At 39.7% G+C, this 50,374-nt stretch carries 49 protein-coding genes; 29 read left to right on the top strand and 20 right to left on the bottom strand.

The window, feature by feature from the left end:
• Nucleotides 1–142 precede the first annotated feature (142 nt).
• On the bottom strand, nt 143–487 hold the full coding sequence (locus tag H5058_RS12920; RefSeq protein WP_089369128.1) for a metalloregulator ArsR/SmtB family transcription factor: 345 nt from the start codon (nt 485–487) through the stop codon (nt 143–145).
• Nucleotides 488–644: 157 nt separating this feature from the next.
• Nucleotides 645–1,073: an organic hydroperoxide resistance protein gene (locus H5058_RS12915; RefSeq protein ID WP_011329816.1), complete on the bottom strand. Its 429-nt coding sequence runs from the start codon at nt 1,071–1,073 to the stop codon at nt 645–647.
• Between the two features lie 132 nt (nt 1,074–1,205).
• Between H5058_RS12915 and H5058_RS12910 the strand changes: the two genes are divergently transcribed.
• Both H5058_RS12910 and astB read left to right on the top strand, forming a co-directional pair.
• The gene (locus tag H5058_RS12910) at nt 1,206–1,640 is read left to right on the top strand and encodes a MarR family winged helix-turn-helix transcriptional regulator (protein ID WP_182678510.1); all 435 of its coding nucleotides are present in this window, start codon (nt 1,206–1,208) and stop codon (nt 1,638–1,640) included.
• Nucleotides 1,641–2,218: 578 nt separating this feature from the next.
• Nucleotides 2,219–3,565, top strand: coding sequence for an N-succinylarginine dihydrolase (gene astB, locus H5058_RS12905; RefSeq protein WP_165744438.1), 1,347 nt, complete (start codon nt 2,219–2,221; stop codon nt 3,563–3,565).
• Nucleotides 3,566–3,646: 81 nt separating this feature from the next.
• On the opposite strand, the gene H5058_RS12900 is transcribed toward astB, so the two are convergent.
• Nucleotides 3,647–4,501, bottom strand: coding sequence for a mechanosensitive ion channel family protein (locus H5058_RS12900; protein ID WP_149593269.1), 855 nt, complete (start codon nt 4,499–4,501; stop codon nt 3,647–3,649).
• A 273-nt stretch (nt 4,502–4,774) separates the two neighbouring features.
• Between H5058_RS12900 and H5058_RS12895 the strand changes: the two genes are divergently transcribed.
• The gene (locus H5058_RS12895; RefSeq protein ID WP_165744439.1) at nt 4,775–5,455 is read left to right on the top strand and encodes an SDR family oxidoreductase; all 681 of its coding nucleotides are present in this window, start codon (nt 4,775–4,777) and stop codon (nt 5,453–5,455) included.
• A gap of 235 nt (nt 5,456–5,690) precedes the next feature.
• Here the strand turns inward: H5058_RS12895 and H5058_RS12890 are convergent, their stop codons facing one another.
• Nucleotides 5,691–5,990, bottom strand: coding sequence for a type II toxin-antitoxin system RelE/ParE family toxin (locus tag H5058_RS12890; RefSeq protein WP_182678509.1), 300 nt, complete (start codon nt 5,988–5,990; stop codon nt 5,691–5,693).
• Nucleotides 5,978–6,235: a type II toxin-antitoxin system Phd/YefM family antitoxin gene (locus H5058_RS12885; RefSeq protein ID WP_182678507.1), complete on the bottom strand. Its 258-nt coding sequence runs from the start codon at nt 6,233–6,235 to the stop codon at nt 5,978–5,980. Before H5058_RS12885 ends, H5058_RS12890 begins: the two co-directional genes overlap by 13 nt.
• Before the next feature lie 443 nt (nt 6,236–6,678).
• Between H5058_RS12885 and H5058_RS12880 the strand changes: the two genes are divergently transcribed.
• Nucleotides 6,679–7,992, top strand: coding sequence for a M20/M25/M40 family metallo-hydrolase (locus tag H5058_RS12880; protein ID WP_182678505.1), 1,314 nt, complete (start codon nt 6,679–6,681; stop codon nt 7,990–7,992).
• Nucleotides 7,993–7,998: 6 nt separating this feature from the next.
• Here the strand turns inward: H5058_RS12880 and H5058_RS12875 are convergent, their stop codons facing one another.
• Nucleotides 7,999–8,892 carry a LysR family transcriptional regulator ArgP gene (locus tag H5058_RS12875; RefSeq protein WP_179807740.1) on the bottom strand — a complete coding sequence of 298 codons (894 nt, stop codon included), beginning with the start codon at nt 8,890–8,892 and terminating at the stop codon, nt 7,999–8,001.
• Nucleotides 8,893–8,987: 95 nt separating this feature from the next.
• Between H5058_RS12875 and H5058_RS12870 the strand changes: the two genes are divergently transcribed.
• A complete protein-coding gene (locus H5058_RS12870; RefSeq protein WP_179807741.1) occupies nt 8,988–9,590 on the top strand; it encodes a LysE/ArgO family amino acid transporter in 603 nt (200 codons plus the stop codon).
• Between the two features lie 87 nt (nt 9,591–9,677).
• Here H5058_RS12870 and H5058_RS12865 read toward each other — a convergent pair whose 3' ends face one another.
• From H5058_RS12865 to H5058_RS12835, 7 genes are all read right to left on the bottom strand, one after another.
• A complete protein-coding gene (locus H5058_RS12865) occupies nt 9,678–10,475 on the bottom strand; it encodes a response regulator (protein ID WP_182678516.1) in 798 nt (265 codons plus the stop codon).
• Between the two features lie 63 nt (nt 10,476–10,538).
• Nucleotides 10,539–11,255: a Sir2 family NAD-dependent protein deacetylase gene (locus H5058_RS12860; protein ID WP_182678514.1), complete on the bottom strand. Its 717-nt coding sequence runs from the start codon at nt 11,253–11,255 to the stop codon at nt 10,539–10,541.
• Nucleotides 11,256–11,353: 98 nt separating this feature from the next.
• Nucleotides 11,354–12,229 (bottom strand): sensor domain-containing diguanylate cyclase, encoded by an 876-nt coding sequence (locus H5058_RS12855; RefSeq protein WP_182678503.1) that lies wholly within the window; start codon nt 12,227–12,229, stop codon nt 11,354–11,356.
• A 182-nt stretch (nt 12,230–12,411) separates the two neighbouring features.
• A complete protein-coding gene (locus H5058_RS12850) occupies nt 12,412–13,047 on the bottom strand; it encodes an isoprenylcysteine carboxylmethyltransferase family protein (protein ID WP_182678512.1) in 636 nt (211 codons plus the stop codon).
• A 143-nt stretch (nt 13,048–13,190) separates the two neighbouring features.
• The gene (locus H5058_RS12845) at nt 13,191–16,118 is read right to left on the bottom strand and encodes a TonB-dependent receptor (RefSeq protein WP_182678501.1); all 2,928 of its coding nucleotides are present in this window, start codon (nt 16,116–16,118) and stop codon (nt 13,191–13,193) included.
• 247 nt (nt 16,119–16,365) lie between these two features.
• Nucleotides 16,366–17,139, bottom strand: a complete 774-nt coding sequence (gene dsbG, locus H5058_RS12840) for a thiol:disulfide interchange protein DsbG (RefSeq protein WP_182678499.1) — start codon at nt 17,137–17,139, stop codon at nt 16,366–16,368.
• Nucleotides 17,140–17,148: 9 nt separating this feature from the next.
• Nucleotides 17,149–17,970 carry a TlpA disulfide reductase family protein gene (locus tag H5058_RS12835; protein ID WP_182678497.1) on the bottom strand — a complete coding sequence of 274 codons (822 nt, stop codon included), beginning with the start codon at nt 17,968–17,970 and terminating at the stop codon, nt 17,149–17,151.
• A gap of 160 nt (nt 17,971–18,130) precedes the next feature.
• Between H5058_RS12835 and H5058_RS12830 the strand changes: the two genes are divergently transcribed.
• Nucleotides 18,131–18,802: a response regulator transcription factor gene (locus H5058_RS12830; RefSeq protein WP_182678495.1), complete on the top strand. Its 672-nt coding sequence runs from the start codon at nt 18,131–18,133 to the stop codon at nt 18,800–18,802.
• The gene (locus tag H5058_RS12825) at nt 18,802–20,124 is read left to right on the top strand and encodes a histidine kinase dimerization/phospho-acceptor domain-containing protein (RefSeq protein ID WP_182678493.1); all 1,323 of its coding nucleotides are present in this window, start codon (nt 18,802–18,804) and stop codon (nt 20,122–20,124) included. The genes H5058_RS12830 and H5058_RS12825 overlap by 1 nt, the downstream gene beginning before the upstream one ends.
• Before the next feature lie 16 nt (nt 20,125–20,140).
• Here the strand turns inward: H5058_RS12825 and H5058_RS12820 are convergent, their stop codons facing one another.
• Complete coding sequence (locus H5058_RS12820) at nt 20,141–20,392, bottom strand: YfhL family 4Fe-4S dicluster ferredoxin (RefSeq protein ID WP_182678491.1); 252 nt, start codon at nt 20,390–20,392, stop codon at nt 20,141–20,143.
• A 259-nt stretch (nt 20,393–20,651) separates the two neighbouring features.
• Here H5058_RS12820 and H5058_RS12815 point away from each other — a divergent pair, with 259 nt between their 5' ends.
• On the top strand, nt 20,652–21,104 hold the full coding sequence (locus H5058_RS12815) for a hypothetical protein (protein ID WP_225741023.1): 453 nt from the start codon (nt 20,652–20,654) through the stop codon (nt 21,102–21,104).
• A 169-nt stretch (nt 21,105–21,273) separates the two neighbouring features.
• Here the strand turns inward: H5058_RS12815 and H5058_RS12810 are convergent, their stop codons facing one another.
• Genes H5058_RS12810 through H5058_RS12800 form a run of 3 tightly spaced genes read right to left on the bottom strand, consistent with a single transcriptional unit; the run spans nt 21,274 to nt 25,723 of the window.
• A complete protein-coding gene (locus tag H5058_RS12810) occupies nt 21,274–21,579 on the bottom strand; it encodes a DUF3240 family protein (RefSeq protein ID WP_089369112.1) in 306 nt (101 codons plus the stop codon).
• Nucleotides 21,572–24,646: an efflux RND transporter permease subunit gene (locus H5058_RS12805; RefSeq protein ID WP_182678489.1), complete on the bottom strand. Its 3,075-nt coding sequence runs from the start codon at nt 24,644–24,646 to the stop codon at nt 21,572–21,574. The genes H5058_RS12810 and H5058_RS12805 overlap by 8 nt, the downstream gene beginning before the upstream one ends.
• Nucleotides 24,647–25,723, bottom strand: a complete 1,077-nt coding sequence (locus tag H5058_RS12800; RefSeq protein ID WP_089369110.1) for a hypothetical protein — start codon at nt 25,721–25,723, stop codon at nt 24,647–24,649.
• A 158-nt stretch (nt 25,724–25,881) separates the two neighbouring features.
• Here H5058_RS12800 and H5058_RS12795 point away from each other — a divergent pair, with 158 nt between their 5' ends.
• The 11 genes from H5058_RS12795 (at nt 25,882) to H5058_RS12745 (ending at nt 34,663) form a co-directional block, all read left to right on the top strand.
• Nucleotides 25,882–26,409 (top strand): LuxR C-terminal-related transcriptional regulator, encoded by a 528-nt coding sequence (locus H5058_RS12795; protein ID WP_089369109.1) that lies wholly within the window; start codon nt 25,882–25,884, stop codon nt 26,407–26,409.
• 221 nt (nt 26,410–26,630) lie between these two features.
• Nucleotides 26,631–27,284, top strand: coding sequence for a thermostable hemolysin (locus H5058_RS12790; RefSeq protein ID WP_089369324.1), 654 nt, complete (start codon nt 26,631–26,633; stop codon nt 27,282–27,284).
• On the top strand, nt 27,281–28,750 hold the full coding sequence (locus tag H5058_RS12785; RefSeq protein WP_089369108.1) for an AMP-binding protein: 1,470 nt from the start codon (nt 27,281–27,283) through the stop codon (nt 28,748–28,750). The genes H5058_RS12790 and H5058_RS12785 overlap by 4 nt, the downstream gene beginning before the upstream one ends.
• On the top strand, nt 28,743–29,432 hold the full coding sequence (locus H5058_RS12780) for a TenA family transcriptional regulator (protein WP_089369107.1): 690 nt from the start codon (nt 28,743–28,745) through the stop codon (nt 29,430–29,432). The genes H5058_RS12785 and H5058_RS12780 overlap by 8 nt, the downstream gene beginning before the upstream one ends.
• Nucleotides 29,429–30,199: an SDR family oxidoreductase gene (locus tag H5058_RS12775; RefSeq protein WP_089369106.1), complete on the top strand. Its 771-nt coding sequence runs from the start codon at nt 29,429–29,431 to the stop codon at nt 30,197–30,199. The genes H5058_RS12780 and H5058_RS12775 overlap by 4 nt, the downstream gene beginning before the upstream one ends.
• Before the next feature lie 23 nt (nt 30,200–30,222).
• Nucleotides 30,223–30,870: a hypothetical protein gene (locus H5058_RS12770; RefSeq protein ID WP_089369105.1), complete on the top strand. Its 648-nt coding sequence runs from the start codon at nt 30,223–30,225 to the stop codon at nt 30,868–30,870.
• A 7-nt stretch (nt 30,871–30,877) separates the two neighbouring features.
• Entirely contained in the window at nt 30,878–31,537 is a 660-nt protein-coding gene (locus tag H5058_RS12765) for a response regulator transcription factor (protein ID WP_089369104.1), read from the top strand.
• 26 nt (nt 31,538–31,563) lie between these two features.
• Entirely contained in the window at nt 31,564–32,877 is a 1,314-nt protein-coding gene (locus H5058_RS12760) for an ATP-binding protein (RefSeq protein WP_179807906.1), read from the top strand.
• Nucleotides 32,870–33,223 carry a cupredoxin domain-containing protein gene (locus tag H5058_RS12755; protein ID WP_089369102.1) on the top strand — a complete coding sequence of 118 codons (354 nt, stop codon included), beginning with the start codon at nt 32,870–32,872 and terminating at the stop codon, nt 33,221–33,223. Before H5058_RS12760 ends, H5058_RS12755 begins: the two co-directional genes overlap by 8 nt.
• Complete coding sequence (locus H5058_RS12750; RefSeq protein ID WP_089369101.1) at nt 33,210–33,950, top strand: iron transporter; 741 nt, start codon at nt 33,210–33,212, stop codon at nt 33,948–33,950. The genes H5058_RS12755 and H5058_RS12750 overlap by 14 nt, the downstream gene beginning before the upstream one ends.
• Nucleotides 33,947–34,663, top strand: coding sequence for a hypothetical protein (locus tag H5058_RS12745; protein ID WP_089369100.1), 717 nt, complete (start codon nt 33,947–33,949; stop codon nt 34,661–34,663). The genes H5058_RS12750 and H5058_RS12745 overlap by 4 nt, the downstream gene beginning before the upstream one ends.
• Nucleotides 34,664–34,910: 247 nt before the next feature.
• Here the strand turns inward: H5058_RS12745 and H5058_RS12740 are convergent, their stop codons facing one another.
• Both H5058_RS12740 and H5058_RS12735 read right to left on the bottom strand, forming a co-directional pair.
• Nucleotides 34,911–36,032 carry a PD-(D/E)XK nuclease family protein gene (locus tag H5058_RS12740; RefSeq protein WP_179807905.1) on the bottom strand — a complete coding sequence of 374 codons (1,122 nt, stop codon included), beginning with the start codon at nt 36,030–36,032 and terminating at the stop codon, nt 34,911–34,913.
• 341 nt (nt 36,033–36,373) lie between these two features.
• Nucleotides 36,374–36,676: a hypothetical protein gene (locus H5058_RS12735; protein ID WP_089369098.1), complete on the bottom strand. Its 303-nt coding sequence runs from the start codon at nt 36,674–36,676 to the stop codon at nt 36,374–36,376.
• Between the two features lie 583 nt (nt 36,677–37,259).
• On the opposite strand from H5058_RS12735, the gene H5058_RS12730 reads away from it, so the two are divergent.
• Nucleotides 37,260–38,144 (top strand): LysR family transcriptional regulator, encoded by an 885-nt coding sequence (locus tag H5058_RS12730; RefSeq protein ID WP_011329784.1) that lies wholly within the window; start codon nt 37,260–37,262, stop codon nt 38,142–38,144.
• Nucleotides 38,145–38,223: 79 nt separating this feature from the next.
• Here H5058_RS12730 and yegQ read toward each other — a convergent pair whose 3' ends face one another.
• Complete coding sequence (yegQ, locus tag H5058_RS12725) at nt 38,224–39,630, bottom strand: tRNA 5-hydroxyuridine modification protein YegQ (protein WP_089369096.1); 1,407 nt, start codon at nt 39,628–39,630, stop codon at nt 38,224–38,226.
• Between the two features lie 229 nt (nt 39,631–39,859).
• Between yegQ and ndk the strand changes: the two genes are divergently transcribed.
• From ndk to der, 9 genes are all read left to right on the top strand, one after another.
• A complete protein-coding gene (gene ndk / locus H5058_RS12720; RefSeq protein WP_011329780.1) occupies nt 39,860–40,291 on the top strand; it encodes a nucleoside-diphosphate kinase in 432 nt (143 codons plus the stop codon).
• A 169-nt stretch (nt 40,292–40,460) separates the two neighbouring features.
• Nucleotides 40,461–41,591 (top strand): bifunctional tRNA (adenosine(37)-C2)-methyltransferase TrmG/ribosomal RNA large subunit methyltransferase RlmN, encoded by a 1,131-nt coding sequence (locus H5058_RS12715; protein WP_011329779.1) that lies wholly within the window; start codon nt 40,461–40,463, stop codon nt 41,589–41,591.
• Between the two features lie 146 nt (nt 41,592–41,737).
• Nucleotides 41,738–43,471, top strand: a complete 1,734-nt coding sequence (gene pilW / locus H5058_RS12710) for a type IV pilus biogenesis/stability protein PilW (protein WP_182678487.1) — start codon at nt 41,738–41,740, stop codon at nt 43,469–43,471.
• Complete coding sequence (locus H5058_RS12705) at nt 43,468–44,331, top strand: RodZ domain-containing protein (protein WP_011329777.1); 864 nt, start codon at nt 43,468–43,470, stop codon at nt 44,329–44,331. Before pilW ends, H5058_RS12705 begins: the two co-directional genes overlap by 4 nt.
• A gap of 5 nt (nt 44,332–44,336) precedes the next feature.
• Nucleotides 44,337–45,455, top strand: a complete 1,119-nt coding sequence (ispG, locus tag H5058_RS12700; protein ID WP_086998188.1) for a flavodoxin-dependent (E)-4-hydroxy-3-methylbut-2-enyl-diphosphate synthase — start codon at nt 44,337–44,339, stop codon at nt 45,453–45,455.
• A gap of 179 nt (nt 45,456–45,634) precedes the next feature.
• Nucleotides 45,635–46,915 carry a histidine--tRNA ligase gene (gene hisS / locus H5058_RS12695; protein ID WP_011329775.1) on the top strand — a complete coding sequence of 427 codons (1,281 nt, stop codon included), beginning with the start codon at nt 45,635–45,637 and terminating at the stop codon, nt 46,913–46,915.
• Nucleotides 46,916–46,962: 47 nt separating this feature from the next.
• Nucleotides 46,963–47,583 (top strand): tetratricopeptide repeat protein, encoded by a 621-nt coding sequence (locus H5058_RS12690; RefSeq protein WP_011329774.1) that lies wholly within the window; start codon nt 46,963–46,965, stop codon nt 47,581–47,583.
• 10 nt (nt 47,584–47,593) lie between these two features.
• Complete coding sequence (gene bamB, locus H5058_RS12685; protein ID WP_011329773.1) at nt 47,594–48,772, top strand: outer membrane protein assembly factor BamB; 1,179 nt, start codon at nt 47,594–47,596, stop codon at nt 48,770–48,772.
• A 93-nt stretch (nt 48,773–48,865) separates the two neighbouring features.
• Nucleotides 48,866–50,329 (top strand): ribosome biogenesis GTPase Der, encoded by a 1,464-nt coding sequence (gene der, locus H5058_RS12680; RefSeq protein WP_011329772.1) that lies wholly within the window; start codon nt 48,866–48,868, stop codon nt 50,327–50,329.
• Nucleotides 50,330–50,374 lie beyond the last annotated feature (45 nt).

Raw genomic sequence — 50,374 nt, 5'->3', positions numbered from 1 at the left:
TTTTATTTTCTCTAGCCAGAGGTTTTCAGTGAAAACAAGGCGAATTTACGCGTCAATAGCTGGCCTATTGCAAGTAAATTCAACGCAGTTAGCGCTGAAAATAGCTGCTTGAGATAAGTTTATTACCCACAGATCAGGTTACTTAGCAACAGCGCTCAGGGCGATTACCCATAGCATTTAAGCGCTCTAAATCACTTTTATAAAATGCTGCTGTTGCAACACGTGTTTGCGTAATTACTGTTTGTGCCCAATCTGGTAGTGCCTTATTAATACTGTAGTACACCCATTGGTTTTGTTTTCGATCTGTAAGCAATCCGCATTGGCGAAGCTGTGCTAAATGACGTGACACTTTAGGTTGGCTTAAATTAAGTGCCGCAACTAATTCGCAAACACATAACTCTTGCTGATCAGCAATAAGCAGTATGGCCTTTAACCGTGTATCGTCCGCTAGGCATTTATAAAATTGCAGGGGGTTGAATTGTTCCATAGCGTCCTCGTATCGTTAATATGTACACAATAAAACAAAAAATGAATATATGAAATAGTGAATATACGATTTTTCGTATATTTATTTTTTATGACCTCAAAAACAAAAAAGCACACAAGGTTATTGTGTGCTTTTTAAATATTAGCGAGTGCCGTTATTAAATAACCGACAGCTCAACTTCAATATTGCCGCGTGTTGCGTTTGAATATGGGCATACTAAGTGCGCTTTATCTACAAGCTCCTGTGCTTGCGCTTTATCCATATCACCCAGCGACACCGCTAGCTTAACTGCAATACCAAAACCACCGTCAATAGCGCCAATCGACACTTCTGAGTTAATGTGCGTGTCACTTGGCAGAGTAATTTTCTCGCTGCCCGCTACAAATTTAAGCGCACCAATAAAGCATGCCGCGTAACCTGCTGCAAATAGCTGTTCAGGGTTAGTTCCTTTACCATCATCGCCGCCTAAGCCTTTAGGAGTTGATAAATCTACATTTAAACGACCATCATCAGATTTAGCAGTGCCTTCACGGCCACCGGTTGCAGTTGCTTTTGCTGTATAGGCAACGTTTTGTAATACATTCATAATGAACTCCAAAATTTAAAAAATTAATTAACTTATTTAGTTTGTGTGCAAAATAATAGAGCAACTAAATATAGATTGCAAATACTTTGCATGCAAATTAAAGTACACTTTATTCAGCAAAGAGGTTAAAGCATGTCGTTTGAGCAATTAAAGTTAAAAAATCAGTTATGTCATCGGTTATACATGGCATCTAACAGCATTGCGCGTGCGTATCGCGAGCCTTTAAACGCGCTAAATTTAACTTACCCGCAATACGTAGTAATGATGGCGCTGTGGGAGCAAGACGAAATAACAATTGCAGAGCTAATAGATAAAACCGCGATAGATGGCGGTGCAATGACCCAAATTCTAAAAAAAATGAGCGACAAATCATTACTGGCTGTTATTAAAGATGAGCACGACAAACGCAAACGCCTAGTGCAGCTCACTCAACAGGGGCAATCACTAAAGCTAAAAGCGGCTGATATACCTAGCAAAGTGCTGTGTAAATTTAATAACGTAAATACAGAGCAAGCAAAACAACTAATGCAGTTACTCGACTTAGTCGTTAACGATTTATCTGATTAATGCATAAACCGTTTAAAATAGCGCGTGTATCAAATAAGTGCATACAGCCCAAAAAACCCACCATATAAGTGCAAAAAGCTAGCAACTTTTTTATATAAAACACTAATTCATTGATTCGTATTCATAAAATATTCAATTAAACGTTGGCATACTTCTTCCTATTACTTTATGTGTTTAAAAAAAATCAAAGGAAAAACCATGTTCAATTTATATCATACCCTTTATCTTTTATGGCGTTTAGACATTAGCGTTTGGCAAGTTAACGACCCTACAAATACCCGCACTACCGCTGATAAAGAACGCGCCTATGTTAAGTAACATCGTATTGTGTAAAGGCTTGGCTTAAAGCTTAGTTGTATAAACTTACTTTAGGCTGAGCTTTTGCGCACTATGAAATTTATGCGTACATTTTTATTAAACTCAAATTAACCGCTCAATATAAAAACAACCCCCTTGCAATAAACCCCACATTTAAAAACATCAAAAAATTAGTAAAAACACTGCGTTTATAACTTTGCAAGCAACCCTATTGCATTGTATTGTTGCATCCTATTAAAAATTTTTTAGTTGGAACGTGTATGAACGCTTTGGAAGTTAATTTTGATGGCTTAGTGGGTCCTACTCACAACTACGCTGGTTTATCGTATGGTAATGTTGCCTCGTTGAATAACGCAGCAAGCTTTTCAAATCCTCAAGAGGCGGTACTTCAAGGCCTTGAAAAAATGAAAGCCATGCATGACAAAGGCCTAACTCAAGGTGTATTTGCCCCTCATGCACGCCCCGACTTAAACGTACTGCGCCGCTTAGGCTTTACCGGTAACGATGCACAAGTCATTCATAAAGCATTTAAAGCCGATCCTATTTTATTACGCGCGTGTTATTCAGCATCTGCAATGTGGACAGCCAATGCCGCTACAGTATCGCCATCTCCTGATACAACCGATGGCAAAGTACATTTTACTTCAGCTAATTTAAATAATAAGTTTCATCGTTCATTAGAGCCTGCAACCACTACGCGCTTATTAAAAGCCATGTTTAATAACGACAAATACTTTGCGCACCACACCCATTTGCCCGACCAAGGCTTTTTTGGCGACGAAGGTGCAGCAAACCATACTCGTTTTTGTGACAGCCACGGCGAGCAAGGCCTTGAAATGTTTGTATTTGGTGCCAGCGCGTTTAACAGCCAATTACCAAAACCAGCTAAATTTCCTGCAAGGCAAACTCTCGAAGCCTCAGAAGCAATTTGTCGCTTGCATAATTTAAAAGATTCAAGCCAAATTTTACTACAGCAAAATCCAGACGTAATAGACCAAGGCGTGTTTCATAATGATGTAATTGCAGTAGGTAACGCCAACGTATTACTGTGCCACCAGCAAGCATTTTTAAATCAAGCTTTGGCACTGCAAGATATTCGCGAAGCCTATGTTGGTAATAAACAATTTTATATTATTGAAGTACCTACAAGTAAAGTAAGTATTCAAGATGCAGTTAGTAGCTATTTATTTAATAGCCAACTAGTAAGCCTAAGTGATGGCTCTATGTTATTAGTAGCGCCAAAAGAGTGCCAACGTAATAGCGCGGTTAACGACTACATTGAAGAAATGATCATGGCCGATAATCCTATAAACCAAGTACGCTTTTTTGATTTACGCCAAAGTATGCAAAATGGCGGCGGCCCAGCTTGCTTGCGTTTACGGGTTGCTTTGAACGAGCAAGAACTCGCTGCAGTAAACCCAGACGTTATTTTAACCGACACTAAATACACACAATTGTGTAACTGGGCACAACGTAACTACCGCGACCAATTAGGTGCTAAAGACTTTGCCGACCCAGCACTGCTGAGCGAAAGTTACCAAGCACTTGATGAGCTAACCCAACTACTTAATTTAGGCTCAGTGTACGACTTTCAATTAGAAGGTTAATACCTCAGCCTACACAAAGGCTAATACAAAAATAGCGAGCCAAGGCTCGCTATTTTTATTTATGTTTATGTTAATACATACTTAAGCATCTTTGTTTACAGTTATGGCCGATGCCATAGACTCAGATATATGCAGCGTACGCTGCGGAAATGGAATACTCAGCCCTGCGCCTTCAATTGCTTCTTTAACACGTTTATTTAAATCCCACACAGTTTGCCAATAATCACCATTAACAGCCCACGCACGTAATTGAATGTTCACTGCGCTTTCGCCTATTGATGTCACCATTACTTTAGGTGCAGGCTCTGCGAGTAATCGGCTCTCTGATGCGGCTAATTCTTTAAGTACATTTAAGCCAACGTCAATAGAATCAGCATACGAAATACCCACCACTATATCCATTCGTCTTTTGCCATTACGGGTAAAGTTTTTAATATTGCCACCCCACACTTTGCCGTTAGGCGATGCAATATAAAGGCCGTCGGTGGTTTTAAAAATGGTAGTAAATAAGTTTATTTCGTTAACTGTGCCAAGCGTGCCGCTAGCATCTACAAAATCGCCTATTTTAAAAGGTCTGAGTATTAGCAGCATAATACCCGCAGCAATATTGCTCAGCGTATTTTTAAGGGCTAAACCAATCGCTAAACCAGCAGCACCCATTAGCGCAATTAAGCTTGCCGTATTAACGCCAAAAATATCTAAAATAAATAGCCCGCCAATTATATAAACTAAATAACCAGCAATACTCGATAAAAGAGGGAGTAGCGTACTATCCACCTTTTTTAATGGCGATTTAGAATTTTTAATCGCTTTTTTAACCGAGCGTGCAATTAAGGCACTCGCAATTAAAATCACCAACGCTAAAATCACTTTGTACCCTAAAGTGATGATTGTTTCTGAATGGCTTTGCCAAAACGCTAAAAGTTTATCTTTCATGTTTGTTCCGATAAATGTGGCTGAAACTCAGCAAAATAATGGTTAAATCTAATAAAACCGACTTCAAAAGAAGTGGCGTGAGTATATAGAATAAAAAATTTAAACCTACCTTTTTTAATCACTTATTTCAATTTTAATAACGGCCTAAAAACCATGGTTATTAGAATATAAAACACCGCCATTTATGGCTAATTTATAGCGACTATTCAATGTAGGTTAATCGTTTATTGGTATGGTGATTTTAAGTTTTTAACGTTCATTAAGAGGTTATCTATGGCAAAAGAAAAAATAGTACTCATAACCGGCGCTTCAAGTGGCATTGGCGAAGCAACCGCAAAAACTCTTGTAAATAATGGTCATAAAGTAATACTTACCGCTAGACGCGAAGATAAGTTAACTGAGTTAGTAGAGTTGCTAGGCTCAAATAATGCAATGGGCGTAGCCGCAGATGCAACCGACTTTACCGCGCTTGAAAACGTAGTTGCTAAAGGCATTGAAAAGTTTGGCCGACTAGATGTAGCCTTTGCTAACGCAGGCATGGGCGTTTCAACCGCTGGCACCGAAAAAGGTGATCCGGATGAGTGGTCAACTATGATCGACATAAACATTAAAGCCCTACTGTGGACTGCTAAATTAACCCTGCCGCATTTACGCCAAAATAAAGGTCACTTTATATTAACCAGCTCTGCCGCTGGCCGTAAGCCAATTGGTGGCTCTATTTACGGTGCAACTAAATGGTTTGCTTATGGCTTTGGACAAAACTTAGCTGAGGAAATGAGTGAGTGGAATGGCCGCTGTACAACCATCGCACCAGGTATGGTAAACACCCCGTTTTTTGATGAAGCTAAACCCGACAAACTCGACCCTCAAGATGTAGCCGACGCCGTATTATTTGCGATTGAGGCAAACCAGCGCAATAGCGTACGCGAAATTTATTTAATGCCGACTAATTAAAGCGTTAGTTGGTTTAGTTTTGGCTGTCAGGTTTAATACAAGTGGTATTAAACCTGGTGGTTGCTTGTCCTAAATATGGGCTGAGAGCTGTTTAAGAGAAAAATTTTGGTCGTTTAAAAGCCCTGTTATATTTTTTAAACTGCACTTGTCGCTCTATTTTAATTTGCGATTTTCTTAGTAATCAAGATGGATTCAGCCAAATTTTCATACTAGTGGATTTACTTGTTAACCGTATTTAATTCTGTAAAAGAAACCTGCGTAAATCTCGCTCTTGTCGCATTACATGTAAAATATAAACCTTATCATTTTCAATTTTATAGAAAATACGACACGGATTAACAATAACTTCTCGGTAGTTTAAGTTATTTAGCTCAGCAGGCCTTTTACCTAATTCTGGATGATTTTCTAACCTTGATACTTTCTCAAATACTTTTTGAACCAATTTTTTAGCCACAATCAGATTACTTAAAGCAATATATTCAGCAACATAATTTAAATCATCGAGAGCTGGAGATGTCCATATTATTTCAGCCATTTACTCATTTTCTCTTTTGCTTCTTGATTAGAGAATAAATGGCCATTTTTAATAGCTTGTTCACCGCGCGCTACACCTTCAAGGATTGCTATTCGTTGTAGCATGAATTCATAATCATCAACATCAACTAGATAAGCAGATGGTTTACCATGTTCTGTAATTAACACAGGCTCTTTTGAAGTATGAAGATCAGCTAATATTTTAGTAGCTTGGCGTTTAAGAGTCGTAACTAGCTCAACTTTCATAAAAAATCCTATCTAGAACTTAAGTAATGTATCACTATAGTATCACAGCAGCCGGAGGTTACAACGACACGACTAAAAATTAGCCTACGATATTTGTCATTTCACAAATCGAAATGTCACTATATTACAACAACTTAACCAAGCTATAAAATAACTAACTGTAAACAGTTAGTTAGCTTCGCCTTACCTTTTCTAAATGTAGCAAAACCCCAAAATGGTGGAGTTCAGTAATATCAGACGTATAGCTGATTAATTATACCCGTTGATTATTAATTAAGTGGTTATATTTAAATACCTGTGTTTAAACTAATAACGCGCTCACCCTTAAACTTGTAACTCGTTATTGCTTATAAAATTAGTTAAAAATCACAATCTACCCCTATTGAATCCTCTGTATTTTTACTTCATATTAAATACTCTTATTTCTCACTTATTATGCTGTTATGTCATTTTTAAAATTTAGCCATGCACTCATTCTCACACTTGCTAGTACCTTACCGCTTATAAGTTATGCTGCGCTTGATAAAAATGAGCGTGAAATAGTAAAACAGGTCGATAAAAACATTCCCCAAGCACTTAAAGAAATAGAGCAAGCCGTAAATATTAATAGCGGTTCGCTTAATATTGAAGGTGTAAAAAAAGTAGGCGCGCTTACAAGCGAGCAACTTAAGGCCATTGGTTTTAAAGTAGAATGGCTGGATGGCAGTGCGTTTAACCGCGCAGGGCATGTATTGGCTACCTTTGAGAGTAAAAACCCCGATGCAATAAAAATACTGATGATCGGCCATCTAGATACAGTCTTTGCCAAACACGATGATTTTACAACCTACAAACAGCTTGATGCCGATACAGCCAGTGGCCCAGGCGTTGCCGATATGAAAGGCGGTAACACGATAATAATTACCGCACTTAAAAGCTTGCAAGCGCTTAACTTACTTGAAAATGTAAGCATAAAAGTAATACTCACTGGCGATGAAGAAAGCAGCGGTCGTCCACTTAGCTTATCTAAACAAGCTATTGTTGATGCAGCAATTTGGGCTGACGTAGCGCTTGGCTATGAAAATGGCGATAACAATATAAAAACTGCTATGGCGGCGCGCCGTGGTTATACCGGTTGGACGCTAAATGTAACGGCAAATGCAGCGCATTCGTCACAAATATTTAGCGAAAGCGTTGGTTATGGCGCTATTTACGAAGCATCGCGTATTTTAAATAGCTTTAGAGAACAACTTGCCACACAACCTAATTTAACTTTTAACCCAGGGCTTATTGTGGGTGGCACAAATGCCGACTACGACAGCGCTAATTCGTCAGCAACTGCGTTTGGTAAAAGTAATGTAATAGCACAAACCGTACATATAGCAGGCGATTTACGCGCACTTTCGCCAAAGCAAGTAGAAAGCGCTAAAAGGGTTATGCTACAAATTGCTAGCAACAGTTTAAATGGCAGTAAAGCAGAGCTTATTTTTGAAGACGGTTACCCGCCAATGGCATTAACTGATGGCAATAAAAAGCTATTAGAATTATACAGCGACGCAAGCCACGACTTAGGCTTCAACAAAGTAGTAGCTGCCAACCCACGCAACGCAGGTGCAGCTGATATTTCGTTTGCCGCAAACCATGTTGATATGGCACTTGATGGCTTGGGCTTAATGGGCAGTGGCGCGCACACTAAAAACGAAACTGCCGATTTAACCAGCCTTGATAAAAACATTAAAAAAACGGCATTACTCATTTATAGATTAGGCCAGTTATAAGCACCTTTAAATTGGTTCTAATCGGTTAGCCGCAACTTGCATTGCAAACTTACGCAGTGCTTTAAGTTGCGGGCTTTCACTTTGCCAATAATGCCAGTACAAGGGAGTATCAATATAATACTCTGGAAATAAGTCAACTAACCCTCCTTTTTGCAGGGAATCACCGAGCTGCAAAGTCGGCAATAAACCATACCCTAGGCCTGCTATCATGGCTTGTTTAAATCCTTCTGATGAGGGATATATATGCATATACTCTGGCGTTGAGCCGTTAATATCGGCTAAGAACTGGTGCTGTAGCTTGTCATATTCACTAAAAACTAAACACGGTACCTGCGCCAATTGCGTAAGCGAAGTGAGGTTATGCTGTTTAATAAAATCAGGACTCGCAATTGCCTTGTAACGTATAGCACCTAATGGGCTCGCTAATCCACCATTTACAGGTTCAGAAGATGAGCTAATACATACCATTACTTCGCCGTCTTTCATTCTTTTATGGGCGATGGATTGATCCTCTGAGATCACTTCAAATCTAAATTTACAATCAGATTCTGTATCTAGTATGGCAAGGGCTTCTGGCAACCATGTAGCTAGTGAGTCAGCATTGGCAGCCAACTTTACACTAAGAGGTGTGTTTAAGCTGGAGTGCTCGTTAAGTGCATCTACGTTTAAAGCAACTTCTAACTGCAGGACTTGTTGTAAATGATTAAGTAAACGCTTTCCAAGAGCGGTTGGCCGCGGTGGCTGCGTTCTAATAATTACAGGCTCTCCAAGTTTGGCTTCGAGTTGATGAATACGCCGACTTACTGCCGATTGCGTAATAAATAGCTTTTTAGAGGCTTTTTCAAATCCGCCTTCACTAATAACCGCCGACAGTGCATTGAGTAGTTGATAATCAATCATGAGTTTTACGCATATAACCCTAAATGTATTCATTGGATTTGTAACAGAATTATCAATACCCTGCAAGGCATTGAATAATTGAGTGGATTTTAAGTATGTCGTTTTTATCGGGTGTGGTGCTGGGGCTAAGTTTAATTATTGCTATTGGCGCGCAAAATATTTGGATTTTAAGCCAATGTATGGCTGGCGCTAATCGGTTTGTTTTAGCCACGGTATGCATTATTTGCGACGCGGCTCTTATTTTAATAGGTGTATTTGCAGCAAATGAATTACAACAATTATTACCGGGCTTACTGCCTTGGTTAACATGGGGCGGTATTGCGATGCTATTGTACTTAGCGTATGGATCTGCAATGCGAGCGATTAAAGGGACTTCAGGTTTAAAGATAAGCCAAGTAGAAAAAGTAAACTGGTGGGGTACTGCCCTTTCGGCCTTTGCAATCAGTTTGCTAAATCCACATGTGTATTTAGATACCGTGTTATTACTTGGCAATATTGGCGCTTTACAACCAAACCCAATGCATTTTGCACTTGGCGCTTGTGTTGGGTCAATAATTTGGTTCAGCACCTTAGTGCTTTTTGCACCTAAACTTAAAAGTATATTAAGTTCATCATTAAGATGGCGAATATTTGATACCACAATTGCAGTTATATTATGTTTTGTGGCGTTTGGGCTTTATAACGTACCTAACCAATAGTAAAAAAGCAGCGACTTTTTACAAGCGCTGCTTTTGTTTTATTCGCTTAGGCTAATGAGTTTTACAGTTAGCCTTAGAATTAATAATTTAAGACATTATTTTAAATAGTAATTCTCTCACTTTTGCTGGTTCAAACGGTTTGTCGCATATGGCATCCACTCCGGCTTGAGAGATGTTTGCTAGGTGGGTTTCATTGGCCTCTGAGCTCACCATTAAAATAGGAATATGTGAGTAGCTATTTGAGCTTCTAACGGCTTCTGTTAGTTCTCGCCCGTCCATTTCTGGCATGTTGTAGTCGGTTACTATTAAGTCAAACGGTTGGTTATTCAAGTGCTCAATAGCTTCTTTACCGTTTTCAGCTTCTATTGGTGCAGGTATTCCCATCCCCGCAAGTACACGTATTATGTGTTTACGCGCAAAGCGGCTGTCGTCTACCACTAAAACTCGCAGCAACGTTACGTCAAAATGATCAAGTTCTACTTCTTCTTCGCTAATTATATCTAAGGTAGCTTTAAGCGCTCGGGTAATGGCTTCGCTCGTAAAGGGTTTAGGTAAAATAGCTAACACGCCCGATTGCCTTAATTGCTCAAGATACTTTTTATTACGCTCGCTCGATACCAACATAAATGCTTGGTGCTCTGTGCGCGGGTTCGACCTAATGTTTTGTAGCAGTGAATCGGCGGTGCCGTCAGCTAAGTACATACTGCTAATAACTAAATCTGGTTGGTAATTTGCAAGTAGGGTTAAAGCTTGGGTTTGTGTAGTGGTGGTTTCTATTTGTTTTACACCACTTTGTATTAATGATTTTATGATCAGTTTTTGCTGCACTTCTGAAGGCTCAACCAATAATATTGATAGATTAGCTATTTCAGTTAAGTCACTAATTTATATTTCTTTATTATTATAATCTTGCTGTTTTTATAAGGAGCTAACACTCGGTTTAAAACTTTAATTACTCTGAATATATTCAAGCGCGGTCATTTTTTTATAACTTACATTTGGATGTAAAATATGTGCTGGGTGTGGATCTACAACTTCTAACGCAATATTGTATTCGCGGGCTATTTCCAGCGCCATTTGGGTAATGTTAACGCTAAACGATGTACCCATAAATACAATTTTATCGGCATTGACCATGCGTTGTTGTGCTTCGCTAATTTTATATAACTCGGTGTAGTATTCATCAAATAATAATACAAACGGTTTAAAAGAGTGATTAAGCACTGGCGCTTGGTTTTGAATATTAAACACCTCAAATAATGAGTTGTTTAAATGAGCCTCATCTACCTCATCCCAAGGGGTAATCACCGTTTCTACGTTTTCGCCTTGCTGATGAAACAGGGTCATTTGATCTAACCTGCCATGAACTGCAATATAGTTTTTATTTCCTGCTTTACCATCAAGCCCATCTATATTTTGCGTTATTAGGTTTTTATCTTTTAGCCAATAATGTACGTCGTTAGGGCCGTGGTTTCTATACGTTGCAAACCTGTGGTAATACCAAGCTAAAAACTCTTTAGGGGCGTTTTGATACATAGCGCGTGTGGCCATTTGCATTGGTGTATAATTTTTACTACCAATAGTCCAGTAACCATCTTCACCTCTAAAGGTAGGAATACCGCTGGCTGCGCTAACGCCCGCGCCTGTAATATATAACGTATTAATTGCTAACCTCTGCACTTACTATTTGAATCCAAGTTATGTAACATAAAATACTTAACTTACCTAACTGGCCTGCTTTTTTATTATTTGAGCGTTTAATTTTAAGTTGGGTAATCTATGCTATTGGCACTCATTCTTTTGATTTTATACATGGCTTGATCTGCGTGTTTTATTAATTGATGGTCTGTTTCTCCGTGGGTGGGGTAATTTGCAATTCCAATACTCGGAGATACATTTAATGATAGATCATCTACTTCAAATGGCTGTTGGAACTGCCCAATTATTTTTCTTTTAATAGCCGTGGTATCGCCAGCGCTACTTAAGCCCTCTAGCACAATCAAAAACTCATCTCCGCCTAAGCGCCCTACTGTATCGTATTCTCTTACTACGCTTAAAAGCCGCTGTGCTATGTGTTGCAGTAACTTATCACCCATAAGGTGGCCATACGTATCATTAATAGCTTTAAAGCCATTTATATCAATAAATAATATCGAAAATAGTGTGTTTTCTCTTTCTGCTTTTACTATTGCAGTCTGTAACCTGTCCATTAGTAATGAGCGATTTGGTAAACCTGTAAGTCCATCATGGCCAGCCATATAATAAAGCTGCTCTTCCATTTTTTTTCGCTCAGTAATATCGTGAGCAACTGCAATTCTTACTTGGTGATCTGATGACCAGCACACTGACCACAAAATATGTATTATTTGACCGTCTTTACGAACCCAGCGGTTTTCGAACCGTGAATGAGTTGTTTCGCCCGACAAAAGTGAAGCAACGGCATTATAAGTTTTATTATGATCGCCTTTATAAACGTAATCAATCATAGGCTTGCCTACTACTTCGGCAGCTTTATAACCAAATATTTGTTCAAACGCGGCACTTACAAATACAAACTTACCTACTTTATCTACCACGCACACAGCATCAAGCATTAAATCAAGCACATCTTCTAGTTCTATTAACTCATTTTTTGTCATACTATGTTTGCCTCTAAAGCAAGGTGAAGCTAGTTAAGTATTCAATATATTAACGTTAAAATATACTTGTAAAAATAGCAATAAATTGCTTTTGTAATCATGATTTTTTGTAGCGAATGTAAAGTATTACTCATTGGTAGTTAAACTAAAACCCTCATTGCTGCAAAATAACGGAGTAATTATTATAACCAACGTGGTACTAATTCTTTATATTTTTTATATTGGGTGTTAAATATGCTCACTAAATGCTGCTCTTCAATCAACACCTGACGATATAACGCAGTAAGCCCAACCAGTAAACACACTAAGCTAAACACACTCGGCAATGCTAAAAAAAAGCCTAACTGCGCCGCAGCAACGCCTAAATACATAGGATTACGAGAATACGCATAAAAGCCGTTTACTTTTAGCTCATAGGGCCCTTGTGGGTCTATTCCTGAACGCCAAAGTGATGCCATATTAAAATGCACCACCATAGTTAATATAAAACCAACAGTTAATAAAGCATTACCTAGCATTACGCCTGGCCATGTATTTAACGGCACAAAAATTCCGAGGTAGTTATCGGTTGCAGGTATAAATACTCTTACAACACACACCAACCAAATAGCAGCTCTAAAAAAACGAAAAACGAAGTGATTCCACCAATTAGCGCAATATTTTGTCCCTGTAAAAATCACTCCCGATGGTGTATTGCTGTTTTTATAGAGTATTCTAACGGTGTAGAACCCCGCTACAAAGGTATAAAAAACGGCTAAATAAATGCGGGTAAATTCGATTAAGGACGCAGAGTCATTAATTAAAGGCTGATAGGTTATCAATATTAGTTACTCGCGGTGATTACTCAATTTTAATTATAAATTCATCATAGTATTCATACCGTTAAGAAACAAGGTAAACACAAATAATAAGCCAACTTTATGTTTAAGCCGGCTTATTAAAAGTTGCTTTAGGGGGCAGTTTAAAAGCTGTAGTTAAACCCAGCGTAATAACGCCTGCCCGAGTAGCTTGAGTTTAGTAACCGTGCGTCACTATCGTTACCTAAACGGGTAACCGACTCTGACTTGGTTAAGTTTATAATTGCTGCGGTAAAACTGAGGCCTTCGTATAAGTTAATTGAGGCATTAACATCAACTTGATCGTATGGGTCTTGGTACACGTTTAAGCCACTATTTAAGCCCAGTACCGTTTCGCCGCGCTTATTATATGAGGCACGTATGTTAAAATCATCACCCTCAAAATAAACCGAAGTATTATATTGATACTTAGCACTACCGATCAGTGGCGATTGTCCAAATGCTTCGCCATCTACGGTTACTTCTGCTTTATTGGTTTTGTTATAGGTGTAGTTAGCGTAAAAACCAAAGCCGCTATCAAAGGCATGTTGCAAAAACACCTCGGCTCCTTTAGATACCGCGTTAGTGCCATTACCTACTGTGCTGTAAGGAGTAATATTTATATTACCCGCCTCTACAATACCGTCTTTACCAGCAAAGTTTTGTTGGGCGTTAATTACCACTGGCACTACAAAGTTATCAACTTTTTTATGAAACAGCGCTAAGCCAATTGCTGAGCCTTCTGCGTAATAATATTCGACAGATAAATCCGCTTGTACCGATATAAACGATTTTAAGTTTTTATTACCGCCACTGCCACTAAAGCCAGGTTGCTCGTTAAAATCGGCTCTGTCTTGTGCCCACTCGTCTGAAATATAACTAATGCGTTGCTGCGCGCCTAAATCAGCATAATCGGGGCGCGACATTACTTTAGCAACCGCGCCACGAATAACTAAGTCATCTGTGGCATCCCAGGCAATGTTAAAGCTAGGCAGTACTTGGGTGTCGGTGTTTTGTTGCACTACAAGTTGGTAATCCTCGACTGAGCGATCATCACCGGTAACAGGCTCCCCTGTTTCATCATTGGTATGATCTAAAAAGTAGGTATATAAATCGGTAGAAGCACTCATAGTTTTGCTGCGTACAACCCGTACCCCTAAATTACCTCTAACTTGATTAAATTCAAAGTCACCTTGCAGATAAAAAGCCGCTATTTTTTCTTCTATATCGTATACAAAGTTGTCTTCCATACGGGTGTAAGGCACGTAGTTACTGGTAATCATATCGCGGTATTTATCCCAATCAATACTGGGCATTTGGTTTATATTAAAGCCCCCTGCAATATTGCCTTGGTTAATAAAAACATCTTGTGCTGCCGGCATACCGTTATTCCACTGGTAACTATCAAAGCGGGTTATGCCGCCCTCTTTGGCTTCCCCGGCGGCAATATCAAAACGAGGATCTAAAAAGAAGGTATTACCGGTTTCGCGGTGCAATGTGGCTTCGCGGTATTTTACGCCGGTTTTAATGGCTGTTAAAAAACCCCAATCGGTGTAAAAATCTAGATCGCCTTGGTAGTAACTTTCTTCAAGCTCGCTGCGTACAAAGCTTGAGTTTGATGAACCCGGATCGCGCCCACCGCCTACGCCACTGAGTAAATTAGCCAGTGTATTTGGGTCTATATTGAGGGTTACATCGTTTTTACCAAGTTGCCAACCAGCATTTTGCGCTGCGTTTTCAATGGTTGTTGGGTTTTCGCTGGCATTTGAGCTTTTATAGGCGGCCTCCCAACTTTCTTCTGGGCCGCCTTTTGAGCGAGTATTGCCCGCAACAAAGCGCGCTTTAAAATCATCACCTTCGTAAGTTAAATTAAAATCGAAGGTATCTGAACTCGACTCCTCACGAACATAACTGCCACGCATCCACGGAAACTGCATGTCACCTTGTGCGCCACTCGCTGTAGCATCAAACTGCATACCATTAACAATCGTGCCCGATTCATCCAAGTTCACATCGGTTAGGTAATCGGGATTTAACGACCACTCTGGCATATCAATAACCGACTCAGTTCTGTTTTGCCCCAGCGTAAAGCCAAAATAGTTTAATCCTATTTCTACACGATTGGTTGGACGCCACTGCGTACTAAACTGTATGCCTTCACGTTCACGTTTTTCATTAAGTACCGAGCCGCGCACGACTTGTGGAAACCACACGCCATCATAATTATTACCATTGGTATCGGTAATTGTATCCCAGCTATTATTGTTATTTACCGCATTACCATTTACATCTACCGGTTGGCCATCACCTGTGTAGCGCCACACATTGGCATCGGTGCCACCAGAGAGGGTACGGTTGGTGCGCTCTTGGCGAGTATACCCTACTAAAAAACCAAGCGTTTCTGCATCGTTTTTCCAAGAATATAAACCGGTTAGTTGTGGCTCACTGTTTTGCGTTACATCACTGTAAGTACCTTCAACATTGAGTACTCCAGAGTTTGCCTCCATGCTAAGCGGCTTACGGCTATGCATTAATACTGTGCCGCCTACACCACCTTCATCTAAACGCGCTTCGGGCGATTTATATACCTCAACACTGGCTATCATGGCTGAAGGGAGTAGCGTGTAATCAAACGAACGCGAAGGCTCGCCTGGTGACGAGGCAATAAAATTACCGTTAAGCTGAGTAAAAGTAAGCTCAGACGACAAACCACGAATACTTACCGATGCGCCTTCGCCGCCATCACGCTCAATCATTACCCCTGGTATACGTTGCAATGAGTCGGCTACGTTTTTATCTGGAAACTTACCAATATCTTCTGCGGTTATAGCATCAACAACTGAGCTAGACATGCGTTTAATGTCGAGGTTTTCGGCCATACTGGAGCGAATCCCTCGTACTTCTATTACTTCTATACCGGCATTATTTTTAACAGGTATGGCTGGTTGCGCCGCATACGCGCTACCTATGGCAGATAAAACAGATAAACACAGCGCTGATTTTATAAATGTTAATGCTGGTAGTGAAAAGGGGCGATTATTGCAAGTACTCATGACAGTGTGCGGTTCCGTTTTATGCGCTTTTGATACTTAGCGGCAGCGCTATCAATAAAGGTCAATAGCGGGTCAAAAATTGCTGCTAAGTCTACAGCGCCAAACTTAATGGCCGATTAATAAAGTCTATAACTTACTGAATAGCTTATGTAAATAACAAAGTGTAACAATGTTTAACGTTATTTATAAAAAAGCCGGTAAAACTTTTACCGGCTTGACGTTGCACACTATGTACTTGGTTGGTTGTTTACTTGGTTGGCTTACTTGGCAGTGGGCCGAGGATCTCAGTCATTAATGGCGCAGGCGGTAACCCCATTTGCATTTTTACCGCACCATTAGCATCGTGATAAAAAGTAGCGGGGGTGGCTCTGGCACCAACCCCCATCATTATTAGATGGTTTTTCATTAATTGCGCATTTATGTGCTCAGGTGGATTTTTTAGCGGCTGTAATGTACGCGCTAAATTATCGTTTTCAAACTTTTTTAACACTTCTTTAGGGTTGCTTGCACTCATAATAGCCGCCGCTTTGCCTAAGCTGTCGGCTTTTAAAATACCCACTAAAATATGGCGTATTTGTACCTCACCCGCATCCACCCAAGGACGCGCATTTTGCCAAAACTGTCTGCAGTAAGGGCAGTTTGGATCAGTGAAGGTATAAACTACTCGCTTTGCCGAGGCTGAACCATCAACTATCCAATGGCTACTCTCTAATGTTTGCCAGTCTTTTTGCGCTTTAGGGCCTGTAGCGTAGTCGTTTGCCGCTTGCTCTCCTATATTATTACCATTGGCGTCAAGCATAGGCCCGGTAAATAAATATTGCTCGTCGGCGGTGATATATAAAGTAATAACTTGGCCTTTAAAGTCGGCAACATAGCCTTTCATGTTGGCAGGCGCTGCAAACTCGCTGACTATTTCGCCGCCTTGCTCAGTAACTAACTTAAGGGGTGCTGGCAGTGCTTTTTGTTGAGCCAATATGGGCGAGGTAAACGCAAGTAATGGCAATAAATAAATTAACTTCATGAGGCATCCTTATTGTGCAGACTGTTGATTTATAGCTTGCATGTAATAACGCAAACTCGCGTGTGAGAGCTCTCCCATGTGACTGGTTACTAATTTGCCATCACTGCTATAAAAAAGCGTGGTTGGTAGCCCAGCAGCTCCGGATTCACGACTTACATTACTGTTTTGATCAAAAAACACATTGCGTAAGTCGAGCTGCTCAGCATTAATAAATTTTTGTACCGTAAATAAATCCTCTCCTTGGTTAACAAAAACAAAAGCTATATTAGGATTGTTTTTTTGCGCAGCCTGTAATACCGGCATTTCTTTACGGCACGGTGGGCACCACGACGCCCAAAAGTTAATAACGACAGGTTTGCCTTTAAATGACTGTAAATCAACCTCTTTACCACGCAGGTTATATACCGCAGATTGTGGCAGCTCAACCCCAGTTTTATAAATAGAGGCAGCAAAGGTAGGCACCATAATGGTCAACAACGCGACAATAGCCGCTATGAAATAGGTTTTCAGCACTGCTTTTTTGCCTCGCGCATACAGCGCCAACACAAGCGCACCCGCCACCCAGCCATAAGAAGGTATAAAGCCGCCATCACTTATATTAATAAGTTGCCACCAGTTTTCTTGATACGCATCCCACATAATCAAAACAAACATTAATCGCGCAACAATAAAGCCCACTACAAATGCTTTAAATACCGTGTCTAAAATTGCTTTTTGCTGTGGTTGCTTACGGGTTTGTAAATAGGTAAGCAACCAAAATATGCCTAAGCCTAATAAAATAATAAGCTGCGAAATGGCAATAACAAACGGCCCGAGTGAAATACTTAACATAGCTATAAATCTTCTTTAAATACGGTTAGCCGCTATAGTATACAAAGCGTTAATTAAGCCAATATTAAGAGCAAAAATTAATAGTAAATAAGCACATAGCCGTTACTTCACCAATGGAAACAGGTATTCTAGCTAGGGTATTTTAAACAGGGTAGCGAGTATGTTTGTATTGTTAGTGGAAGATGATGACGTAATAGCCGACGCTATTTGTACTTACTTAACCCACCAAGGGCTAGCCGTTGAGCACGTTAGTACACTAAGCGCAGCCACTACTTATATGCAATCGAGCAATTTTGATTTATGCATTCTTGATTTAAACCTACCCGATGGTAATGGCATTAACTGGTTAAGCTGGCTGCGTGACAATCGTTTTTCGCTACCCGTGCTTATTCTTACCGCGAGCAATACCATAGATGACAAAGTTATTGGATTAAAAAAAGGCGCCGACGACTACCTGGTAAAACCTTTTGATTTAAGAGAGTTATTAGCGCGGCTATTAAGCTTAAAGCGCCGCGCAAGCGATAGGCTCAGCAATACAGTTACTCACGGCGCACTGCAATACGATTTAGAGCAACATAAAGCATTGCTCAATGGCACGCTTGTTTGCTTGTCACGTAACGAGGACTTATTACTGCAAACCTTTTTAAATAGTCCGCAACAAATTTTAACCCAAAGCCAGTTAAAAAATGTACTTTATGGCGTGTGCGATGATGTAGCGAGTAACGCACTTAACGTACATATTTTTAATTTACGTAAAAAACTAGGCGCACCGGCAATAGAAACCATACGTGGCCTAGGCTTTAGATTAGGCACAATAGAGGTGAGCCACTAATGAGCTTGCGGTTACGGTTAACGGTATTGGTTGCAGCGGTATTTTTAGGCTTTTGGCTTATCGCCAGTGTGTGGATGATATCGGGGTTAAACAATAAGTTAGAGGTTAACTTTGATCAGCGCCTGCGCTCAACCGCTTTTATGTTAGGTAACATTTTAGCCCACGTACCCAAAGATGCGCTCAGTAAAAGCCTCCCTGATATTATAAATGCCAGTGGGGTAAACACTGAAAAAGGTCTAACCTGTCAAATTAGCTCCCTGCAAGGCAGTATAATTGCCAGCAGTAACAGCCAATCGTTTCCCAATCAGCCTAGCTTAAACCAAGGTTTTAGTTATTTAAGCTCTGGACAAGCGCAGTGGCGTACATTCACCTTAATTACTGCGCAATATAAAATTACCATTGCCGATAAAGTGGCCGAGCGCGATGTGCTCTATCACGACTTGCTCATTAGCATACTCATTCCACCGGCGTTAGCTATTTTTGTTGCCCTAATATTACTTTGGTTTGCAATTGGCACAGGAATACGGCCAATAAAGTTATTAATACACGCGCTTGAAAAACGCGGCAGTCACGACTTAGAACCGATACAGTTAAACCAGCCTTTAAAAGAACTGCAACCGCTTATAACTAGCCAAAATGCCTTAATGGCCCGCTTAGCAAAAGGGATCAGCCGCGAAAAACACTTTACCAGTAATGCCGCGCATGAGCTAAGAACCCCACTAGCCGGCATTTTAGCGCAAATACAATTAGCTGAGCTTACGCAAGATGCCACCCAGCAAAAAGCACTAGGGCAAGCTAAAAAAAGTGCGCATAGATTAAATACTATTTTAGACAATCTACTGGTGTTAGCCCATGTAGATGCCGACACGCCGCTAAACATTACAGAGCCTTGGGAACTTGAGTCGTTAATTACTACTGTGGCAACAGAATCAAACAACAATAGCGCCCGCTTAACCTATAATATAACAGCAAGCCAGCCAGTGTACTGTATTCCCAGTGCCATGCTCACTATAGTGTGTCGTAATTTACTTGATAACGCATTTAAGTACAGCAAAGCGAATACACCAGTCATTTTAGCCGCTAATTTAACAGCCACAGCACTAAAAATAACCATTAGTAACCACGCCTATATTAACCAAGCTGACTTAGCTAATATGGCAACTCGTTTTTGGCGTAAAGGCGCAGCAAACGGCGCTGGGCTTGGCCTATCAATTGTGGCCAGCATCGCCGAAAAGTACCAAGGTTCAGTTGCTTTTACAAATGACGAAGACAGATTTATAGTGAGTTTTAATCTGCCAATTAAAAATGTCAACCCTCAATAAGTTAGCTTCAAATTACCTAACAACTACTAGTTAACCTTACGTACTTATCGGCAAGCTCATCAATAGTTTCACTATGGGTTGGGTCTGGCTTAATACAATCAATTGGGCAGACACTTACGCAAGTAGGCTTATCATAATGACCTACGCATTCAGTGCATTTACTGGGATCTATTTGATATATTTTAGCCCCCATATAAATAGCCTCATTTGGGCACTCTGGATCGCACATATCGCAGTTAATGCATTTGTTATTTATGAGTAGAGCCACTTATAAGCCTTTCTAATTAAAATCATTACAAAACATACAGATAGAGTTAATCCAAATATTTTTTGACTACTTTCAATACAAGTCCAATTCAATTAAAAACCTTTATTTTTCATTAAATCGTAGCACATATTCCTAACACACCGTTTTATTTTGGGGTGTAAATTACAGCCGCGAATTATGCCTATTTCTCTCTATTTCTTTGTTGATCTTAATCAATAAAAATAGCCGTAAGGCCTTTATTTATATAGGTTACAACAAAGTGAAAAACTCTTTATCAACACTTACCAAGGCTCAGTACACTAAGGCAAAAATAGAATGGAATCAGCTCAAACCGCCGTTTTCTATGCAGCACATAAATCGGTGTGCTACGCTGGCTCAAAATATCATATTTTTTGAAGAAAAAAGCATTGGAAAACAAGGCCTTAAATCTAGTCGGACTAAAAAATTATCGAAATACGAAGCACAACACCATATTCGACTAATTTTCACCAAGTCTGGTACAGCCATTTTCTATTCTAATTTCCCTAAACCATCTGGCATAGCCAATACCAAATTAGGTGAAGTACCTGAATTAACGATAGCAAAAGCGCGTAAGCTTACTGAACAAAGCTTAATAGAGCGCCATAACACCGCACCTACCAAATTTGCAGCTTCATCGCTCAGAACATATCAATGCAGAATAAAAAAGCTCAGGCATCATCTCCCGGCTTAAGCGAGCGTTCCAATCTCTTTCAGCTGGAGAGTTAGAAAAAGTTATTGATAACATCAATAAGGCAGAATCCAATAACCCAGCAGCTGATATTGACGACTTTTATGTATCTGACCGTGTAGAGAGCCCCTAACTAAATATACATATCATGATCTAACTATAAGGGTATTAATTATCTAAGACGCCCGCTTTCATATATAGGCGTAACCCAGTATTTTAATGATGTGTGTTGGCATACAGGGCTTAATGCTGTTTTGATAATTTGTAGCTGCGCTAATAATATATGCACCTCAAACTGATAAAAGCTGCGATGCCCTTCTACTTGCTCAGCAATATCAAATTCACTGTGCTCCTTGCTGTAGCCTTCAATGTTTTTTAAGTTAAAGCCGGTAATGCAGTCTATGCCAATTAATATATCAACCACTTCATCTTTTATGTTTGTGGGTACATTTAGGGTAAAAAGTAACTGTTCAGCCATGTTTTTTCTCCAACCAACCATAAAAGATAGGCAGTAAATAAAGTGTTGTAATTGTTGAGGTAATTAACCCGCCAACAACCACAATCGCCAATGGCTTTTGAATCTCAGCGCCAGGGCCGGTAGCGAATACCAGTGGCAGTAAACCAAACATTGCGGTTGTGGCTGTCATTAACACTGGGCGAAGGCGTCTGCTTGCGCCATCTAAAATGCGCTGCATTACATTGGCAGAAAACATTTTCATTTGCTCTAAGTGGCTGATCATCACAATACCATTGAGTACCGCTACGCCAAGTAAAGCAACAAAACCAACCGATGCAGGCACCGAGAGGTATTCGTTACTAATAAACAGGGCAATCACTCCCCCCATTAACGCAAACGGAATATTAGCAATTATCAGCGTTGATTTAGATAACGATTTAAACGTGGTAAATAAAATAATGAAAATCAGTATTAATGCCACCGGAATAAGCACCAGCAAGTTTTGTGTTGCACGTTGCTGGCTTTCAAATTCGCCACCAAACGACAAGGTAAAACCACTGGGTAATTTTATGCTGCTATTAATTTTAGCTTCCAGTTCATTCACATAACTAACCACATCGCGGTTATCCACATTAACGCTTACAGAAGCAAAGCGTTTTGCTTTTTCTCGCTCTATTAACAATGGCCCCGTTTTAAAGCTAATATTAGCCACCTCTTCAAGTGGTAGTAGGCTGTTGTCGGGCATTAAAATTAGCTTTTGCTTTAATGCGCTCATTGACGATAACTCAAAGTGTGCTGCGCTTTCGCTTTTTTGTGCATTAAACACAATTGGGATCACGCGGTTTCCTTCTTGAAGTGCCGATACCTGCAAGCCTTCTAATTGCGACTTTAAATAATCGCTTAATCCTTCGGTGGTTAAACCAAACTGACTAGCAACCCCAGGAATAAGTTTAATATTTACGTATTTACCCCCTTCAATAAGCGCCATTTGCACATCACTTGCGCCGTCAATATTAGTGGCAAGTGCAGTGATTTTTTCAGCTAATGAGGCAAGTGTCGCAATATCATTACCAAATACTTTAATCGAAATATCACCGGTACCACCGGTGAGCATTTCTGATACCCGCATTTGTATTGGCTGAGTAAAGCCAATATTTACCCCTGGAAATTGCGTAAGTGTTTGTCGAATATCCTCGATTAGCAGCGCTTTGGAGTCAAAACGCCACGTATCTTTTGGTGCTAATTCCATAAACACATCGGTTTCGTTTAACCCCATAGGATCAAGCCCGAGTTCATCGGAGCCGGTACGGGCAACAATTTGTACGATTTCTGGGGTGTTTTTTAGCAGTGTGGCTTCAATTTGTTTATCGATATCCAGCGAGGCTTGCAAGGAAATACTCGGCGATTTTTCCAGTTGCACAATAATGTCGCCTTCATCTAAAACGGGCATAAAGCTTTTGCCAAGCCCCTGAAATAACACCCCACTGAGCACTAAAACAGCGACTGATATAACACTAATAGCCACCGGCTTTTTAATTGCTTGGGCAAGTGTTTTAGTATAAAAGCCTTGTAATAGCGTCACCATTTTAGGTTGGGTTACGGGTTCATTTTTTAATAACAACGAGGCTAAAATTGGAATAACCGTTAACGACAACAACAGCGCACTTAGCATGGCAAACACGATAGTTAACGCCACTGGGGTAAATAACTTGCCTTCTAGCCCTGTTAACATTAATAGCGGTGAAAACACGATAATTATAATGATTGTGCCTGAAAACACTGGCGTCGCGACTTCTTTACATGCGCGATAAATAACATGCAGCCGAGGGAGGTGCTGATTATTAGCCAGCCGATTTACTATGTTTTCAACAATAACTACCGATGAGTCCACCAGCATACCAATGGCAATCACTAAGCCACCTAAACTCATTAAATTAGCCGATAAATCAAACTGATTCATCATTATAAACGTCAGCAATGCCGACATAGGTAAAGACAAAGATACCACCAATGAAGAGCGAATATCGCCTAAAAACAAGGCTAGTAGCACTATCACTAAAATGATAGCTTGGCCTAATGCGCTGGTAATGGTGCTAATTGCGGTATTTATTAAGTTAGAGCGGTCGTAAAACACATTAATTTTTGTGCCTTGCGGTAATGAAGCTTCAATGGTGCGAAGTTTATCTTTTACATCTTCAACAACTTGCGCTGTATTACTATTTTTAAGCGCAATTATAAGCCCTTGTACCGCCTCTTCACTGTTTTTAGTGACTGCGCCATAACGGGTTAAACTGCCAACGTGTACCGTGGCAATATCACTTAACCGAATAACCTTATTTTGAGTGGACTTAATCACAGTATTTTCAATGGCGGTTATATCGGTGTATTTGCCCTCAGTGCGCAAAATAAAAGTGTCGTTGCCTTTTTCTAAGCGCCCTATGCCACCGTTTTGATTCGTTTGCGTGATTGCTAACTTCATTTCATCAAAGCTAACTTGATGCTGTTGCATCAATAAGGTGTTGGGAAGTATTTCATAGGTTTTTGAAAAGCCGCCAAGACTATTCACATCTGCAACGCCGGTTACAGTGCGCAGCAATGGACGAATTTGCCAATCTAAAAGCTCTCTTTTTTCAATCAGCGATAAGTGAGTACTTTCTATAGTAAACATGAACACCTCGCTCAAAGGCGTGCTCATTGGCGCCATGCCGCCACTAATATTACTGGGCAAGGTGGGCAAAATATTTAATAAACGCTCATTAACTTGCTGACGGGCCCAATAAATGTCGGTGCCCTCTTTAAAGTCAATGGTAATATCCGTAATAGAATATTTAGTAGTAGAGCGCAGCATTTGCTGTGACGGAATACCCAGTAATTCGGTTTCAATCACCCGTGTTACTTGCGATTCTATTTCAAGGGCGTTCATGCCGGGTAATTTGTAAACTATTTTAACTTGGGTGGGCGATATTTCTGGAAAAGCATCCACCGGAATACTTAACCAAGATTTAGCGCCAATGGCCATAGCAACAATAACAAAAATACTAACAAACAAACGCTGAGTAAGTGAAAACTTAATAAGCTGGTTTAACATTTACTCTCCCCCTAAGTGAAGCAACATACCTTGTAGCGCACTTACCGAGCTTATTAGTATCTTCTGATCATCTAGGTTTTTATTGGCAGTAAACACGTAGTCTTTGCCTTGTGTACCTTTGAGCTCAATCGGCAGTAACTCAAGGTTATCGCCAGATTTTAAAGCAATGTAATTAACATCTTCAAATTCAAACACCGCTGACTTTGCTATTTTAAAGCCTGTTAATTTATTTACCGGTGTGACTTTGATGGTTTGCCCCAGTGTCAGCTGGCACTCATTCGAGCTTAGCGACGCCCATACTATTTGATGGTATTTATCTACAATACTGTCATAGCTCTCAATATTTAAGCTGCAATTTTGTGACAGCTTAAAATGCGCTAACGTGTTGGTAAAACTAAGGGGGACATTAATCTTAACGCGAATACTACTTGCATCGATAATATCAAACGCGGTGTCACCCATCACACGGTTTCCCGACTCATTAGTGAGTTTTAAAATGCCCGTTTTTGGACTCACTAAGGTCACGTTTTCATTATCATCAATGTTTAAAAATGCCATTTGATGTTGCATATGTTCAAAATTTAGCTTGGCTTCAAAATAGCTTTTAGTAATTTCAACCCATTCAGAGCTTCTTATTATTTTGTTTTTTAAGTGCTGTTGGTTTATGTCGTAATGGCTTTTAGTAATAGCGAGCATGTCTTTTGCTGATTGATAGGCATCTAAAAAATGGTGTACATCGCTGCCCTCAACGCTTGCGATAGTGGCGCCCTTTTCTACCATGCTGCCGTTAGGGTATAAGTAACGAACCTGCTGTACATCAAACGCAAACAGCACCGTGTAATTGACCCCGGGTTTGAAATTGACTTCACCAATTAAACTTTGCCCGTTAATAAACTCTGTTTTTTGAATTGGCGCAAATTCGACATCAAAACCACTGAGTGAAGAAAGCTCTACAGGTGCTAAATTTTGTGAAGCATGCACAGGGATAAGTGTTAATAAAGCCACCATAAAGAATAAAAATAACGTATATTGAATACGTAAAAAGTGAAGAATTTTTGTTGTAAAATTTAACAGCATTGCGTTTGTTCACATTTGATTAATTTCATAGAATGAACCATGACTTTTTTAGACTGTTAAATCATCAGGCAAACGCCGTACGTACCCAAAAAAAGCGTGACTCACGGTATGGGACATATGTCCATTGTATTTATAAATAATTGATAATAGAGGATTTAATGAAAGACAAGTTAATCGCAGCCACCTTGTTAATAATAATGGTGCTAAACTTTTTTGATGTGATAATAGATTTGAAACTAGGAGTACCACTGTGGCATATTTTTTCTGAGAGCTTAATCGTTGCCATTTCCGCAGCCGGTGCTATTTACTTATTTAGAGATATTCGTTCGAGTACCGCCAATATCAATGTGCTGAAACAAAAATTAGCTCATTCAAAAAAAGAACTTAAAAACATATCACAAACAATGATGGATGCGCGCCATGAATACAGTGGCGTTATTCAAACCCAGTTTTCACAGTGGGCATTGACACGCAGTGAGCAAGAAGTCGCCATGTTGTTACTTAAAGGCCTAAGCTTTAAAGAAATAAGCGCGCTAAGAAGCACAAAAGAAAAAACCGTCCGTCAACAAGCTTCCGATATTTACAGCAAAGCCGATGTAGAAGGCCGACACGAGTTTGCTGCATGGTTTTTAGAAGATTTTATGCAACAAAACCATTATCAACCAAAAAGTACAGCTATAAATTAATCTAAAAAAGCCTTGACATGCTAGAGTCGGCATTTCGAGTCCACTCGGTCATCCAACCAAAAGTAATAGAATCACTTATAAATAGAAGCAGGCTCTACTCTTAATCTGTATTGTAGTGGTTAGGCGCTTTTTTCATTTAAATTAAATTTCTTAAGTTTTCTTTAAGTTTCACTCGTTAAGTTTAAACCCTGAAATATAAACAGGTTTAAATGAGCGAGCTTATGCAATTAGCCCACACTTCTACATCATTAGGTTTAACACAAAATAACAGTCAGTTTATTAGTGCTCGTATTGATGATGTGCATCGAAAAAATCTCGAAAACACAGTGAAAGAAGGTTTTTTAGTTGCGTATAACGCTAAGCTTACTTCTTTTATGCCACTACTTTGCCAATATGTTACCAAGCAAGGAAAGTGCACGTTAGGGCTAAGGCAAGCAACTTCGCCATTGTTTATTGAGCAATATTTAGCATCACCCGTTGAAGATTTTTTAGATGAGAGCATTTCTCGCAATAAAATTTTTGAACTTGGTAATCTCTGCTCTACAAATCGAAGAGCAACTCTTGCACATTTTATTATTGTTAACGAAGCTCTGCAAAGTGTGGGGGCAAAACATTTAGTGTTTTGTGCAACCAACAAAGTGCGTGCTTTATTGCGCTTACTTGGTGTTACGTGTACTGAAATTGCACTTGCGAGCAGTTTTGTAGTTGAGAACCCATTAAAGTGGGGCAGCTATTACGCCAACCAACCAACAGTATGCATTGTGAGCCTAGAGCAAGCTCACCAACAAGTATTAAATACCCCAATGCTTTATAGTTTGATGCAGCAAAACCACTGCAATATCAATTCTTTGGTAAATGCATTGGTGAATGTATGAATTACTATAATACTCATTCAGTATCGCCATTAATTATTGCCCATAATAAAGATCAAACACGTGAAATTAACGGCGATGAGTTTAACCAGCAAATACAAAAAGTAGTAAAAATACTACAAGGCTTTAGCGGCAAAGGTATCGCTTATAAGCTTGATAATACACCCGCTTGGCTTGTTATTGATGCTGCTACAGCGGTTTCTAATAAAGTGGCTGTGCCAATTGCTCACTTTTTCAGTGAACAACAAACTCAATATGTATTAGTGCAATGCGGCGCTAATTTATTTATTAGCGACACGCTAAACCATTTACTTGAGGAGCCTGTTGCCTCTATTACTGTGTTTGAACTTTACACGTTATATATTTACGAAATAGTTGTGGCTAAACCGAACAGTTACTTTCCTGAAACTCAAAAAGTAACATTTACATCAGGCTCAACTGGGCAGCCAAAGGGCGTGTGTTTATCTGCAAAGAGCCAAATGCAGGTAGCTCAATCTCTTTGCGATAAAATTAATATTAAAAAGCCTGTTCATTTATGTTTATTGCCACTAGCTGTATTGCTTGAAAATATAGCTGGTGTGTATGCCCCTTTAAAAAGTGGCGGTACAGTACACTTAATACCATTAAATGAATTAGGCTTTGTTGGAACTGCATTAAAACAGCCCGCACAGCTTATTGCTGCTATTGATAAAGTTAAGCCAAATACGCTTATTTTAGTACCTGAACTATTAGCATGCTTAGTTACTTTTGCTGAGCAAGGTTGGCAACCGCCTAGTTCGTTGCAGTTTATTGCAGTGGGTGGAGCGCTTGTCAGCGAAATGCTAATAGTTAAAGCGCGTAGCTTAAACTTACCGGTGTATCAAGGTTATGGGCTGTCTGAGGCGGCATCTGTAGTGAGTTTAAATACCCCCACAAACGATAACCGCCAAAGTGCAGGCTCTGTGTTACCTCATATTCAAACCAAAATTGAAAATGGCCAGCTTTTTATAAAAGGCGATTTGTTTTTAGGCTACTTAAACCATCAACCTCACAACAAAAAACAGTGGTATGGAACCGGTGATCTAGTCGAGCAGCATCAAAATACCTTATTTATTAAAGGCCGATTAAAAAACCTAATTATTACCAGCATGGGGCGCAACATCAGTGCCGAGTGGCCTGAATCACTATTACTCAGTCAAAGCGGTATTTTACAAGCGGTTGTGTTTGGTGAGGGGCGACCTTTTCTGAGTGCCATTATTTACGCCGATACAAAGCTAAGTAACCCAGTGTTAGCTCAATACATTAACGCAATTAATAAACAACTACCCGACTATGCTCGAATTCAAAAGTGGCATCGTTTAGCTGCCCCATTAAGTGTGCAACAAGGATTATTAACAACAAATAATCGCCCAAAACGAGATGCCATAAGTAAGCAGTACCATGATGTGTTTGAGCAATTTTACCGACTTGGAGAAGTAATTAATGAGTGATTTTTTTAACACCCTTAAAGAGCAAACTAAACAAGAGCAAAATTACCTGCTTGCAGCGCCGATTATCCAGCGTGTTTTTAAAGGCGAAGCATCACTTGAAGAATATGCCTCGTTTTTAGTGCAAGCGTATCACCATGTTAAGCACACTGTGCCTTTAATGATGTCGGTTGGTGCACGATTAACCGACGAACAAGAGTGGCTGCGCGAAGCCGTCGCAGAATACATTGAAGAAGAGATAGGTCATCAAGAATGGGTACTTAATGATATTGCAGCCTGTGGTTTTGACAAAGAAACAGTACGGTGTAGTCAGCCGCAATTTGCTACCGAAATGATGGTGTCGTATGCGTACGACTCCATTGCACGTAAAAACCCGCTGAGTTTTTTTGGCATGGTGCATGTACTTGAAGGCACTTCTATAGCGCTTGCTGATGGCGCGGCTTCAAACATTGCAAATGCTGTGGGCTTACCTAAAAAAGCATTTAGTTATTTAACCTCTCACGGTGCACTTGATATAGAGCATGTAAAGTTTTTTGAAAACCTTATGAACCAAATAACAGACGAGGCGGATCAACAAGCCATACTTCATGGTGCAAAGCGCTTTTATCGTTTATACGGCGATATATTTCGTGGACTCGATGACGAACCACTTTTTAAAGCAAGTGCACAAGGCAAATTGGCATGAGTAGTTCTTTATGTGTGCTCACTGGTGCAACAGGCGGAATAGGGCAAGCAATTGCTAAAGCCCTATATGCAAAAGGGTGGAAGTTACTACTTGTAGGGCGAAATACCCAAGCCCTTGAAAAACTGAGCCGTGAATGCCCAGACAGTGAAATATTTACAGGCGATTTAACCGACGATACAACACGTATTGACCTAGCAATAAAAGCCAAGCAACTCGGTGACGTTAAATTACTTATTAATAACGCAGGTATAAATACAATGCAAAGCCTTGAGCACACAAGTAATGAGCAAATAGATAATATGCTCATGACTAATTTGTCGGTGCCTATTAAACTATGCCAGCTATTTTTAGGACAGTTAGAGTATACCAAAGGCACTATTGTTAATGTGGGATCATCGTTTGGCAGTATTGGCTACCCGTTTCAAACGCTTTATTGCGCCAGTAAATTTGGTTTACGTGGCTTTACAGAGGCATTATCACGTGAGTTGAATGGTTCAGGCGTTAAAGTGACCTATTTAGCACCAAGAGCAACAGATACATCTATTAATAGCAGTAAAGCGCGGGCAATAAATAAAGAGCTCGGTAATAAAATGGACTCGCCAGAATTAGTTGCTCAAGAGTTATTAGCACTAATAAGTTCAAACCAAACAAGGCGCTTTATTGGTTTTCCTGAAAAATTATTTGCACGCATAAATGGCGTATTCCCAAGCGTTGTTGATAACGCTATTGCAAAGCAACTTCCTAAAATTAAACGCTTTTTAAGTTAACAAACACACACAAGGGCAAAATTATGTATAAATTTACACTCGCATTTTATTTAATATTAACGGCTATATTTACCACCGTAGTACAGGCAGATGAAGCGCAAGACCTAATTTCTATTCAACAAAAGTGGGCTATTGCCAACTACGAGCTTGAAGACGATGCGCAAATAGATGCGTTTACGCAATTAAGTGAGCAAAGCGCGTTATTTGTTGAAAACTACCCTAACTCGGCACAACCGCATATTTGGAATGGTATTGTGTTAGCTAGTTTTGCCGGCGCAAAAGGTGGCTTGGGTGCACTTGGTTTAGCAAAAGAGGCAAAAGCGTCACTTGAAAATGCACTTTCAATAGATGGTGCTGCATTAAATGGATCGGCTTACGCAAGCCTTGCAACGCTTTACAGCAAAGTACCTGGTTGGCCAATTGGTTTTGGTGATGACGACAAAGCTGAAAAATTATTTAAACAAGCACTCGCTTTTAATCTCAAAGGCATTGATACTAATTACTTATACGGTGAATACTTGTATGGCGAAGGCGATTATAAACAAGCTAAAGCACGACTACTTGTAGCACAAGCAGCGGGCATTCGTGATACTCGTGCAAAAGCAGATGAATATCGTCAACAAGCAATTAGCCAGCTATTAGTAAAAGTAGATAAAAAACTAAAAAGATAAACACACAATGCATTTATTACTTGTTGAAGACGATGCCTTAGTGGCACAAGGGCTTATTCGCTCTTTGCGCCAAGAGGGCTACAGCGTAGAGCACAGTGGCACAGTAAAACACGCCTTAGAGTGCCTTTCTAGTGGTGAAATTGAGCTTGTTATTCTCGATTTAGGATTACCTGATGGCGACGGCTCGCAAGTTTTAAAACATATTAAATCGCAAAAAAAAGTTATTCCGGTGGTTATTTTAACTGCTCGCGGCGGTATTGACGACAAAGTTAAAGGGCTTGATATGGGGGCTGATGACTACCTTGCAAAGCCGTTTGACCCCGCTGAGTTATTTGCTCGATTGCGAGTAGCAAGTCGGCGCATTAATCAAACACAATCAAGCTTATTGCGCTGTGGTGATGTAGTAATGGATACTTCTGCCCATACAGTATTGCTAAGTGGGCAATCACTTACCCTACCACGAAAAGAATACATGCTTTTAAAAGCGCTGATGGAAAATCTGGGAAGGGTGCAATCAAAACAACAGCTCGAAAATAAACTTTACCAATGGGGTGAAGAAGTTGGCTCTAATGCCATAGAGGTACATATTCATCATCTTCGTAAAAAATTCCCTAGCGATTTTATTAAAACCTTACGTGGTATCGGCTACGTGGTTGGTAAGCGTTAGAGTATGTTTATATTTCGAGGTTGAAAATGTCTATTCGTAAACGCCTGACCTTAATTTTACTTTCAATGATGGTGCTAACCTGTTTTTTAGCATTAGTAAAAGGCTATCAAAAAAGCATGCACCACGGTGAAAACTTACTTGATAATGAGCTTAAAATAGTGGCTGGCGTTTTAATTGAACAACCATTAGCACTAACCACAAATGCAGCACAAGTAAGTAGTAATAGTGCTCAGTTGTTGTACCAAATTTGGCATAATAATCGTTTACTTAGTGGCTCATCGAGTTTATCAAATAACTGTGTTAATTTTAGTGAAGGACTTCAAACTGCAAATTTAGCAGGGCAACGTATGCGAGTGTTTGTAATGAGAAAAAATACTCGTAAGGTTATCGTTGCTGAACCTATGGCAAAGCGGTTTGAATTAGCTGAAGCCGTTATTTTATCGGCAATGTTACCTATGTTATGGGCAGTTCCTCTGCTTGCTATTTTTATAAGCTTTTTTGTTAAATACGCATTAGCCCCTCTTACCCGACTGTCTAGGCAGTTGGCTTCTCGCCAAGCAAACGACTTTACCCCAATTAACTGGCAAGTAACCGACGAAGAAATTAAACCTGTTATTAATCGTTTAAACGATTTATTTAAACGAGTAGAAACTGCCTACTTACGAGAGCGCTTTTTTGCCTCAGATGCAGCTCATGAGTTACGTACTCCGCTTAGTAGTCTAAAAATTAATGTACATAATTTAGCTAATAAACAAAGTAACTCGCAAAATAATCAAGAATTAAAAGCAATGTCACAAGGTATTAATCGCTTAAGTAATATTGTTGAACAAATGCTAATTTTAGGACGCACTCAGCCAGAACAGTGGCAAAAGCAGTTTAGTGAACAGTCATTGCTAACTATTACTCAACAAGCCGTGTCGGAGCAATACGATAAAATAGACGAAAAAAACCAAACTATTAGCCTCGAAGGTAATGATTTTGTAATTAATGGTGATGAGTTTACATTAACGACGCTTATCTCTAATTTACTCAGTAATGCTATTAAATACACACCTAATGATGGTCAAATAATAATTAAATTAGCATCTAGTAATAATGACTATAGTTGGCAAATAGATGATTCAGGTTCAGGCATGACTGAAGAGCAAAAAGACCGAATATTTAATCGCTTTTATCGCGTAGGTGGCGATCAGCATCCATCAGGCGAGCAAGGCGCGGGTTTAGGCATGGCGATTGTTCAACACATAATTGCTATTTATGACGCAAATATTCATTTAGCGAATAGTCATTTAGGCGGGCTAACCGTGAAGATTACTTTTACAGGAGTAAAAAGTGACTAGACGTTTATTTAATCAATGCCTTTGTTGTTTGCTATTTTTGTCGTTTAACGCGGCGAGTAAAGAGTACCTTATTATTTTAAAAGATCACTTGTTCTATCCCTCACAAATTACTATTCCCGCGAATAAAAAAGTAAAGCTATTGATAGAAAACCAAGATAGTACACCAGAAGAGTTTGATAGTTTTGATCTAAACAGAGAAAAAGTGCTCTACCCAAATCGTAAAAGCATTATTTATATAGGACCGCTTAGTAAAGGGTATTACAAGTTTTTTGGTGAGTTTTCGCCAAATACAGCTAGGGGCGTTGTAATAGTTAGCGATGAAGGGGCACAGCATGTTAATAAATAGTTTAGTCATGAGCCTTAATCAATTACTACCTGTGGCTATTTTATTAGTGCTACTACAAGTAGTAAAAAAACAGAGTTCTTTGCGAATATGCTCTGCTGTATTAATTGGCGCGGTAATGTCGTTTTTGTACATGCAAAGCGCATCGTGGGTGAGCCAGTGGTTTGAATACCAAGGGTTAGAGTACTCACAAATAGGGCTATGTATTACTATATTTATTGCTGTGTTGGTATTTGCACTAAAGCAAAAGTCAGCGGCATTTTATATCGCAGTTATAAGCACAATAACGCTGTATTTAAGCCACTATATTATTTACCTCACCAGTTTTTGGCAAAATAATGATGCAGGGCAAAGCTTATTTATTGGCACTTTATTAGGTGTTGGAATTTGTTTAAGTTTTAGCGTATTGCTGTACTTTTTAATGAATGCAATTAAGCACCGTTTTGGTATGTACCCGCTTTTTACTTTGCTTGCTTTTAACAGCGCGGCTAAGTTATTAGTCGCACTGGATTTGGCAAGCCAAATAGACTTAATTACCAACACCTCAACCGTGTGGGATTTACGTGATTTGTTAAGCGAAAACTCTGAGCTAGGCCGCGTACTGCGTGCTCTTGTTGGTTACGAGGCCACTCCTGATTTAATGAGTGTACTTATATATAGTACAAGCAGCGTGTTATTTTTATTAATTTGTTACGTTATTCCAGCTTCAATGACTAAGGAACGTGTATGAAAGCACTCAACCTATATTTAGCGCTTAGTTTTACCGCTTTTTGTGTGTTGTTACTTCCAACCCAGGCAAGTGCTGATGGTATTGTTGTTGATAAGGTATATCACCCCTATGTTTTACCTTTTGAACGTGAGTTTGAGTGGCGACTGGTATCGCATCAAACTGATAGTGGCAATATATTAGCGCAGCGCTTAGGTGGTGGTGGTGCTATTAGCGATACAATGGCACTAGAAGGGTATTTAGTTGGTGAGCGAGACGATAACGGCGATTTTAGCTTAGAAGCTTACGAGCTTGAATTGCGCTGGCAGTTAATTGAGCAAGGTAAGTTATGGGCTGATTGGGGCGCATTATTTGAGCTTGAAAAAAAACATAACGAAGATGTATACGAAGCAACCTCGGGTTTTGTGATCGAAAAAGAGTTTGGAAAAACAAGCCTAACATTAAACGCTTTTTTGGTTTATGAATGGGGGCAGGATATTCAAAACGAATGGGAAAGTGAGTTTAGAGCACAATATCGCTACCGGTATCGTTCTGCTTTTCAACCATCTATTGAGGTTTACGTAGGTGAAGACTTTGTAGGAATTGGCCCTGGTTTTATAGGTTTGCAACGTTTTGATGGACAAAAACAATTAAAATGGGAAGCGGGTTTTATCACTGAGATAAGCCAATCAGAAAAAAATCATAGTTTTAGGCTCGCATTAGAATTTGAATTTTAATAATGAATAAAATCTAAAAACGGGCAGTTACACAGAATCCGTACAGGCTCCACAACAGATTTTCCATTCATTAAAAAATCACTCCCATTGACTGTGTACCAGAAGCCTCAAGATACAAGTGGTCAATAAAATTTGGCCACAGTTTTAGAGTTTTTGTATCTAACCTAAACTCGTTTAGCACTACGCTAGCGCTATAATGATATGGTCTAAGATTATTATTAAACCCATTTATATAATCACTAACGTTTTATTTTGTCACTGTGAGCTCTTCAACTAGCTTTATAAATTCAGGCTGTATCATGAGTGTATTTTGTAATTCTGTAAAAACTTCTAGCACTATATCTACTTGCTCTTGATGAGTATTGGCATGTTCAAACAAAGAAAGCATTGACCTTAAAATAACAATTGGATGCCATTTATTATGCTTGGCTCTCGGATCTACAGCAGTATCTATATACTCCCAATCATTAAATAATAATTTAAAACACGCTTTTAAATTATTATAATTGTCTGAATTTTTTATCATCTCTTGGCCTGTTCGATTGAAATCAAAAACTAAGCATAATTTTAATTCATTATTTATAAATTCTTTAACTCCGTGATCTCTTCCATCGAGCAACACACCGCAAAATATACCGGGAAGCCACTGCCTGCCTTTATTTTTAATGATAGGGCAAAATTCTAACCCAACTCTTGACTCAGTTCCTTGGCGTTTAAATACGGGTTCCATCCCGATAGTTTGTAACGGCCATTCTCGTTTTTGAGCCGTTTTAAAGATCGAGTCAACTTGCTCAATAAATTTTACTGCTTCTAAATAATGAGCAATAGAGAAACGATTCATTGGGGACTTTGGTCCTAATCCTTCAGATTTAAGTAATGATAAAAAATCTTCTATTGCCCAACTTGCGTGCTCATAATTTACTTTATCAACTAAACTTATTAAGCATTTATAAATATCCTCCCAGCACAATGCTGCATCTGGATTTTGAGCATGTTGAAAAGGAGTAGCTGTTATTAATATAATTCTGTAATCGTCATAAGTTTCAGATGCATACTCACGATAGTTTTTCAGCTGGTTTTGATGTAAGTCTGATTTTACTTTATGTTCGAACACTAAGGTGCAGGTCTCCCAACTTATAACTAAATCAGGGAACTTATTATTAAAATTTTCCTGCGTTGATATAAAAACTTCACCATCGGGTGCACTAATTGACGATTGCAATTTATTATTTATACATTCGAATACGCTCTGTAAAACCTCGCGGTTACTTCGCAACAGCCAAGCAAATGCTTCTGTTATAAAGTTTTCAAGGGGATCCGTATTTTCCCGAGGACGATACTTTCTTAAGTTGACTAAAAGGCTTTCCATAATTATTACCTGTAAAAGTATTTTGTTAGTTAACAATATAAACTAACTTAAATTTCGTTAAAAAATGAATTAAATTATATTTTACGAATTTGCCTTTCGATCTAGAACGATGGGATAAAAAATAAATTACATGCTTAAAATAATTTAGTTTTACTTCTTTATCTATAATTTTCAATAATTCATTTTTAGGTGTTCTTTAACTTCGAAGTAGCACCTAAAACCGATGTAAAACAAGTGCATAGTTTTATTCCTATGCGCAATGTTTAATGCATTTTGGAGATTATAATCCAATGCGTACTTGTTATTAAATTAGAAGTTGAAGCTGTGCTCCCATTTAAACACTATTTATTAGCTCTTATCACTCTAAGTTTTTTGATATCTGATCCTTTAATTTCCATAGAACGGGCAAGGGCATTGAAATGTTCTGCGTCAGTAGCATGCAAAACTTCAGGCTTTTCAAAATCTAAAAAATAAACAAAGTGCCCTAATTCGAATGCGGTGTTAATTCTTGAACTCGAAAAGCGTCCATCACTACCTCCTTTATGGAAATCTGTAATTAACACCTCTGTGCTCGCGAGTATGTGTTTGAACATTACATGATCAGCAATATCCCTTGGGGTATATACCGAATCAAAGCGCGTCATAATGCAATTTGTAACTTTTATGCCCTAACTTTTAGTTACTTTTGTATTTGTTACAACGTTTAAGTGGACTCTTTGAGTATCATGTTTTAATAATGCAATTTTATTGTCTAATTTTACTAAATCAAAAAGGCCAAGCTTTTCTAATAAAACTAGCTTTTCGTTGTTTGAAATACTGAGGTAGTGAGCCAAATTAACCTCTTTTAAGTTGAGGTTATAATCACTATCAGCTACGTTGCTAGTAGACTCATCTAAAGCTAATACAGCTTCAAAAATATCATCACAAAAATATCATCACAAAAATTCATAATACCCTTAAGTTTAAGTCTCAATTTATCGCTACAAACATAAGCAAACAATTGCTAGTGAGAAAATAAAAGCTAGGCATACTTGTTTAACAAAGCCATTTTGTCTCAAGATATCATAATGCGAACTAGCCAGCGATATCGCTTCGCCCTAATCACGGGGGGGGCGGCCAATTTTAAATCACTACTTTTAACATCTAATGATATTTAACAGCGCCGCTGTTATGATTAAACATAACTTCAACAATAATTAAGTTTTGAAATGATAAGCGGTTTTAATAATGCCTAATTACTCTCTTGATGATTTACGTTATTTTTGCACTATAGTGAAATTAGGTAGCTTTAAAAAAGCATCCGAAAGTCTAAATCTATCATTATCAACCTTAAGCCGCAGAATACGTTTATTGGAGCAAACTCTACAGTTAACCTTACTTAATCGAGACGCTCATCGCGTTACATTAACTCATACAGGGGAGCTATATTACGCTCGCTACTGCAAACTGTTTGAGGAAGTAGACGCCATAGAGCAAGCGTTATCTGATGAGAAGCAGCAACCAAAAGGTAAAATTAGAATTTCTGCGCCAATTTACATGGGCAAGCATTTTTTAAGCGCTATTTTTTGTGATTTTTTACTGCTGTATCCAGAAATACAGTTAGATTTACGTTTTTCAAATGACTTAATTGATATCGAAAAAAAAGGCATTGATATTGCTTTTAGAGTAAGAAACCCTGCTATTGATAATTGGGTTATTAGAGAGTTGAAACTCACCCATAATATAATATGTGGCCGCCCTAACCAAACCACTCATTTAATTACCCACCCTGAGCAATTAGAAGAACAACCCAAAGTTATTTGCTTTGGATTAGCCCCGTGGCAATTAAAAAATAAACTGACTAATGAAGTGTATAACGTTGAGCCAAAAAAACACATTAGGCTTGAAGTTGATGAAATTCAAATGATGAAACATGCCGTAGAATCGGGTGTTGGCATTAGTTATATACCTGATTATATTGCATTGCCATTAATAGAGTCAGGAACGCTTGAGCGTATTCTTCCTGATTGGCAAAGTGAAGGGCAGCCTTTTTCTATGCTTTATCGCGACAGAAAACAAATCCCTCATCGTGTGAGGTTACTAATAGACTATACCTTGCAACACTTTAGCTAAAGCGCTGCAAGGTATTTTTTAATAACTCAGCCTCAGTACCATAACGCTATAAAAGTCGCTTAAAGTATTGCTGTAATTACTAAACGGCTTGCTTAAACGGATTGCGAGTATCTTGATGCTCATCAAGATTACGCATTAAAATAGCGTACGCTAAATCTAGTGCTTGAGGCAGCGCTATTTTAACAATATGGCCGGAACCTTTAGCATCGCTAATACTTTCACCCTTTTTATTTTCCATCTGCTCAAGTACAAAGCTAATATTACCTAGTGGGGTCATTAACTCTAATGAATGGCCAACACAAAACTTATTTTTTACATCAATATCAACTAAGCCGTTAGCATCTCTACCCAGCACTTCGCCAACAAACTGTTGTTTAGTTGATACCGAATGGCCGTATTCATAATTTTGATAGTCTTGGTGCGCATGGCGCTTTAAAAAGCCTTCGGTGTAGCCTCTGTGGGCTAAATTTTCTAAGGTTTTAAATAAGTTGGTATCAAACGGGCGACCAGCTACTGCGTCATCAATTGCTTTGCGATAAACCTGCGCGGTGCGTGCTACATAATAAAAAGACTTGGTGCGCCCTTCTATTTTTAAGCTATGTATACCCATTTGGGTAAGTTGCTCTACATATTGTACTGCTCGTAAATCTTTTGAGTTCATAATATAAGTACCATGCTCATCTTCATAAGCAGGCATATATTCACCGGGGCGACCTTGCTCCTCTAACATGACTATTTCGCTACTAGGAGCGCCTTCACCAAGCGTAGGTATTATACTTTTAGGATCGAACTTATGTACCATTTCACCCGTTTCGTTTTCAACGCCCGGTTTTACATCGTAATCCCAACGACAAGCATTAGTGCATGTACCTTGATTTGGATCGCGTTTGTTTATGTAACCCGACAATAAACAGCGTCCAGAGTACGCCATACACAAGGCACCATGGACAAATATTTCCAGCTCGGTATTTGGGCAAAGCCTGCGTATTTCGGCAATTTCTTCTAGCGACAGTTCGCGCGATAAAATAACTCGCTCAATCCCCTGTTTTGCCCAAAATTGTACACTCGCGTAATTTACCGCATTCGCTTGTACCGATAGATGAATAGGCATAGTCGGCCATTTTTCTCGCACTAGCATAATTAACCCCGGATCAGACATGATCAGCGCATCGGGCTGCATAGCAATAACCGGCTCAATGTCGCGTAAATACGAGTTAACTTTAGCGTTATGCGGCGCAATATTAGATACCACATAAAACTTTTTATTCAGTGCATGCGCTTCATCTATGCCTATTTTTAATGTTTCAAGATCAAACTCATTATTACGCACTCGTAAGCTATAGCGTGGCTGCCCTGCATATACTGCATCGGCACCATAAGCAAAGGCATAGCGCATGTTTTTTAAGCTGCCCGCGGGCGATAATAGTTCAGGGGTAAACGCAAACGGCGGTGTATTTTTTGAAGAGTTAACAGTAGTTGATGGCATGAGCGCTCCATACATAAAACTGGTTACAAGCCAGTTGCATGAATAATTAACAAATACAATAAGTGTAGAGCGCGGCAGTATAAATGCAGCAAATTATTTGTATTTGATCGAGATCACAAAATAACAATCAAATTGGTTATTAATAATAATTAGTATTTTTACGTTAAAACGCGTATAATTCGCGCCCGTTAATATTCACACTTTCACTTAAAATTATTGGAGCATTAAGATGGCTTTAGAACGTACTTTCTCAATCGTAAAACCTGATGCAGTTGCTAAAAACCACATCGGCGCTATCTACAACCGTTTCGAAACTGCTGGCCTTAAAATCGTTGCAGCTAAAATGGTTCACCTTTCACAAGAGAAAGCTGAAGGCTTCTACGCTGAACACAGCGAACGTCCTTTCTTCGGTGCTTTAGTATCTTTCATGACATCTGGTCCAGTAATGGTTACCGTTCTTGAAGGCGAAAACGCTGTTCTTAAAAATCGTGAAATCATGGGTGCTACTAACCCTGCAGACGCACTAGCAGGCACTTTACGTGCAGACTACGCTGACAGCATCGACGAAAATGCTGTTCACGGCTCTGACGCTGTTGAATCTGCTGCTCGCGAAATCGCGTACTTCTTCGCTGACGAAGAGCTTTGTTCACGTACTCGTTAATTCGAACTCGTTAACATATTGAAAAGGGCTTTCGGGCCCTTTTTTAGTCATTATGTAAGGTATTAATCAGTAAACTTATAATGTTTTACTTAATGATTAAGCTGAGTGAATTGTGTACAATTCGTCCTCGTAAATTTTTATCTCCACCGTCACCGATTGAGGTTGTTTCATGACCGAGCAAAAAAAGATTAACTTATTAGATTTAAACCGAGAAGGGATGCGCGAGCTATTTGCATCGTTCGGTGAAAAGCCGTTTCGTAGTGACCAGGTGATGAAATGGATTTATCATTTTGGCGTAGACAACTTCGACGATATGAGCAACGTAAACAAAAAGCTTAAAGAAAAACTTAAAGCTGAATGCGAAATTGTTGCCCCAGAAATATCAGTGCGTCAACAAGCTAAAGATGGCACGATCAAATACGCATTAGTGCTTGAAGGCGGCCAAGAAGTAGAAGCTGTTTGGATCCCTGAAAAAGAACGCGCTACGTTATGTGTATCATCGCAAGTTGGTTGTGCGCTTGAATGTACTTTTTGCTCTACAGCGCAACAAGGCTTTAACCGTAACTTAAAAGTATCTGAAATTATTGGCCAGGTTTGGCGTGTAGCTAAAGATATTGGCCTTGATGGTCACAGCGAAAAACGCCCGGTAACAAACGTGGTAATGATGGGCATGGGTGAGCCACTCCTTAACGTTAAAAACGTAGTCCCCGCGATGGAACTGATGTTGGACGATTGGGGTTTTGGTTTATCTAAGCGCCGCGTTACATTAAGTACTTCAGGCGTGGTACCGGCTCTGGATTTACTAAAAGAAAAAATTGACGTAGCACTGGCTATTTCATTGCATGCTCCTGATAACGCACTGCGCGATATTTTAGTGCCCGTTAATAAAAAATACCCTATTGAAGAGTTTTTAGCGGCGTGTCGTCGTTATATCGATGGCTCTAAAGCAAATAAAGACGTAACCGTTGAATACGTTATGCTCAATGGTATTAACGACAGCACCGACCAAGCGCACGCATTGGTACAAACGCTTAAAGGTACTCCTTGTAAGGTAAACCTTATTCCGTTTAACCCATTTCCGGGTAACGAATATACGCGTTCGAGTAATAGTCGTATTGACCGTTTTTCTAAGGTTTTACAAGCAGCCGGCATTACCTGTATTGTGCGCCGCCCTCGCGGTGATGATATTGATGCAGCCTGTGGTCAATTAGCTGGCGATGTTGTTGATAGAACAAAACGCTTGGCTAAAAAGAAAATGCGTGACGATAACGCGATTGCCGTTAATATTCACCAAGCATAGTCTCATCTCTAAATAGCAATCAGTCTTAATTAATACCCCATATCAAGACTGATTGCTTTTAAGTCGTTTATTTTTAAATAATTGATGCAACATAGATGCTTTTAGGTAAGATAGGCGCTATGGACAAAAAATAAAGAGACAAGGTAATGCGACCTTTACTAGTTTTAACTATATCTACGCTCGCCTTAGGCGGTTGCGTTACAGAAAATAGTTATAACGGCAGTGATAAACCCGTTGTCGAAAATAAAATTAATAGCGCAGGCGCAGCTCGAACTCGCATTGCCCTTGCTTTACAATATTTAAATACGGGTAATAACTCTCAAGCAAAATATAACCTTGAACGTGCCAGCGAATATGCGCCAAACCTACCCGAAGTCCACTACTCTTTAGCGTATTACTATCAACAAGTTGGTGAAAATAAACTTGCCGATTTAGCCTATCAAAAAGCACTTGCTATTAAACCTGACGATCCTAATACCTTAAATAACTATGGGGTATTTTTATGTGGTATAGATGAATACGACCGTGCTACTGATCAGTTTTTAAAAGCAATCGCAATACCCAGCTATATCCGTGTTGCCCAAAGCTACGAAAACTTAGCGTTGTGCGCTATAGAATTTGACGACTTTGATAACGCCGAAACTTATTTTCAGCAAGCAATAAATCACAGTTCTCAGCGCGCTTCAACGCTAATTAGTTTAGCGGCTTTATATTACGCTAAAAGCGATTTATACAAAGCAAGTGCACTGTTAAAGCGTTACGACGATACCGCGCAAATATCAGCGCGTGCTTTATTACTTAGTTATTTAATTAAACAGCGCATGGGTAAAATTGAAGAAGCAGAGAAAATTGCTGCAACTATCCTACAAACTTACCCAAGTAGTGATCAGGCTTTTGCGATTAGAGATAGCCAAATAAAACAAACCGAATTTGAAGTCTTGCGCGAAAAATATCGTCAAGCGCAGCTCAATGAATTAAAACAAGATGGTAGCGAAGCGCAATTAAGTTCACAGCCTAAAATAAAAATAATTCGTAAAAAGCGTCCATCACAAAATGACTCAACAAGCTTAATTAGTGCTAATAAAACGCCCGTTGCAACAGTAACAGCCCCAGCTGCAGTAATAGCCGAAGTTAAACCAGCTCAGCCGTCAAGCAAAACTGTCGCGCCAACAAGCCAGGTGAACGCTGCGATAAACGCAAAACTAATAACAAACCAAAGCAGCAAGCAAGCTATTGTTAGCCCTTTAAGTACGCAGCCTGAGACACCACCAAGCACCTTGCCTGCAGCACAGGTAGCAGCTAATAATAACGTTAAAATAATTTCTTTTGGCGCTCCTCAATCTGCTAATAACAGCGCTAATAAAGCAAATACAACTAACACTACTTTCAGCCAAACGAGTGCTCAACCTAGTAATAATGGTCAGGTGGTTTTTTATAAGGCCACTAAAAATGCAGATGTATTTACTAGCAATAACAGCAACGAACTTGACACCATAGAGCTGAGAAATGCGCCAACAAGTAACGACAATAAGCTACCTATGCTCAATCCTAAGGTTGCGCCACTTACAGTACCGTTTCATATTATAGAGTTTGGTGAAAACCTATTTAGCATTTCGGTACGATACAATGTTAAACTACAAAAGCTCCTACTCTGGAATGGATTAAAAGAGTCAGATCGGGTAATGAATGGCAGTAAAATTTACCTTAACGATCCTAATATTTATTATGAAATTAAAGCTGGTGATACCCTTTTTGAAATAGCTACCCAGCGGCAGGTATTAATTGATGAATTAATGCGATGGAATAAATTAAGTCCTGATATAGCACTAACACCAGGGCACAATCTTTTACTAGTGGATCCAGACTCATACCTATTATGAATGAAGAAATTACTCAGCCCCAAAGCGAACAACCTTCTCTTGGGCAAATATTAAAAACACACAGAGAAAACGCTGACATTAGCCTTGCTACTATGGCAACACATTTAAAACTGACTGTGTTACAAGTACAACGCATGGAAAATGATGAATATCAGTTACTTGGCCCTACAACCTTTGTAAAAGGGTATATAAAAAATTATTGCCGAGAGCTAAAAATTGATCATACACCTATTTTGGCTATGCTACCTGCACCTACAACGCCTGAAAAACCCGTTGATATGCAGAGTTTTTCGCGTCGTACTGAAAAAGAAGCTAACGACAGTCGTTTAATGATTGCCAGCTATATTATTTTAGCCATTGTAATTGGCTCCTCTGCCTTATGGTGGTGGCAAAATTCTATGCCAATTGAAGAACAAACAAGTAATATTAATGTTGAAAACTCGATAATGAGTGAGCAACAAGAACAGGCTGCGCAAAGTAATATTGGCGCATCACAGCAGCAAGTTCAGGAAATAAATAATGTAGCATTACCGCAAAGTGAGCAATTAAGTGCGCTACCTAGCGGTAATAGTACAATTAACACCACTACTACAGCCCCTAATGAAGCAAACAATAGTAGTACTATCGTTATGCTTTTTAATGATGAGAGCTGGGTAGAAATTTATGATGCCGAAGGTGAAAAAATTGCGTTTGGAGTAAAAAAAGCAGGCTATGAAATGACCTTAACAGGCATAGCTCCTTTTTCGGTTGTGCTGGGTAAGCATGATGCAGTTAATATTACTCTAAACGGTGAAACTGTTGATCTATCAGCTTTTCCAAAAAATCGTTTAGCTAAATTTAAATTACCACTAGCAGAGTAGCCGCTATGTTTTCAGAATCCCCAATTAAACGCAGAAAATCAACCCGTATTAATGTTGGTAATGTACCTATAGGTGATGGCGCACCCATTGCCGTGCAGTCAATGACTAACACCGACACTATGGATGTGGATGCAACCGTAGCACAGATTCAGGCAATACAAGATGCCGGCGCCGATATTGTGCGCGTATCTGTACCAACTATGGACGCCGCCGAAGCATTCAAAAGCATTAAAGAGCAGGTAACTATACCGTTAGTAGCCGATATTCACTTTGATTACCGAATTGCCTTAAAAGTGGCAAAATATGGCGTAGATTGTCTGCGTATTAACCCAGGTAATATTGGCAGCGAAGAGCGAATTAGGGCTGTGGTAGATGCGGCTCGCGAGCACAACATTCCTATTCGTATTGGTGTAAATGGCGGCTCATTAGAGCGCGATTTACAAGAAAAATACGGCGAGCCTTCGCCCGAGGCATTATTAGAGTCGGCAATGCGCCATGTAAATATATTGCGCCGTTTAGACTTTGATCAATTTAAAATATCAGTAAAAGCGTCTGACGTGTTTTTAGCTGTAGGTGCTTATCGCTTGCTAGCAAAAGAAATAGACCAACCTCTGCATTTAGGTATCACCGAAGCCGGTGGCATGCGCTCAGGCTCAGTTAAATCTGCAGTCGGTTTAGGCATGTTACTTGCCGAAGGAATTGGCGATACGCTACGTGTTTCGTTGGCAGCCGATCCGGTGCAAGAAATTAAAGTTGGTTTTGATATTTTAAAATCACTGCGTATTCGTTCTCGCGGTATTAACTTTATTGCTTGCCCTAGCTGCTCTCGCCAAGAGTTTGATGTAGTTAGCACCATGAACCAATTAGAAGAGCGCTTAGAGGATATTATTGAACCGGTTTCGGTCTCAGTGATTGGCTGTGTAGTAAACGGCCCTGGCGAAGCATTGGTAAGTGATATTGGTTTAGCCGGCGCTAGTCGTCGCTCAGGATTATATATTAATGGCGAACGCCAAAAAGCCCGCATAGATAACAATAATATTGTTGAACAACTTGAAGGCTACGTGCGCGATTTTATTGCAAAAAAACAAAACCAAACACCTATCGATATTAAAATCGTTGAGTAACACCTTTAATTAGTTAGTTTGGCCTTTATTTAAATTGTGCTATCGCTGGGTAACTTAGCAATAGCGCGCCTCTAAGCTCGCATTTACGTGTAAATTAGGGTTATAATATCGGGTCAATTTTTTTAGTTTTATGTTGTCGCAGTCAAGCATTGTACAACAACAGTTTTTAGGATTTAGCAGTGGCAAAACAAATTCAAGCAGTTCGCGGTATGAACGATTGCCTACCAGGCGATACTCAAGTTTGGCAAAAAGTAGAAAATATTTTACGCGAAACCGTTGCGTCGTTCGGTTATCAAGAAATTCGTTTTCCAATTGTAGAATCAACCGACCTATTTAAACGCTCTATTGGTGAAGTAACCGATATAGTAGAAAAAGAAATGTACACCTTTGCCGATCGTAATGGCGACTTACTTACGCTTCGCCCAGAAGGCACCGCTGTGTGTGTACGCGCAGGAAACGAAAATGGCTTACTGTATAACCAAGAGCAACGCCTTTGGTATATGGGCCCAATGTTTCGCCATGAACGTCCGCAAAAAGGCCGCTATCGCCAGTTTCACCAATTTGGTTTAGAAACCTTTGGTATTGCGAGTGCCGACATAGATGCAGAAGTTATTTTACTTACAGCGCAATTATGGGAATCGTTTGGGATTAGCGAACATGTACGTTTAGAGCTTAACTCGTTAGGTTCAAACGAAGCACGTGCCAATTACCGTGATGCACTGGTTGCCTATCTTGAGCAACACCTTGATGTACTAGACGAAGATTCAAAACGTCGCATGTATTCAAACCCGCTACGTGTACTTGATAGCAAAAACCCTGACGTGCAAGCAATTTTAATTAATGCACCTAAGCTATCTGAGCATTTAGACACTGAATCAAAAGAACATTTTGCAAATTTATGTGAACGTTTAGACGCAGCCGGCGTCAAATACACGATTAACGAAAAACTGGTACGTGGTTTAGATTATTACAACCGCACTGTGTTTGAATGGATCACCGACAGCTTAGGCGCGCAAGGTACTGTGTGTGCCGGTGGCCGTTACGATGGCTTAGTTGAGCAACTTGGTGGAAAAGCGACCCCTGCAGTAGGTTTTGCAATGGGCCTTGAGCGCTTAGTGCTACTGCTACAAGCACTTGAGTGTGTAGGTGATATTCGTCGTAATGCTGATGTATATTTAGCATCAATGGGCGACAAAGCCAGTATTCAAGCACCTATTATTGCAGCGACGCTTCGACGCGATGTGCCAAACTTACGCGTTATGGTGCATGCTGGCGGCGGCAACTTTAAAAAACAATTAAAACGTGCTGATAAAAGCGATGCACTCGTTGCCGTTATTATCGGTGAAGATGAATTAGAACAAGGCGTTGTGACCATTAAGTATTTACGCGAGCGTAAAGAACAAGTCACATTAGAATTAGAACAAGCTAAAGCGCTATTAGCAGAGCTTATTAATAGCTAATATTTTAATAAAAGCATATTAATGCCAAAGCTATCACAGAGGTAAAAATGGATATTTATTCAACAGAAGAACAACAAGCCGAAGCCATAAAGCGCTTTTTCCGTGAAAACGGCCTTTCTCTTGCACTAGGTGTAATTGTAGGTTTAGGTGGTTTATATGGCTGGAAAGCGTATAACCAAAACCAAATTACCACAGCTGAGCAAGCATCAGACGCTTACACAACATTGGTTTCAGGCGAAAGTGTATTATCGTCAGCTGATACGTTTATTAGCGAAAATAAAGATACCAACTACGCAACGTTAGCTGCATTTGTAGCGGCTAAAGATGCTGTAGAAGCAAATGACCTAGACGCTGCAAGCGAAAAGCTAAGCTGGATAGTGTCTAACGTAAAAAACGATGAATTAAAAGCCATTGCTATTACACGCCTAGCTCGCGTTCAAATTGCCCAGCAGCAGTATGATGAAGCGCTAACGTCGTTAAATGCATCATTACCTGACGCATTTTCTGCCAATGTTGCAGAGCTTAAGGGTGATATTTACACTAAGCAAGGCGACAAAAAACAAGCTCGCGCAGCATATCAAGCAGCGGTTGATGCCGGTGGACTAACCAGTAATCCACTATTACAAATTAAGTTAGATGACCTAGCAGTAACAAGCCCAGCGGCATAAGGTTTTAGCTATGAAAAAAATAACAATCGCAACGCTTGCGCTTTGCATGGCAACTTTAATGGGTTGCTCGTCAAGTGATGACGAAGAAGAACTGGTTCTGCCTGAAATAGCCAACCAGTTCGAAACTAATATTGTATGGCAAGAATCAATTGGTAATGGTGTAGAGCATTATTTTTCACGCTTATCACCTGCTGTATATAAAGATACCGTATACGTTGCTAACCGCGAAGGCCAAGTAAAAGCACTTAAGCTAGAAAATGGCGATACGCTATGGAAAAGCGATGTGCGCCAAGATGTATCGTTTTGGCCATGGGCCGATAACGATAGTGCAAAATTATCGGGCGGAATATTACAAGCTTATGGTAAAATATATTTAGGTTCGGAGCATGGCTATGTTATTGCTCTAGATCGTGAAACTGGTGAAGAAGTTTGGCGTAAAAACGTACCCGGTGAAGCACTTTCAAAACCAGCTGCCGGTGACGGTTTGGTATTTGTAAATTTAGCTTCGGGTAAGTTATTAGCCCTTCATCCTGATACGGGTGAAGAACGCTGGCGCTTTGAGCAAGAAGTACCTGCGCTAACCTTACGTGGACAAAGCGCGCCTACTGTTGCAAATGGTGGTGTATTAGTTGGCCTAGAAACCGGCAAATTAAGCGTATTAATTTCAGACAGTGGTTACTCTGCATGGAGTGCCGAAATTGCAGTTGCTAAAGGTGCTTCAGAGTTTGAGCGTCTAGTTGATGTAGACACACAACCACTTATTAGCGGCCCATACGCTTATGCTATTGCTTATAATGGTAACCTAGCGGCAGTTGATATTCGTTCTGGTAATATTGTATGGAAACGTGAATACAGCAGTTACCGAGATATTGCCATGGATGCACAAAGTATTTATGTAGTAGATAGCAACGGTGTTATTTACGCATTGGATAAAGATTCAGGTATTGAACGTTGGAGCCAACCCGCTCTACGTGGTTGGTATTTAACAGGCCCTGCAGTTGCAGGTGAATATTTAGCGTTAGGGGATCAAGAAGGTAACCTACATTGGCTAAATAAAGTCACTGGCGAGCTAGTATCTCGTGAAGACTTTGACAGTTCAGGCTTTTTTGTTGAGCCTGTTGTTGCCAACGATAAACTGATTTTATATACCCGAGATGGGGAAGTTAGTGCGGTACAAATACCAAACTAACTTATGATTATTAGTATAACCCACTAATAGTTAATTATTTTTTGTAAGGCTTCGCAACGCGAAGCCTTTTGTTGTTTTTTAAAGAGGTAGTTTATGCTTCCCGTGATCGCTCTAGTGGGGCGACCCAATGTGGGCAAATCCACATTATTTAACCGTTTAACACGTACTCGTGACGCGCTCGTAGCCGATTTTCCAGGTTTAACTCGTGATAGAAAATATGGCCAAGCAAATTACGATGGCTATGAATTTATCGTGGTAGACACGGGCGGTATTGATGGTTCTGAAGAAGGCATTGAAATCGAAATGGCTGATCAGTCTCTGCTCGCCATTGAAGAAGCCGATATAGTACTGTTTTTAGTTGATGCCCGTGTAGGTATGACAGTAGCTGACCAAGCCATTGCTAATCACTTGCGCAAGCAAGAGAAAAAATGCTTTGTGGTTGCTAACAAAACCGACGGTATTGACGCCGATTCAAACTGCGCTGAGTTCTATCAATTATCGCTGGGAGAAATTCATCATATTGCTGCATCACATGGCCGTGGTATTACGTTATTACTTGAACAAACGCTACAGCCTTTAATTGCTGAATTAGCGGCGCTTGATGAAGATGTAAGTAACGATGATGAAGAGCTTATCGATTTATACCAAGAAGACAGTGAAGATGACTCTCATCAAGCATTTGCAGACAAACCTGTAAAGCTAGCCATTATTGGTCGTCCTAACGTAGGCAAGTCAACACTTACCAACCGTATACTCGGGGAAGAACGTGTAATTGTTTACGATATGCCAGGCACAACCCGCGATTCTATTTATATTCCGATGACCCGTAACGACAAAGAATATATTTTAATCGACACAGCTGGTGTGCGTAAGCGTAAAAAAGTAAGCGACGTGGTTGAAAAGTTCTCAGTGATTAAAACCCTACAAGCAATTGAAGACTGTAACGTAGTGTTATTAGTCGTTGATGCTCGTGCGGGTATTTCTGATCAAGATTTAAGCTTATTAGGTTTTGCACTTAACTCTGGCCGTTCACTGGTTATTGCGGTGAACAAATGGGATGGCTTAGACGATTATGTTAAAGATCGTATTAAATCAGAACTAGATCGTCGCTTAGGCTTTATCGACTTTGCCCGCCTGCACTTTATATCGGCATTACACGGTACTGGCGTAGGTCATTTATTTGAGTCGGTAGATGAAGCTTACGAGTCAGCTACTAAGCGTATAAGCACCGCAATGTTACGTCGTATTATGGACATGGCACAAGCGGATCATCAGCCACCACTTGTTCGTGGTCGCCGTGTTAAGCTTAAATATGCGCATGCCGGTGGTTATAACCCACCACGTATCGTTATTCATGGTAACCAAGTTCATGATTTACCTGATAGCTATAAACGCTACCTAATGAACTACTACCGTAAAGCACTGAAAATTATGGGCACACCTATCAAAATCGAATTTAGAGAAGGTGATAACCCATTTGCCGGACGTGTTAATAAAATAACACTATCGCAAAAGCGTAAAATTCGTGCGTTTAGTAAAGAAAACCGTAACAAATAGGTACTAGGTACTAGGTACTAGGTACTAGGTACTAGGTACTAGGTA

This window comes from Pseudoalteromonas sp. SR45-4, from assembly GCF_014163535.1.
GTDB classification, from domain to species: Bacteria; Pseudomonadota; Gammaproteobacteria; order Enterobacterales; family Alteromonadaceae; genus Pseudoalteromonas; species Pseudoalteromonas nigrifaciens.
The sequence above is the reverse complement of the archived record's forward strand: the minus strand, read 5'-3'. Positions and strand labels throughout refer to the sequence as shown.

Bases quoted from the DNA above. Each gene is read 5' to 3' on its own strand.
- H5058_RS12920 (WP_089369128.1), bottom strand. From the start codon at position 487: ATGGAACAATTCAACCCCCTGCAATTTTATAAATGCCTAGCGGACGAT.
- H5058_RS12915 (WP_011329816.1), bottom strand. From the start codon at position 1,073: ATGAATGTATTACAAAACGTTGCCTATACAGCAAAAGCAACTGCAACC.
- H5058_RS12910 (WP_182678510.1), top strand. From the start codon at position 1,206: ATGTCGTTTGAGCAATTAAAGTTAAAAAATCAGTTATGTCATCGGTTA.
- astB (WP_165744438.1), top strand. From the start codon at position 2,219: ATGAACGCTTTGGAAGTTAATTTTGATGGCTTAGTGGGTCCTACTCAC.
- H5058_RS12900 (WP_149593269.1), bottom strand. From the start codon at position 4,501: ATGAAAGATAAACTTTTAGCGTTTTGGCAAAGCCATTCAGAAACAATC.
- H5058_RS12895 (WP_165744439.1), top strand. From the start codon at position 4,775: ATGGCAAAAGAAAAAATAGTACTCATAACCGGCGCTTCAAGTGGCATT.
- H5058_RS12890 (WP_182678509.1), bottom strand. From the start codon at position 5,990: ATGGCTGAAATAATATGGACATCTCCAGCTCTCGATGATTTAAATTAT.
- H5058_RS12885 (WP_182678507.1), bottom strand. From the start codon at position 6,235: ATGAAAGTTGAGCTAGTTACGACTCTTAAACGCCAAGCTACTAAAATA.
- H5058_RS12880 (WP_182678505.1), top strand. From the start codon at position 6,679: ATGTCATTTTTAAAATTTAGCCATGCACTCATTCTCACACTTGCTAGT.
- H5058_RS12875 (WP_179807740.1), bottom strand. From the start codon at position 8,892: ATGATTGATTATCAACTACTCAATGCACTGTCGGCGGTTATTAGTGAA.
- H5058_RS12870 (WP_179807741.1), top strand. From the start codon at position 8,988: ATGTCGTTTTTATCGGGTGTGGTGCTGGGGCTAAGTTTAATTATTGCT.
- H5058_RS12855 (WP_182678503.1), bottom strand. From the start codon at position 12,229: ATGACAAAAAATGAGTTAATAGAACTAGAAGATGTGCTTGATTTAATG.
- H5058_RS12845 (WP_182678501.1), bottom strand. From the start codon at position 16,118: ATGAGTACTTGCAATAATCGCCCCTTTTCACTACCAGCATTAACATTT.
- dsbG (WP_182678499.1), bottom strand. From the start codon at position 17,139: ATGAAGTTAATTTATTTATTGCCATTACTTGCGTTTACCTCGCCCATA.
- H5058_RS12835 (WP_182678497.1), bottom strand. From the start codon at position 17,970: ATGTTAAGTATTTCACTCGGGCCGTTTGTTATTGCCATTTCGCAGCTT.
- H5058_RS12830 (WP_182678495.1), top strand. From the start codon at position 18,131: ATGTTTGTATTGTTAGTGGAAGATGATGACGTAATAGCCGACGCTATT.
- H5058_RS12825 (WP_182678493.1), top strand. From the start codon at position 18,802: ATGAGCTTGCGGTTACGGTTAACGGTATTGGTTGCAGCGGTATTTTTA.
- H5058_RS12810 (WP_089369112.1), bottom strand. From the start codon at position 21,579: ATGGCTGAACAGTTACTTTTTACCCTAAATGTACCCACAAACATAAAA.
- H5058_RS12805 (WP_182678489.1), bottom strand. From the start codon at position 24,646: ATGTTAAACCAGCTTATTAAGTTTTCACTTACTCAGCGTTTGTTTGTT.
- H5058_RS12800 (WP_089369110.1), bottom strand. From the start codon at position 25,723: ATGCTGTTAAATTTTACAACAAAAATTCTTCACTTTTTACGTATTCAA.
- H5058_RS12795 (WP_089369109.1), top strand. From the start codon at position 25,882: ATGAAAGACAAGTTAATCGCAGCCACCTTGTTAATAATAATGGTGCTA.
- H5058_RS12790 (WP_089369324.1), top strand. From the start codon at position 26,631: ATGCAATTAGCCCACACTTCTACATCATTAGGTTTAACACAAAATAAC.
- H5058_RS12785 (WP_089369108.1), top strand. From the start codon at position 27,281: ATGAATTACTATAATACTCATTCAGTATCGCCATTAATTATTGCCCAT.
- H5058_RS12780 (WP_089369107.1), top strand. From the start codon at position 28,743: ATGAGTGATTTTTTTAACACCCTTAAAGAGCAAACTAAACAAGAGCAA.
- H5058_RS12775 (WP_089369106.1), top strand. From the start codon at position 29,429: ATGAGTAGTTCTTTATGTGTGCTCACTGGTGCAACAGGCGGAATAGGG.
- H5058_RS12770 (WP_089369105.1), top strand. From the start codon at position 30,223: ATGTATAAATTTACACTCGCATTTTATTTAATATTAACGGCTATATTT.
- H5058_RS12765 (WP_089369104.1), top strand. From the start codon at position 30,878: ATGCATTTATTACTTGTTGAAGACGATGCCTTAGTGGCACAAGGGCTT.
- H5058_RS12760 (WP_179807906.1), top strand. From the start codon at position 31,564: ATGTCTATTCGTAAACGCCTGACCTTAATTTTACTTTCAATGATGGTG.
- H5058_RS12750 (WP_089369101.1), top strand. From the start codon at position 33,210: ATGTTAATAAATAGTTTAGTCATGAGCCTTAATCAATTACTACCTGTG.
- H5058_RS12745 (WP_089369100.1), top strand. From the start codon at position 33,947: ATGAAAGCACTCAACCTATATTTAGCGCTTAGTTTTACCGCTTTTTGT.
- H5058_RS12740 (WP_179807905.1), bottom strand. From the start codon at position 36,032: ATGGAAAGCCTTTTAGTCAACTTAAGAAAGTATCGTCCTCGGGAAAAT.
- H5058_RS12735 (WP_089369098.1), bottom strand. From the start codon at position 36,676: ATGACGCGCTTTGATTCGGTATATACCCCAAGGGATATTGCTGATCAT.
- H5058_RS12730 (WP_011329784.1), top strand. From the start codon at position 37,260: ATGCCTAATTACTCTCTTGATGATTTACGTTATTTTTGCACTATAGTG.
- yegQ (WP_089369096.1), bottom strand. From the start codon at position 39,630: ATGCCATCAACTACTGTTAACTCTTCAAAAAATACACCGCCGTTTGCG.
- ndk (WP_011329780.1), top strand. From the start codon at position 39,860: ATGGCTTTAGAACGTACTTTCTCAATCGTAAAACCTGATGCAGTTGCT.
- H5058_RS12715 (WP_011329779.1), top strand. From the start codon at position 40,461: ATGACCGAGCAAAAAAAGATTAACTTATTAGATTTAAACCGAGAAGGG.
- pilW (WP_182678487.1), top strand. From the start codon at position 41,738: ATGCGACCTTTACTAGTTTTAACTATATCTACGCTCGCCTTAGGCGGT.
- H5058_RS12705 (WP_011329777.1), top strand. From the start codon at position 43,468: ATGAATGAAGAAATTACTCAGCCCCAAAGCGAACAACCTTCTCTTGGG.
- ispG (WP_086998188.1), top strand. From the start codon at position 44,337: ATGTTTTCAGAATCCCCAATTAAACGCAGAAAATCAACCCGTATTAAT.
- H5058_RS12690 (WP_011329774.1), top strand. From the start codon at position 46,963: ATGGATATTTATTCAACAGAAGAACAACAAGCCGAAGCCATAAAGCGC.
- bamB (WP_011329773.1), top strand. From the start codon at position 47,594: ATGAAAAAAATAACAATCGCAACGCTTGCGCTTTGCATGGCAACTTTA.
- der (WP_011329772.1), top strand. From the start codon at position 48,866: ATGCTTCCCGTGATCGCTCTAGTGGGGCGACCCAATGTGGGCAAATCC.